The organism is Klebsiella sp. BIGb0138 (assembly GCF_004342285.1).
Classification (GTDB): domain Bacteria; phylum Pseudomonadota; class Gammaproteobacteria; order Enterobacterales; family Enterobacteriaceae; genus Klebsiella.
This window is the reverse complement of sequence record NZ_SMCV01000005.1, coordinates 283,276-339,510: the sequence shown is the minus strand read 5'-3', so window position 1 is coordinate 339,510 and position 56,235 is coordinate 283,276. Positions and strand designations below refer to the sequence as shown.

The following is a 56,235-nucleotide window of genomic DNA, read 5'->3' as shown; positions in this document are numbered from 1 at the left end:
ATCAAACAATATTACACTCTCTTTCGCAAAACGCTGAGGCTGGGGCTTATTGATATTATGCAGCATCACCTTAACGGACAAGGCTTCGGTCAGGTAAGAGGCAAATGCCTTACTCTGAATAGTCGGATGAGTAATAAAGACAAGCTGACAAGAACAAGAAAAACTACCTGATAAATTAATCACTTAAAACTCTCCTTAGCAAGCGCCCACCATCATGGTGGTTAAATGAATCAAACCAGAATGACAAACAAATTAATAAATTTACATTTCAACACAATATTCTACAGGGACCCTCCTGGCCCCAGAAACAAGCATAATTCGAACCAATGAAAAGTGTCAAAAGATAATCTTATTTTTTTCCCTGTTCTGCGAAGATAATATCATTTCAAAATTTATACCCGGCATTCCACACCGTAACAGACTTACCCTGAGCGATATTTCATTTTAATACCAACAAACATTAATAAAACATTACGATAACAACAAACTGGCATGACCACGGAATATTAAAGCGGCGCTTATAAGCGGCCAGATGATACACGTTGTTGAAAACTTTGCGTAAAAGTCTGCATTCCGGCCTGTTGTCCGGTTTGCATCACGCCGGGCAACTGATGAGTTTTCCCCTCACGGATCAAATTCGCCACCGCCGGGATATTGACCAAAAGCTCGTATAGCGCAACTCTTCCGCCTGAGGTATCCGGTAGCAATTTTTGCGCGAGTACCGCACACAAACTTCCTGCAAGCTGGCTACGGACCTGCTCTTTCTCCTGAGCGGGAAAGACGTCGACCAGCCGTTCAACCGCCTGTGCGGCCCCGCGGGTATGCAGTGTAGCCATCACCAGATGCCCGGTCTCAGCAGCGGTCAGCGCCAGACGGATGGTTTCGCTATCGCGCAGCTCCCCAAGAAGGATGACGTCGGGATCCTGGCGCAGCGCGACCCGTAAAGCTGCAGCAAAGGAGGGACTATGGCGACCGATTTCCCGTTGCTGAATCAGGCTTCGTTCACTGACATGGAGATATTCCACCGGATCTTCGAGGGTCAGAATATGGCCATCAAGACATTGATTAAGGTGGTTGACCATCGCTGCCAGGGTGGTCGATTTCCCGCTGCCGGTCGCGCCGGCGACCAGAATCAGACCGCTTTCTTCGCGCAGCAGTTCCGTCAGCGCCGTCGGGACGCTGAGCTCCTCAAGCCGGGGGCAGCTTCGCGGCAGTAAGCGCAGCGCCAGCGATAGTCCCCGCACGTGGGAAAATGCGCTGGCGCGAAGACGCGCGCCGCTGGCCAGCGTTAAGGCAAAGTCCACCTGCCCGTTGGCCTGCCACTGGGCTAACTGCTTTTCGTTAAGCCAGTCGTTAAGCAGTTTAGCGATATCCGGCGAGTGAAAAGGGGCCGCCTCCAGCTTTCCCTGGCGACGCCAGCGCGCCGCTGAGGCATTGCACAGGTGTAGATCGGAGACGTTATGCTTTACACTAAGGGCCACGATTTCTTCCAGCTCCATAACTCATCCTCGGAATATGAACGATATTGCGCATAACCTGGCACAGGTCCGGGACAAAATCTCAGACGCTGCCGCACGCTGCGGCCGCGCTCCAGAAGAAGTGACGTTGCTTGCAGTAAGTAAAACCAAACCTGTGAGCGCGATTGAAGAGGCGATGGCAGCAGGCCAGGTGGCTTTTGGTGAAAACTACGTTCAGGAAGGGGTGGAGAAAATTCGCCACTTTCAGCAGGCCGGCGTCCGACATCTGCAGTGGCACTTTATCGGGCCTTTGCAGTCCAACAAAAGCCGTCTGGTGGCGGAACACTTTGACTGGTGCCATACCGTCGATCGCCTGAAAATCGCCACGCGGCTTAGCGAGCAGCGTCCGGCGCACTTGCCACCGCTCAATGTATTGATTCAAATAAACATTAGCGATGAGCAAAGCAAATCGGGCATCCTTGTGCAGGCGCTGGACGCCCTGGCGGCGGAGATCGCCGCGCTGCCTAACCTGCGGTTGCGCGGGCTGATGGCTATTCCGGCACCTGAGTCAGAATATGTAAGGCAGTTTGCCGTGGCCCAACAAATGGCGGTAGCATTTGCGCGACTCAAAACGCATTACCCTACGGTCGATACCTTGTCTCTGGGCATGTCGGATGATATGGAAGCCGCAATCGCGGCGGGAAGCACGATGGTGCGCATCGGTACCGCGATATTCGGTGCGCGCGACTACAGCAAAAATTAAGGAATCTGAGGAACGCCATGAAGACGTTGACTTTCCTGCTGGCAACGGTCATTGAACTGTACACGATGATCATGTTGCTACGCGTCTGGATGCAGTGGGCACGCTGCGACTTTTACAACCCGTTTTCGCAGTTTGTCGTTAAGGTCACCCAGCCTATCGTCGGGCCGCTGCGACGCATTATTCCGGCCATGGGCCCTATCGACAGCTCTTCGCTGCTGATCGCATTCATTCTTTGCGTCATAAAGGCTATCGTGCTGTTTATGGTGGTTACCTTCCAGCCGATTATCTGGATTTCCGCGCTGCTGATTCTGATTAAAACCGTCGGCCTGCTCATTTTCTGGGTTCTGCTGCTGATGGCGATTATGAGCTGGGTCAGCCAGGGCCGTAGCCCGGTAGAGTTCGTTCTGATGCAGCTGGCCGATCCGCTGCTGCGCCCGATTCGCAGAATGCTGCCGTCAATGGGCGGTATCGACTTCTCGCCAATGGTGCTGGTGCTGCTGCTGTATGTGGTCAACATGGGCATCGCCGAGCTGCTGCAGGCGACGGGCAACGTTCTGCTTCCGGGGCTGTGGATGGCGCTATGAGTGCCGTCGAAGTCTGCGCTGACGGGTTGGTGCTGCGGCTGTATATTCAGCCCAAAGCCAGCCGCGACAGCATCGTAGGTTTACATGGCGACGAACTGAAAGTCGCCATTACCGCTCCACCCGTTGATGGTCAGGCTAACGCCCATCTGGTGAAATTCCTTGCCAAACAGTTTCGTGTCGCCAAAAGCCAGGTACTGCTTGAAAAAGGGGAGCTTGGCCGCCACAAACAGATAAAAATCATCAACCCGCAACAGATCCCGACCGCGGTCGCGGCGCTGACAGAATAAACAGGATTAATGATGCAAAAAGTTGTTCTCGCCACCGGTAACGCCGGCAAGGTTCGCGAGCTGGCCTCGCTGCTGGAAGATTTTGGTCTGGATATCGTGGCGCAAACCGATCTGGGCGTGGATTCCGCCGAAGAGACCGGGCTGACCTTTATCGAAAACGCGATTCTGAAAGCGCGCCATGCCGCTCAGATAACCGGGCTACCGGCCATTGCCGACGACTCCGGTATCGCGGTAGACGCTCTGGGCGGCGCGCCGGGGATCTATTCCGCCCGCTATTCCGGCGAAGATGCCAGCGACCAGCAGAATCTGGAAAAACTGCTTGATGCCCTGCAGGAGGTCCCGGACGAGCAACGGCAGGCGCAGTTCCACTGCGTGCTGGTCTATCTGCGCCATGCCGCCGATCCTACGCCGATCGTCTGTCATGGCAGCTGGCCGGGGGTGATTACCCGTAAAGCGGCAGGAACCGGCGGCTTCGGCTACGACCCGATTTTCTTTGTTCCGTCAGCGGGGAAAACCGCCGCGGAACTCAGCCGTGAAGAAAAAAGCGCCATCTCCCACCGTGGACGCGCGCTGAAACTGTTACTGGAAGCATTGCGTAATGGCTAATTTGCCGCCTCTGAGCCTGTATATTCATATCCCCTGGTGCGTACAGAAATGCCCGTACTGCGACTTTAACTCGCATGCGCTGAAGGGCGAGGTGCCGCACGATGACTATGTGCAGCATCTGCTGACCGACCTGCGGGCCGATGCGGCCTATGCCCAGGGGCGTGAAATCGGGACCATTTTTATCGGCGGCGGTACGCCGAGCCTGCTTTCCGGCCCGGCGATGCAAACCCTGCTCGACGGCGTACGCGACTGCCTGCCATTGGCTGCCGCGGCGGAGATCACCATGGAGGCCAACCCTGGCACCGTGGAAGCCGATCGCTTCGTCGAGTACCAGCGCGCGGGAGTGAACCGCATCTCCATCGGCGTGCAAAGCTTTAGCGAGCCTAAACTGCAGCGCCTGGGTCGTATTCACGGCCCGGACGAAGCCAAACGGGCGGCGCATCTGGCCAACGGCCTCGGGCTGCGCAGCTTCAACCTCGATCTGATGCACGGTCTGCCGGACCAGTCGCTGGATGAGGCGCTGGACGATCTGCGTCAGGCGATTGCACTCAATCCGCCGCATCTCTCCTGGTATCAGCTGACCATTGAGCCGAATACCCTGTTCGGTTCGCGCCCGCCGTTACTGCCGGATGACGACGCGCTGTGGGATATTTTTGAGCAGGGGCATCGCCTGCTGACGGCGGCGGGCTATCAGCAGTATGAAACCTCGGCCTATGCCAAACCGGGCTATCAGTGTCAGCACAACCTGAACTACTGGCGCTTTGGCGACTACCTCGGCATCGGCTGCGGGGCGCACGGCAAGATTACCTTCCCGGACGGGCGGATCCTGCGTACCGCAAAAACGCGCCATCCGCGGGGGTACATGGAAGGTCGTTACCTCGAACGCCAGCATGATGTCGAGGTCAACGATAAACCGTTCGAGTTCTTTATGAACCGTTTTCGTCTGCTGGAAGCCGCGCCGCGCCGCGAATTCAGCCGCTATACCGGCCTGGATGAGCGCGTGATTCGCCAGCAACTCGATGCCGCCATCGCCCAGGGCTACCTGGTTGAAGATGCTCACGCCTGGCAGATAACCGAGCACGGCAAGCTGTTTTTAAACTCGCTGCTGGAGCTGTTTCTCAGCGAAGAGTAACGCCGCGGGCGGCCCTCCGCCGCCCGTTTTTTCCTGCATTCCTCCTCTCACCGTCGTTTTTTTCACCCGCGCTTCGGTCAAATCCCCTGCTGTTTTTTTATTCAATTCTTTGCAACCAATCACAAATCTGCATCAACATTTTTCCATTTCTTGACTCCATTTTTGCGCGGTGGTAATCCTGCTTCATCGGTTGAGCAAATGTAAAACCGAAGTATCCTACATGTGAAATATTGGTAACTCTTATTAAAAAAGTCTTGATGACGTTGGCGCAGCCCGGCGGATTCAAGCATATAAAAAAGAGGGTAATACAATGAATTACCGTAATATTTTTATCGCACTCGCAACAATATCCGGCGGAATTGTCGCCTCTGCTCACGCGGCGGAATCCGCCACCGTGGCATTTCTCATGCCCGACCAGGCCTCCACCCGCTATGAACAGCATGATTTCCCGGGATTCAAAGCCGAAATGAGCAAGCTGTGCGCCGATTGCAAAGTCATTTATCAAAATGCTAATGCCAGCGCCACGCTACAGCAGCAGCAATTCAACTCGGTCATCGCCCAGGGGGCGAAGGTTATCGTGCTCGATCCGGTAGACTCCTCCGCCGCCGCCGCGTTGGTGGAAAACGCCCAGGCGCAGGATGTCAAAGTGATCGCCTACGATCGCCCTATCCCCGGCAAACCGGCGGATTTCTACGTTTCGTTTGATAACGAAGGGATTGGCTATGCGATTTCTAAATCGTTGGTCGACCATCTGAAAGAGAGCGGCGTGGCGAAAGACGCCGGAGTCCTGCAAATTAACGGCTCGCCGACCGATGCTGCCGCCGGTTTGATTCGCGACGGTATCCATCGCGGCCTGAAAGAGTCGGGGTATAAAACGCTGGCGGAGTTCGATACTCCGGAGTGGGCGCCGCCAAAAGCGCAGGAGTGGGCCGCCGGGCAAATCACCCGCTTCGGCGACCAGATTAAAGGCGTGGTCGCCGCCAATGATGGCACCGGCGGCGGCGCGATCGCCGCCTTTAAAGCCGCCGGCGTCCAGCCCGTGCCGCCGGTCACCGGTAACGACGCCACTATCGCCGCGCTGCAGTTAATCATCGCCGGCGACCAGTACAACACCATCTCCAAACCGTCAGAAATCGTTGCCGCCGCCGCGGCGAAAGTGGCCGTGGAACTCATTCAGGGTAAGAAACCGCAGGCGAGCACTACGCTGTACAACACGCCTTCTCAGCTCTTTACCCCGGCGGTGATCACCGTAAAAAATATCAAAGCGGAAATCTTCGATAAAAAGATCCAAACCTACGCTCAGGTGTGTACCGGCGAGTATGCCGCGGCCTGCCAGAAATTAGGTATTGAGAAATAATGCTGCCCCTGCGCCCGTCGTCGCCGACGGACGCAGTTTCGCCATCATTGAGGTCTTTTTTATGTCGCAACAACAAGACATCGTCGCCAGCACCAGGCAACCGATTCTGAAACTGAGTAATGTCTCCAAACACTTTGGCGCGGTCTCCGCATTGACGGATATTGAGCTGGAGGTTCATGCCGGCGAAGTGGTCGCCCTGGTCGGCGATAACGGCGCGGGAAAATCCACGCTGGTCAAAATCCTCGCCGGCGTACATCAGCCGACCACCGGCACCATCGAGTTCGACGGTCAGAGCGTGACCCTGGATAGCCCGGGGAAAGCGCTGGAATACGGTATCGCCACGGTCTTTCAGGATTTAGCGCTGTGCGAAAACCTCGACGTGGCGGCAAACCTGTTTTTAGGTCACGAGATTTCACCTTTGCAGCTCGACGAGGTGGCGATGGAGGTTCGGGCATGGACGCTGTTGCAGGAGCTGGCCGCCAGAATTCCGTCGGTTCGCGAGCCCGTCGCCTCGCTCTCCGGCGGCCAGCGCCAGACCGTGGCGATTGCGCGCTCCCTGCTGATGAACCCCAAAATTATCATGCTCGATGAACCCACCGCGGCGCTCGGCGTCGCCCAGACGGCGGAAGTTCTCAACCTGATTGAACGCGTTCGCGAGCGCGGCCTCGGGGTGATTATTATCAGCCACAACATGGAAGACGTCCGCGCGGTGGCCGATCGCATCGTGGTGCTGCGGCTCGGGCGCAATAAAGGCATCTTCACCCCCGACGCATCCAACCAGGACCTCGTGGCGGCCATTACCGGTGCGACTGAGAACGCCGTTTCACGCCGCGTCGAACGTAAATCACAGTTAAGTTCTTCTGGAGTGATTTAATTTTATGAACAGCAAGACAGAATCCCGCCCCGCTTTGGATCGCAGCGATGAGCGCGTCCAGCACAACGACGGTCTGTTCGGCGCGGTGCGCGCGCAAATCAATCGTATCAAGACCGGCGATCTGGGCACCGCCCCGGTTATCGCCGGGCTAATCGTGATCTCATTGGTTTTCACCTGGCTCAATCCGGTCTTTATTGCGCCCAATAACCTGGTGAACCTGCTTTTTGACTGCGCCACCGTGGGATTTATCTCGCTGGGGATCGTCTGCGTGCTGATGCTTGGCGAAATCGATCTCTCGGTTGGCTCGATGAGCGGTCTCTCCTCGGCGATCGTCGGCGTACTGTGGGTGAACGCCGGCTGGCCGGTGGCCGCGGCGATTGCCGTCGCGCTGCTGTGCGGTATCGCCGTCGGCCTGATTTACGCGCTGTTGTATAACCGCGTCGGAATGCCAAGCTTCGTCGCAACGCTGGCTGGCCTGCTGGCGCTGCTCGGACTGCAGCTGTATATCCTCGGCCCCAGCGGCAGCATCAACCTGCCCTACGCGTCCCCGCTGGTGCGCTTCGGCCAGCTGATGGTGATGCCGGGCTGGTTCTCCCATATCATGGCGCTGTTGCCCGGGTTGGCGATACTCGCCTTTGGCGTCAAAACCCGGACGCGCCGCCTGGCCGCGAACCTTTCTGCGGAAGCCGTCAGCTCGCTGCTGCTGCGCGCCGTTCTGCTGACGGTAATCTTTGAAGCCGCCGTTTTCTATCTCAACCTCGGGCGCGGCATACCGTGGATTTTCGGCCTGTTCGTCGCCTTCGTGATGATCCTCAACTATGCGCTCAAGCGGACCAAATGGGGGCGCTCAATGTTTGCCGTCGGCGGCAACCGCGAGGCCGCTCGCCGTTCGGGGATCAACGTGCGGGCTATTTACGTCAGCGCCTTTGTGCTCTGTACCACGCTGGCGACGTTCGGCGGCATCCTGGCCGCTTCCCGTCTGGCCTCCGCCAGCCAGCAGGCCGGAACCGGTGATGTGAACCTGAATGCCATTGCGGCGGCGGTGATCGGCGGCACCAGCCTGTTCGGCGGGCGCGGCAGCGCCTGGTCCGCTCTGCTGGGGATCATCGTGATTCAGTCGATATCGAATGGTCTGACGCTGTTGAATCTGCCGTCATCGCTGCGCTACATCATTACCGGCTGCGTGCTGGCGATAGCGGTGATTATTGACTCTCTGGCCCGCCGTTCCCGCGTATCGCACGGGCGAGCCTGAGATCAGAGGACGCGGTACGCCCCGGAATTCCGGGGCGTACCGCAAAAAAGCGTTATTTCAGCGAGCTTACCAGCGCCTTACGGCTCTCTTCGAGAGAGACCACGCGGCTACAGACGTCTTTGCCAAATTTCTGGAAATCCGCTTCCTGGTTTTTCCATTCTTCCTGAATCGCCGTTTGCAGACCGCCAAGACTGCCGAGGATCCCCTGCAGCGGGTTGCCTCCGCCTTTCAGCACCGCCTTCGCGCCCATCTCGTTAATGCTGTCCTGCAGGATCCCGCCCATCGCCTGGTTAACCAGCTGCTGGCCGTCGGCACGTACCTGATCGATCGCTTTATAGTGGAAGGTCAGGCCGTCGCTGCGATGTTCAATGATGCGGTTCATCTGGGTTTTCAGCTGCGCATCGAGCTTCGTCAGACGACCGTGCATACTGCTGCTGGTGCCGACCTGCTCGGTAATGATTTTATCCAGCGCCTGACGCCCCTTCTCGACTCTGGCGCGCGCGCCGTCATCTATCCACGGCAGGCTGCTGCGCAAGCCGGCCTGATAATCCTGAGCCTGCTCGCGCTGGGCGGCCGTCAGAGTATACTGTTTTCCGTTCCAGGTCAGGTTGCCGTCCGGCATAATCACCAGATCGCCGTTCTCCCCTTTCACCTGCACCTGGTGTGGGCTGAGGATCACGTCGTCACGCGGCGTGACGCTACACTGATAGTCCGCATGGGCGGACAGAGCGGTCACGGACAGCGCCACCGCCAGCAGCGTTTTGCGCATCATAAAACTCCCTTCAGACAAAACGGGTCGGCAATTGCCGACCCTTGTCAAACTTAGTCCCACCAGACGTCAAAAAGTTCGCTGGTGCGCACATCGGCAAGCCCGCGATCTTCCAGCCACTTGCGCACGAGAGCCTGGTGCTCTTCGGTGCATTTACCGATTTCCTGCATGCAGATCAGGCCTTCCCAGGAGAGGTAGCCGCTGCCGTCAAACGCCAGTTTGTTCGGCTCAATCACTTCATTAATCAGGTCATTCACGGTCTGATCGATATGCTCTTCAGTGCTCCCTTCCGGGAAACGCCAGGCGACGGAAAAGCCCATTTCCTGAAATTCGTCGATATGCATTTTTTTACGCAGACGACGGCTACGATTCTTTGCCATTATTTCACCCTCTCGAACATTAAGTCCCATACGCCGTGGCCAAGACGATGGCCACGCTGTTCAAATTTGGTTACCGGGCGCGATTCCGGGCGCGGTACATAATCGTTGCTTGCAGACTGGTTACGATACCCATCAAGCGATGACATCACCTCCAGCATATGCCCGGCATACGCTTCCCAGTCGGTCGCCATATGGAAGACGCCGCCCAGCTTCAGTTTGCTTTTTACCAGCTCGGCAAAAGGCGCCTGGACGATACGGCGTTTATTATGCCGCGCTTTATGCCACGGGTCAGGGAAAAACAGCTGGACCATATTGAGCGAGTTGTCCGGGATCATGGTGTGCAACACTTCAACCGCATCGTGACACATCACGCGCAGGTTCTGCACCCCCTCTTCCTCGGCGGAAGCCAGACAGGCTCCCACGCCCGGGGAGTGTACCTCAATACCGAGGAAATTCTGCTCGGGTTTCGCTTTCGCCATCGCCACCAGCGAGGCGCCCATGCCGAAACCGATCTCGAGGGTCACCGGCGCTTCGCGGCCAAACAGGGTCGGGAAGTCGAGCGGCGCATCGTTGAACTCAACGCCCATCACCGGCCAAATAGTGTCCAGCGCGTGCTGCTGCCCTTTGGTCAGGCGGCCCTGGCGGCGGACGAAGCTACGAATGCGGCGCAGCGGGCGGCCGTTTTCATCGAATTCCGGAGATATGACGTCGTTTTTCATAAAAGTTAAGTCTGCTTGTGAGAGTGTGCGGAAAACGGGCATTATCCAAAGTTACCCGGCGGATGCAAGGGTTTACAGCCTGTCGCCCTTATGCTGCAATCTGCCCCCCTGTTATCGCGATTCCGGAGCTGTAGCTTTGACTTTTCTCGCCGCGCAATTTTCAGCCCAGGTGCTGGACTGGTACGACAAATACGGGCGTAAAACCCTGCCATGGCAAATCGGCAAAACGCCCTACAAAGTATGGCTCTCTGAGGTGATGTTGCAACAAACGCAGGTCGCTACGGTGATTCCCTATTTCGAACGCTTTATGGCCCGCTTCCCGACGGTAACCGATCTGGCCGCGGCGCCGCTGGATGAAGTCCTGCATCTGTGGACCGGGCTCGGCTATTACGCCCGCGCGCGGAATTTACATAAGGCGGCGCAGCAGGTGGCGAGCCTGCACGGCGGCGCGTTCCCGCAGACCTTTGATGAAGTCGCCGCGTTGCCCGGCGTCGGGCGTTCCACGGCAGGGGCAATCTTATCCCTCTCCCTTGGTAAGCATTATCCGATTCTCGATGGCAACGTGAAACGCGTGCTGGCGCGCTGCTACGCGGTCAGCGGCTGGCCGGGGAAAAAAGAGGTCGAAAAACAGCTGTGGGAAATCAGCGAAGCGGTCACGCCGGCAGCCGGGGTCGAGCGCTTTAACCAGGCGATGATGGATCTCGGGGCGATGGTCTGCACCCGCTCGAAACCGAAATGCGAGATCTGTCCGCTCAATAACGGCTGCGTGGCCTATGCCAACCATTCATGGGCACAATATCCGGGCAAAAAGCCGAAACAGATTATTCCGCAGCGGACGGGCTATTTCCTGCTGATGCAGCACGGCAATGAGGTGTTTCTCGCGCAACGTCCGCCGGTGGGTTTATGGGGCGGATTATTCTGTTTTCCGCAGTTTGAGGAGGAAGCCGGACTCCGCGAGTGGCTGGCTCAGCGGCAGATAAAGGCCGACAATCTGACGCAGCTGACCGCGTTCCGCCACACTTTCAGCCATTTCCATCTGGATATTGTGCCGATGTGGCTTACAGTAGATTCATCTGGCGCATGCATGGATGAAGGCAACGCACTCTGGTATAACTTAGCCCAGCCGCCGTCGGTCGGACTGGCGGCTCCCGTGGAGCGCCTGTTGCAACAGTTAAAGGCCGGGGCACCTGCCTGACTTTCTGGCGAATAAAGAGGATGAATAATGAGCAGAACGATTTTTTGTACTTTCCTGCAGCGTGAAGCGGATGGCCAGGATTTCCAGCTGTATCCGGGCGAGCTAGGCAAACGTATCTATAACGAAATTTCAAAAGAGGCCTGGGCGCAGTGGCAACACAAACAGACCATGCTGATCAACGAGCAAAAGCTCAACATGATGAACCTGGAGCACCGCAAGCTGCTGGAGCAGGAGATGATCAAATTCCTGTTTGAAGGCAAAGATGTGCACATCGAAGGCTACACGCCGCCGGAAAAACAGTAAGGGCCTGACGGCTCTTAAGCACAACAAACACAACGCACGCTCCCGGAATGATGAAAAAATATTTAGCGCTAGCGCTCATTGCGCCTTTGCTCGTTTCGTGTTCCACCTCGAATAAACGAGGTGGCGAGTACAACGAAGCCTGGGTTAAGGACACCAACGGCTTTGATATTCTGATGGGGCAGTTTGCCCATAACGTCGAAAATATTTGGGGTTATAACGAGGTTCTGCTCGCCGGGCCGAAGGACTACGTTAAATATACCGATCAGTATCAGACCCGCAGCCACATCAACTTTGATGAGGGGACCATCACCGTCGAGACCATCGCCGGTACCGACCCCGCCGGGCGCTTGCGCCAGGCGATTATCAAAACCCTGCTGATGGGCGACGATCCGAACTCTATCGACCTCTATTCCGATGTCGACGACATTCAGATCTCGAAAGAGCCGTTTCTCTATGGCCAGGTGGTGGATAACACCGGCGAGTCGATTCGCTGGGAGTGGCGCGCCGCGCGCTTTGCCGACTATCTGCTGCAAACTCGCCTGAAGAGCCGCAGCAACGGCCCGCGGATGATCTACAGCATCACCATCAATCTGGTGCCTAACCACCTCGACAAACGTGCGCATAAATACCTTGGACTGGTACGCCAGTCGGCGCGTAAGTATGGCGTCGATGAGTCGCTGATTCTGGCGATTATGCAGACCGAATCCTCTTTCAACCCTTACGCCGTCAGCCACGCGGATGCCCTGGGTCTGATGCAGGTTGTGCAGCACAGCGCCGGGAAAGACGTGTTCCGTTCGCAGGGCAAATCAGGGCTGCCAAGCCGCAGCTACCTGTTCGATCCGGCAAATAATATCGATACCGGCACCGCCTATCTGGCGATGCTGAGCAACGTTTATCTGTCGGGCATCGATAACCCGACCTCGCGTCGCTATGCCGTGATCACCGCCTATAACGGCGGCGCAGGTAGCGTATTGCGCGTCTTCTCCAGCGATAAGGTCCAGGCGGCCAATATCATCAACAGCATGACGCCGGGGGATGTCTACTCCACTCTCACCAGCCGCCACCCCTCGGCGGAGTCTCGCCGTTATCTTTACAAGGTCAACATGGCGCAGAAGACCTACCGCCGGAAATAAACGTCGTCTCCCCGCCGCTGTCCTCTCCTCGTGGGAGGACAGCATGGCGCTCTCTTTCCTCGTCACCCATACGAAAATGTTATTTGCATCACAATCTAATCTGCAAATTAATGTGGATTGCATTTTTTTGCGGAAGGTAACAAAACATGACGCCGTTTACTGATAAGATTTCATCAAATAACAGTCATGAACGTTATTATAACAACACATCCCCCGCTCTCTTGTGAGGAAAATAACATGAACCTTAAGCTGCAGCTTAAAATATTGTCGTTTCTGCAGTTCTGCCTGTGGGGTAGCTGGCTGACTACACTTGGCTCCTATATGTTTGTGACGCTTAAGTTCGATGGCGCGTCTATCGGCGCCGTTTACAGCTCGCTCGGTATTGCGGCAGTCCTGATGCCCACCCTGCTGGGCATCGTGGCGGATAAATGGATCAGCGCGAAGTGGGTCTATGCGCTGTGTCATCTGGTGGGGGCAGGTACGCTGTTTATGGCGGCCCAGGTCACCACGCCAGGGGAGATGTTCTTCGTCATCCTGCTTAACTCGTTGGCCTATATGCCAACGCTGGGCCTAATCAACACCATTTCCTACTATCGCCTGAAATCCGCCGGCCTGGATATCGTGACCGATTTCCCGCCGATTCGTATCTGGGGCACCATCGGCTTTATCATAGCGATGTGGGGCGTCAGCTTCGCGGGCTTCGAACTGAGCCATATGCAGCTGTACATCGGCGCGACGCTTTCCGTGTTGCTGGCGCTGTTCACCCTGACCCTGCCGCATATTCCGGTCTCGAACCAGCAGAAAAACCAGAGCTGGAGCACCATGCTGGGCCTGGATGCCTTTGCGCTGTTCAAAAACAAACGTATGGCGATTTTCTTTATCTTCTCCATGCTGTTGGGCGCCGAGCTGCAAATCACCAACATGTTCGGGAATACCTTCCTGCACAGCTTCGATAATAACCCGCTGTTCTCCGGCAGCTTTATCGTCGAGCACGCGTCGGTGATGATGTCGATCTCGCAGATCTCCGAAACGCTGTTCATTCTGACCATCCCGTTCTTCCTGAGCCGCTACGGTATCAAGAACGTGATGCTGATCAGTATCTTCGCCTGGATGCTGCGCTTCGGTCTGTTCGCCTATGGCGATCCGACGCCGTTCGGCACCGTGCTGCTGGTGCTGTCGATGATTGTCTACGGTTGTGCCTTCGACTTCTTCAACATCTCCGGTTCGGTGTTTGTCGAGAAAGAGGTCAAACCTGAAATTCGCGCCAGCGCCCAGGGGATGTTCCTGATGATGACCAACGGCTTCGGCTGTATTCTCGGCGGCGTGGTCAGCGGGAAAGTGGTGGAGATGTATACCACTAACGGTATTACCGACTGGCAGCCGGTGTGGCTGATCTTTGCCGCCTATTCGCTGGTGCTGGCCGTCGCCTTCGTCGCCCTGTTCAAGTACAAACACGTGCGTGTGCCGGCAGGCGCTCAGACGACTGTCGCGCATTAATACGCGGTACCTCCCCTCTCCCGTTCAGGGGGGAGGGGCATTACCCGCACTTCGCTAAAACCCACCCCACCGACAAGAGATCCGCACTCCCACCCGGGCTTAAATGGCGCGCTATCAGCGCCCTGTCCATTGCCAGCAGCCGGCGGCGATCCCAGCCGTTTGTCAGCAGCGTTTGCGCATAGTTCTGCACATACCTCAGCCCGTCCATTCCGCCGCGCGCTACCAGATTGCTGTCCGGATTCACCGCCATCAGGCGCAGCAATAAATCATGCAGCTGGCGACCGTCCCAGCGGGGCAAGACGCTGCGCACCGTCGCAAAACCGCTTTCCGCCTCGCCGCGCGCGCCGGTTAACCCCCACTGCTGAAACTGGCGTTCGCCTGCGGTGGCCGCCCCGCGACGCCCCGCCAGCTCGCGCGCCACCAGCCCGCGGCAAAGAAGACTCACCTCGGCGCAGAGGCTTTCCGCGCTGACATTGCGCAGGCGTCCGGCGGCAAAACAGAGCAGGCCGAGAGCGAATATCCCGCCCTTGTGCGTATTTACCCCGCCGGTCGCCGCATACATCGCCTGCTCGCAGGCAATGCCCATCGGGCGAAGCCGTCGCAGCTGCCCGGCGGCGGGTTTCTCCGCATGGGCAAACCCCAGCTCGGCAAAGCGGGAAAACCACGGCGCCACCGCCGCAATGCTGCGGACAAACAGGGCGTGGTCCATATCGCGGTGGGAGCCGCTGTTGAGCCGATCCACCAGCCCCGGTTTCGGCGTCAGCTCCAGCTCCTGCCACAGCGCCTCCTGCGCTAAACGCGGTACGTCCACCGCGCGGCGTTTAGTCGCGAGCAAACCAGTCATGAATGATCTTCTCCACGCTCATGACCACCTGCTCCACCGGATGCCTGCGCGAGCGGGAACAGGCGTGCGCCGGTTCGTCGCAAATCAGACAGCGGCGCAGATGCAGACCCAGCGAAAGACGCCCGACATGGCCATCCTGCGGACAAATGACATCCAGATCCCACAGCCTGCCGAGCGGATGACTCTGTTCCAGCGCCGCGCAGTGGGCCTTGATCTCCGGGGCGCCGTGCGCCACGCACCACATCGCTTCCGGCCCGGTCGGCAGCCACCACACCTGGCGGTCCAGCACCGGCCAGCGGTTCTCCCACAGCAGCTGGTCGCCCATCTGGAGCGCCACCCCCATGGTATTGCGGTAGCGCGGAGTATCTTTGACCATTCCCGGCGTGACCAGGGTCAGAGAGATAATGGGTTGTTGATACCGTGTCAGCCAGTCAGCCTGACGCGCCGCACGGTGCTCTTTCGCCGCCAGCCACGCCGCCAGGCTGACACCCGCTTCCGCGGGCGTCGCAGTGGTCATATCGCTACTCCTTAACCTGGCGCACGGTGTCGATCACCCGCCCGTCGCGGTAGCGGATCACGCCGACGATTTTGTCGGTGAACGCAATCGGCTTCGGTACGCCGGTCAGCGCTATCGCCCGCGCGTACAGCGTCCCGATATCGACGATCTTCATCCCGGCCGCCGCCAGACGCGCGCGGATTTCCGGGCGCGCCGGGTTCACCGCGATGCCGTGGTCGGTCACCAGCACGTCGATACTCTCACCGGGGGTCAGGCGGGTGGTCACCCGCTTCACCACCGTTGGAATACGGCTGCGCAGCAGCGGCGCGACGACGATGGTCAGATTCGCCGCCGCCGCCACGTCGCAGTGGCCGCCGGATGCGCCGCGCATCACGCCGTCGGAGCCGGTAATCACGTTAACGTTGAAATCAACGTCGATTTCCAGCGCGCTGAGGATCACCACGTCCAGCTGGTCGCAGCTCGCCGCTTTGCTGCCAGGGTTGGCGTAGACGTTGGTGGAAATCTCCACGTGATTCGGATTACGCGCCAGCGAGGCCGCCGCCTGGCCGTCGAAGCACTGGGTATCCAGCAGCTTTTCGATGAGCCCCTTCTCATGCAGATCCACCAGGCTGCCGGTGATCCCGCCCAGCGCAAAACTCGCCTTCACGCCGCTGCGCTCCATCTTCTCTTCCATAAAGCGGGTACAGGCGGTGGCTGCCGCGCCAGAGCCGGTCTGCATTGAAAAGCCAGGTCTGAAGTAGCCGGAGTGTTCGATCACGTCCGCCGCATAGCGGGCGATCATCAGCTCGCGCGGGTTGCTGGTGACGCGCGCCGCGCCGACGCCGATCTTCTCCGGGTCGCCCACGCTGTCGACCTGTACAATGTAGTCCACCTGGTCCTGCATCAGGCTGGCGGGCGTATTAGGAAAGGGGACAAGCTCTTCGGTGAGCACCACCACCCGACGGGCAAACTGCGCGTCGACCATCGCATACCCCAGCGAGCCGCAGCAGGACCTGCCGTGGGTGCCGTTGGCATTGCCGAATTCGTCGCTGCACGGCACGCCGAGAAACGCGACGTCAATCTTCAGCTCGCCATCCTGTAATAATTTAACCCGTCCGCCGTGGGAGTGGATCTGCACCGGCTCATCCATCAGCCCGTGGGAGATGGCTTCCGCCAGCTTGCCGCGCATCCCGGAGGTGTAGATCCGGGTAATCACCCCGTTCTCAATATGCTCGATCAACGCGTCATTGCAGGTCATCAGCGAGCTGGAGGCCAGGGTCAGGTCTTTAAAGCCCATTTGCGCAAGCTTAGCGACCACGCTGTTGATCACCCGGTCCCCTTCGCGGAAAGCGTGGTGAAAGGAGATGGTCATGCCGTCCCGCAGGCCGCTGCGCGCCACCGCCTCCTCAACGGATCCGCACAGCTTACGCTGATGTTTCTCCGCCACGTCGGCCAGCCAGGGCGTGGCGCTGTGGGCGGTATCAAACGGTTGTAAATCCCGCAGGTGGGGAAAATGTTCATGGAGCAGTTCTGTCTGGTTCATTATTTTATCCTTAGCGACGCACGCCGGAAGCCGCCGCGCGTTCCAGCACCCTCTGCGCGTGGTTAATAATCGGGGCGTCAACCATTTTGCCGTTGAGCGAGACCACGCCCAGGCCGTTACGCTCCCCCTCCCGCGCGGCTTCAATCACTAATTTCGCGTGATCGACCTCCTGCTGCGTGGGCGCGTAGGCGTTGTGCAGCAGGTCAATCTGGCGCGGGTTAATCAGCGACTTACCGTTAAACCCCATTCTGCGGATCAGTTCGACTTCGCGCAGGAACCCGGCCTCGTCGTTAACGTCTGACCACACCACGTCGAAGGCATCGATCCCGGCGGCGCGAGCGGCGTGTAAGACGGCGCAGCGGGCGTAGAACAGCTCGGTACCGTCGCCGCGCTCGGTCTGCATGTCCATCACGTAATCAAAGGCCGCCAGCGCGATACCGATCAGCCGCGGAGAGCGGCGGGCAATGGCCACGGCGTTAATCACGCCAATCGCCGATTCAATCGCCGCCATGATGCGGGTGGACCCCACTTCCCGCCCGCAGTCGCGCTCGATACGTTCCAGATGCCCCTCCAGTTCGTCGATATCCTCCGGGGTATCGGTTTTCGGCAGGCGCACCACGTCGACGCCGGCGCGGACCACCGCGTCGAGATCCGCGAGGCCAAACGGCGTATTCAGCGGGTTAATACGCACCACGGTTTCGATATCCTGATACAGCGGATGCTGTAACGCGTGCCAGACCAGCAGCCGCGCGCTGTCTTTCTCGCGCAGCGCCACCGCGTCCTCAAGGTCGAACATGATGGCGTCGGGACGGTAGATAAACGCGGTAGAGAGCATGGCGGCGTTGGCCCCCGGCAGGAACAGCATGCTACGACGCAGTGAGCTCATGACAGTTTCCTCCAGTCGATCTGCGGCTCATCGGCCGCGCGCAGCACCGCACTCTGCAGGCGCGCGCGGATCACACAGTCCAGCGCCCCCTTGTCTTCCACGATAATCACTCCCTGGCGCACCTCCATCGCGCGCAGCGTCTCCTCGACCACCTGGCGAATCTGCTCGCCGAACTGCTTGATCACTTCACTGTGGATGACAATCTCCAGCTCGCCGTCGGCGGGGGCGATTTTCACCATCAGGTCGCTGGACTCCTGCGTACCGGCCAGCGCCTCCCTTACAATTTTCATAATCATTTCCTGATAGTTATGCGACTTCCGCGCGGTAGTGCGCTGCGAGATGCGCGAAAGTGGACTCCGGGACAATTTCCCGAATGCGGGAAAACTGCTGTGTCTTAAGTAAACGGCGGACTTCCGAGGCCGAAATCGCGCTGCCGCCCGCCTTGATACGCCCTGTCTCGACCACCGTGACGCGACCGGCCAGCAGCTCATGCAGCGTCTGGTTGTACTGGCGGGTAATGTCGCAAAACGGCTCCGAGCCGATAAAACGATGGGTGATGCCCAGCGCCGGCGCGATGGCGTCGCGGAAGATCAGCACGTCGATTTCGCTCCACGCCTGCTGCACCTTGCCGGTATCTTTGAGGAAGTAGGCCGGGAACGTGGCGCGGGAGATGATGTACTGCGAACCTTCGTGGACAGAGACGTTCGCCAGATGCGCCACCCCTGCCCGCACCATCTCCAGGCGGGCAGCAAACGGGAAGAATGAGGCGTCCTCGCGCACCACAAACAGGTGCAGCCAGTCGCACCCGGCCGCCGCCTGCTCCACCAGATAGCGGTGGCCGAGCGTGAACGGGTTGGCGTTCATCACGATCGCGCCGATCCGCTGACCGGGCCTGCGCTGGCGGCTTAGCGAGCGGCAGTAGCGGGTGATGCCCAGCGGCGTGTTCTCCATCAGCACCGCGTTATTTCCGCTCTGCGCGACGGGCCAGAAGCCGCTGCGGGCAAAGCGCTCTTTGTTACATGGCCGGGTGCAGAGGAAGAGGTGGAAATGGCCGCGCGCCAGCGCGGCGTTCTCGACTTCCGCCAGCAGCCGCGCGCTGAGGTTCACGCCGCGCAGCCGCTCATCCACCGCCACGCATTTAATGACGTTGCCGGCCAGCCCCGCGCAGCCCACCAGCTGCCTCCCGGACCAGGCCTCAACAAACAGGGTGATGTCGTTATCCAGGCCCAGGCCGCTGTCCGCCAGCAGATAGCGAATCTGGCTCAGGCGTTCCGGGTGTTTCACCACCTCCGTCAGCCGGAAGTCGATCGTGGCTTGCGAGTCCATCATGCCGCCTTACTCAGTGTGCCGCCGTCAGCGCGCCGGCCGGCGCTTCCATAATCACGTTGCTGAGATGACCGATATGTTCGATCTCCACCTCAATGCGATCGCCCTCTTGCATAAACAGCGGCGGATTGCGCTTTTTACCCACCCCGCCCGGCGATCCGGTGATGATCACATCGCCCGGGCTTAAGCGGGTGAAGGTGCTGATGTATTCGATCAGCTCCGCGACCTTGTGGATCATGCTGCTGGTGTTGTCATCCTGCACCATCCGGCCGTTCAGCCAGGTGCGGATCGTCAGCCGGTGCGGATCCGGGATCTCGTCAGCGGTCGTCATCCACGGGCCGAATGCCCCGGTCTGCCGCCAGTTTTTACCGGCGGTGAACCAGCTGTGCTGCCAGTCGCGGGCGGAGCCGTCCATATAGCAGCTGTAGCCCGCGACGTGGCGCAGCGCCTCTTCGCGGCGGATGTTCTCGCCGCCGGTGCCGATAATCACCGCCAGCTCGCCTTCGTAGTCAAATTCGTGAGAGTGGCGCGGTTTCAGCACCGGCGCGTTGTGCGCCGTCTGCGAATCCGCGAAGCGGACAAACAGCGTCGGCGCCGGATTGTGCTGGTCGAACTCTTTGCGCTTTTCGGCATAGTTCATGCCGACGCAGAGGATTTTTTCCGGCTGCTCAATCACCGGCAGGAAGGTGACGGCGTCCATCGGCACATCGACCGTATCGTTGAGATAGCGGCCGGCTTCCGCCAGCCCGTTGCCCTGCAGCAGCGCCTTAAGGTCGGCATAGCGATCGCCGAGGCGACGACCCAAATCGATCATCCCTTCCGCCTTGACGATGCCGAAGCTGCGGGTGCCCTGATAGATAAAACTTGCGAGTTTCATGATGTTTTCCTGAAAACTTAAACGAGGAAGTTGCCGAGAACCAACAGCGAGATGGAGACGTTGATCGCCCCGCCGATGCGGGTGGCAATCTGGGCGAACGGCATCAGGCTCATACGGTTGCCGGCGGTCAGAATCGCCACGTCGCCGGTGCCGCCCTGCCCGCTCTGGCAGCAGGAGACGATGGCGACATCAATCGGATGCATGCCGATCTTTTTACCGACGAAAAAGCCGGTCGCCACCAGCGCGGAGACGGTGCTGACAATCACCAGCAGGTTGCTGACGGTGAAAGCGTTGACCAGCTCATGCCACGGGGTGATGGCTACGCCGACGGCAAACAGAATCGGGTAGGTTACCGAGGTCTGGAAAAACTTATAAACCACCTGCGAACCTTCGAGAATGCGCGGAGACACGCCGTTAAACAGCTTCACCAGCACCGCCATAAACAGCATGCCGACCGGCGCAGGCAGGCCAATCAGCTTGTGGCCCAGCATTCCCAGCATGTAAAGCAGCACCGCCAGCAGCGCGCCGGAGGCAATCGTGGTGACGTCGACTTTGCCGGAGGATGCCGGCTGAGAGGCGCTTTCATCGGTATTGGCGCGATTCGGCATCAGCTGACCTTCGCCGGTCAGATGCGGGTAGCGTTTGCCAAGTTGGTTCAGACAGCCGGAGATAATGATGGCGGTGAGGCCGCCCAGCATCACCATCGGCAGCACCCGGCCCAGCGCCACGCCCTGATCCATATGCAGCAGCGCCGCATAGCCGATCGACAGCGGGATCGCCCCTTCACCCACGCCCCCCGCCATGATCGGCAGAATGATAAAGAAGAAGATCTGGAACGGTTCGAGGCCGAGCGCCAGCCCCACCCCCATGCCGACGATCATGCCGACGATTTCCCCGCACAGCATCGGGAAGAAGATGCGCAGGAAGCCCTGGATCAGTACGGTACGGTTCATGCTCATGATGCTGCCGACGATAATGCAGCAGATATAGAGATAGAGGATGTTGGTGGATTTATAGAACTTCGTCGTCGACTCCACTACCACGTCCGGCAGCAGGCCGTAATAAACCAACGCGGAGGGAATAAAGGTGGCGCAAATCGCCGCCGCGCCGAGCTTGCCGACAATCGGCAGACGCTTACCGAATTCACCGCAGGCAAAACCAAAAAACGCCAGCGTGGCGACCATCACCACGATATCGCTCGGCAGCTTGCCGCCCAGACAATCGATGGCGATCAGCAGCCCGGCCAGAACAAACAGCGGCAGAGGAATAATGCCAATTTTCCAGCTATCCATAATATGCCACCAGCGCTCTTTGAGCGATGGTTTCTGAATATCAAGCGGGTCGTGGGTAACAGAGAAAGAATCGTCAGTTGTGCTCATAATTAAGCCCCTTGGTTATTTTGTAGATGCAGCTTAAAGTTCCAAAGACGCACTTAATGTGAGGATCGACATATTAAAAGCAAAACTTTAATGGCCTCTATGGTTTTAATGGTTTCTTTTATTTAATGTGATTAAGGCTTTATTTATTGGCGTGGTTTTTATGGTTTATTTTCTTAATTGAACAAACAAATAACATTTATTAACCTGGTGTTAAGATCCGCTTCCGTGCGGCTAATTTCCTGACACATCGCGCTGTGCAAGGGATCACAAGTTTCCGGTAAACCAGGTGCCAGCAGGAAAAAAGATGATATCTTAGCCACTTCCGTTGATACCGTGCGTGATAGTTATGAAAGTGTCATTTCAGATCAAGCTGTTTATTTCACTGACGGCCTTTTTCTCGGTGCTCCTTGTGCTGCTGGGTAGCTATTATTATGTCGATGTCGAAAAACAGCTATATCTGGAAATGAGCACCCGGGCAAAAATACAGGCAGAAGAAATCGCACTTATTCCCGGATTACGTCATGATGTCGTCCGCAAAGATATTCCAGCGATCGCTGATTTCATGCATAAAATAGCGGCCCGCAGCGACGCCAGTTTTATTGTCGTCGGCGATAACCAGGGCCGCCATTTGTTTCATTCGGCCTTCGCTGACCGGGTCGGTACCCTGCTCGTCGGCGGCGATAATGACGAGGTGCTGCGCGGTGAAACCACCACCACCATTCGCCAGGGAGGACTCGGGATTTCGTTGCGCAGCAAGGCGCCAATACTTAACGACGGCGGCCAGGTGGTCGGTATTATTTCAGTGGGCTATCTCACCAGCTACCTCGATACCGTTACCGTCAGCAAGGTCGTCAATATTCTGCTCGCCGCCGCTCTGCTGCTGCTCGCCCTGTTTGTCTTCTCGTGGTTTTTCACCCGCGGCATCAAGAAGCAGATCTTCTCGCTGGAGCCGCGTGAAATCGGCCTGCTGGTGCGCCAGCAAAAGGCGATGATGGAGTCGATCTACGAAGGGGTGATCGCCCTCGACGACCGCTTACAGATCGAAGTGATCAACCAGGCGGCGCGCAAGCTGCTGAAGCTGAGCCAACCCGCCCGCCAGCTGCGCGGACGGCAGATCGGCGAAGCGATCGCCCCCGTCCCCTTCTTCGCGCCGCAAACGATGCTGCAGCGGGATACCCACGATGAGATCTGTCGCTTCAACGATCTCACCGTGATCGCCAGCCGCGTGCGGATCATGCTGGAGAATTCGCTGCAGGGCTGGGTGATCACCTTCCGCGATCGCAATGAGATCGATATCCTCAGCGCGCAGCTCAGCCAGGTCAAGCGCTATGTCGACAACCTGCGCATCATGCGCCACGAACAGCTTAACCGCATGACCACGCTCTCGGGCCTGCTGCATATGGGGCGCTACGAGGAAGCCATTAACTATATACAGGCCCAGTCCGAGCACGCCCAGGAGCTGCTGGACTTTATCTCATCGCGCTTTAGCTCGCCGACGCTATGCGGCCTGCTGCTGGGTAAGGCCTCCCGCGCCCGTGAAAAAGGGGTCGAACTCAGCTTCGATGCGGCCTGTCTGATGAATAGCCCCTTCTCCCCGCTTGCCGAAGCCGAGCTGATTTCAATTATTGGCAACCTGCTGGACAACGCCATTGAAGCGACGCAGCGCGCGCCGCTGCCGCACGAGGCGGTAGAGGTGCTGATTAAGCTCAACGCCCGTGAGCTGATTATTGAAGTCGCCGACCGCGGCGTCGGCATTACCCCGGCGATCCGCGAACGCATTTTTGAGCGCGGGGTCACCACCAAAACCCGCGGCGATCACGGCATTGGGCTGTATCTGATCGACAGCTATGTCACCCAGGCGGGAGGGACGATCGAAGTTGCCGACAACCTGCCGCGGGGCGCTATTTTCTCACTGTTTATTCCCGCTACGGCCACCGCCCGGGAACCGGAAGAGACCGACTATGCAACATGAACTTATCGATGTACTGATCGTAGAAGATGAGCACCAGCTGGCGCAGCTCCACGCCGAGCTGGTTGGCAAACATTCCGGCCTGCGGCTGGTGGGCATTGCTTCATCTCTGGCCGACGCACAGGCGCAAATTGCGTATAAACGGCCGCAGCTGGTGCTGCTGGATAATTACCTGCCGGACGGCAAGGGCATCACGCTGATCGGCGATGCGCTGCTGGCGCGCACCCACTGCGCGGTGATTTTTATCACCGCCGCCAGCGATATGGATACCTGCAGCCAGGCGATCCGCAACGGCGCGTTTGACTATATCCTCAAGCCGGTCTCATGGCGGCGCCTGAGCCAGTCGCTGGAACGGTTTATGCAATTCGCCGAACAGCAGCGGGTATGGAAGATCGTCGATCAGCAAAACGTTGATTCACTGTATCAACTGCAGGCGAAAAACTACCGTCAGGATAGCGGCAGCAAAGGTATCGAAGGGAACACCCTGGCGCGGGTGCAGAAGCTGTTTACCGATAATACGGCGCACTGCTTTTCGGTGGACGAAGTGGTGAGCGCCACGGGGCTGAGTAAAACCACCGCGCGCCGCTATCTGGAACACTGCGTGGAGACCCGCTTTCTCGGCGTGGAGATCCTGTACGGCAAGATTGGCCATCCACGCAGGCTGTATAAGCGCAGCGCGGTATGAACCCCGCGCCAACCTCTCTCCGGCAGAGTGCGGGAGAGAGGCCCGGCGTGCAGAGCAGCCTATGGCGGACTACTTCAGCACGTAGCCATACAGCCGCTTGATGCCGTCTGAGTCCGTTTCGCTGTAGACCCCCTGCAGTTCGGGCGAGAAGCCGGGCAGCATATTGACGCCCTCTTCCAGCGCCAGGAAGTAGCGCAGCACCGCGCCGCCCCAGACTTCTCCCGGCACCACGCACAGCACGCCCGGCGGGTACGGCAGCGCCCCTTCCGCGGCAATACGGCCTTCGGCTTCGCTTAAGCGCACCAGCTCAACGCTGCCGCGAATAAACTCGCGGTTCGCATCCTGCGGGTTCATCACCACGCGCGGGAAGCTCTGCTTACGGAACATCTCCTTTTGCAGATCCTTCACCGCAAAGCTGACGTACAGATCGTGCATCTCCTGGCACAGTTCGCGGAGGGTGTAATCGCGATAGCGCACCGGATACTTGTTGTAGATGCTCGGCAGGACGTCAGCCAGCGGCGTATCGGCTTCGATATGCTGTTCAAACTGCCCCAGCATCGCCACCAGCTGGGCCATTTTTTCTGCGCTCTCGGCGGGGGTCAACAGGAACAGAATCGAGTTCAGGTCACACTTCTCCGGTACGATGCCGTTCTCACGCAGGTAGTGCGCGAGAATGGTCGCCGGAATACCGAACCCGGTATATTCGCCGCTTTCGGCATCGATGCCCGGCGTGGTCAGCAGCAGCTTGCAGGGATCGACGAAGTACTGATCGCTCGCGTAGCCTGCAAAGCCGTGCCAGCGGGCGCCCGGCTCAAAGCTGAAGAAACGCCGCTCGCGGGCAATCGCCTCGGTTGGATGATCCTGCCATGGCCGCCCCGCAACCACCGGCGGAATAAACGGCTGGATCATTTTGCAGTTGGCGATAATCGCCTTACGCGCTTCAATGCCCAGCGCCACGCACTCGGCCCACAGACGGCGGCCGCTCTCCCCTTCATGAATTTTGGCGTTCACATCCAGCGCCGCAAACAGCGGATAGAACGGGCTGGTGGAGGCATGCAGCATAAAGGCGTTGTTCAGGCGCTTATGCGGGCAGAAGCGTGCCTGGCCGCGCAGGTGGTTATCCTTTTTATGGATCTGCGAGGTCTGCGAGAACCCTGCCTGCTGCTTATGCACCGATTGGGTGACAAAAATGCCCGGATCGTTTGCATTGAGATCCAGGAGCAACGGCGAGCAGTCCGCCATCATCGGGATAAACTGCTCATAGCCGACCCATGCGGAGTCAAAGAGGATGTAGTCGCACAGACTCCCGATTTTATCCACCACCTGGCGGGCGTTGTAGACCGTACCGTCGTAGGTGCCCAGCTGAATGACCGCCAGGCGGAACGGCCGCGGCTCATCGGCTTTTTCCGGCGCCACTTCGCGAATCAGGTTACGCAGATAGCGTTCATCGAAGCAGTGGTCGTCAATCCCACCGATAAAGCCAAACGGGTTGCGCGACGCTTCGAGATACACCGGGGTGGCACCCGCCTGAATCAGCGCGCCATGATGGTTGGATTTATGGTTGTTACGGTCAAACAGCACCAGATCGCCACGCGTCAGCAGCGCGTTAGTCACCACTTTATTCGCCGCCGAGGTGCCGTTGAGAACAAAATAGGTTTTGTCGGCGTTGAAGACCTTCGCCGCGAACTTCTGCGCGTGCTTTGCCGAACCTTCGTGAATCAGCAGATCGCCCAGCTTAACGTCGGCATTGCACATATCGGCACGGAATACGTTCTCGCCAAAGAAGTCAAAAAACTGGCGCCCCGCGGGGTGCTTTTTAAAGAAAGCGCCGTGCTGATGCCCCGGGCAGGCAAAGGTGCTGTTGTCCATCTCGACATACTGCGTCAGGGTATCAAAGAACGGCGGCAGCAGGTTCTCTTCATAGCGGCAGGCGGAGGCTTCCAGCTCCAGCCACTCCTGCTCTTTGCCGGCGATGATCGCCGTCACGCCGTCCGGCTTTACCATGTCGGTATCGGTCAGCAGATAGACCGGCAGGTTAAAGCCGCTGCGTTTGAGCAGGGAGAGGATGCCGCTGCGGCTGTCCGCCGCGGTAATGACGACTGCCGCCACATCGGTAAAATCAGTACTGTCCAGCGTCACCACGCGACGATGGGTGGACAGATGGGAGACCAGCTCGTGGCTGGCGGCAATGTGCAATGATTTCATTAGCGCGAATACCCGTTTCCGGAGAGTAAAAGGCTTCAGACAAGGTGGTGATACCTTGCCTAACGAAATGTCAGGGTCCGACTGGATTCCAGCTCCGACCGCCAGACATCAGTAAAAGCAGACCGCGTCCGATCTTACTGTTGTCCTGCAGTGAGCATGCGCTGCCTTCACCGCATGGAAGGCAGGCTATCAGGATGTAGAGTAGCAAGATGAGGCGGCTTGCGCATCTGCGCACCGCGGCAACGGCGATGATGTAGAAATGATATTGTCATCCCGGCGGCCTCATGGTTGAAGAGAAGAAAATTCGCGCAATAATGTCACCTTTGGCATACCCACGCAAGATGAATTCTTTATGCAGATATCTCGTGAACTGGCAAGCCTTTGCGCCGGTTTACATTCATAATAATGCAGTTATCAGGGATAATTAACAGGAGTTCTACTGTGATTACAGGACCTTTTATTAATGCCGGCGCGGTCCTTTTGGGCGGTGTATTAGGCGCGCTATTAAGTCAACGATTACCAGAACGGATTCGCACCTCGATGACCTCTATTTTTGGCCTGGCCTCGTTGGGCATCGGTATCCTGCTGGTCATGAAGTGCGCTAACCTGCCGGTGATGGTGCTATCGACGCTGGTCGGCGCGCTGTTCGGCGAAGCCTGCAATATGGAAAAAGGCATCAATACCCTGGTCAGCACGCTTCAGCAGTGGCTTTCACCGAAAGGGAAAACAAAAGCCCCGGCGAATACCTCCTTTATTCAGAGCTATGTCGCCATTATCGTGCTGTTCTGCGCCAGCGGTACCGGAATTTTTGGCGCCATGCGCGAAGGGATGACCGGCGACGCCAGTATCCTGATCGCCAAAGCCTTTCTCGATTTTTTCACCGCCACCATTTTCGCCTGCACCCTGGGGCTGGCGGTTTCAGCGATTTGCGTGCCGATGCTGATCATCCAGCTGACGCTGGCGGCCTGCGCGTCGCTGATTATGCCGCTGACCACGCCGATGATGATGGCCGATTTCAGCGCCGTCGGCGGGATGCTGCTGCTGGCGACCGGCCTGCGTATCTGCGGGATCAAGATGTTCGCGGTGGTCAATATGCTGCCCGCCCTGCTGCTGGCGATGCCGATTTCAGCGGCCTGGACGGCATTTTTCGCCTGAAGATGCGTGCTTTTAATTCAATCTGGTGATAGATTGTGCAGTCTGCATCGATTTAAATAAATTTCGTTGACGAAGCGAGGCGAATCGGTTTTAATGCGCCCCGTTGCCCGGATAGCTCAGTCGGTAGAGCAGGGGATTGAAAATCCCCGTGTCCTTGGTTCGATTCCGAGTCCGGGCACCACTTATTCCAGAAAAACCAGCCTACGGGCTGGTTTTTTGCTTTCTGCTGTACGGGACTCTCCATCGAACTTCGTTCGATTATTCGCGGCAGGCCGCTCACCCCTGCGGGGCCAGCGCGACAAGCGCGCTGTTCAACGCCTGCGGCGTTAGTCCGAGTCCGGGCACCACTTATTCCAGAAAAACCAGCCTACGGGCTGGTTTTTTGCTTTCTGCTGTACGGGACTCTCCATCGAACTTCGTTCGATTATTCGCGGCAGGCCGCTCACCCCTGCGGGGCCAGCGCGACAAGCGCGCTGTTCAACGCCTGCGGCGTTAGTCCGAGTCCGGGCACCACTTATTCCAGAAAAACCAGCCTACGGGCTGGTTTTTTGCTTTCTGCTGTACGGACTCTCCATCGAACTTCGTTCGATTATTCGCGGCAGGCCGCTCACCCCTGCGGGGCCAGCGGCATAAAGCAATACGTCACACCAGCGATGAGCGCCATACCCCCGGAGTACAGCCGTACTCCGTCTGGAAATGGCGGATAAAGTGGGCGCAGTCGCTAAACCCCATTCGCCTGGCAATATCCGTCACGCTTTGCTGTGAGTTTTTCAGCAGCCAGCAGGCATAGCGCAGCCTGGCGCTACGAATAAATTCCCTGGTGCTTTTACCAAACTCGGCGTGAAACAGTCGGTTGAGCTGGCGCTCGCTCAGCTGCACATTATTGGCAAGCCAGGCGGTCGTCAGCGGCCGCGTAAGGTATTGTTCAATAATCAGCACCGCCCGACGCAGACGGGAGTCGGGGATCAGGGCAATATTCGGCGGCCTGGGCGTCGCCATATCGTAGGATGCCAGAGATAAACGTTGGCAGGTGGAGGCGGCGATTTCATTTCCCGCATAGGTGCGGATCATCTCGGTCGCCAGGGTTAGCGTGGATATCCCTCCGGGACAGGTCAGGACATCTCCTTCATCAATAAAATCGAAGCCTTCTTCAGCATAGACCTGCGGAAACCGACGCCTGAACGCTTCAAGATGAAAGGGATGTATCGAGGCACGTCGTTCATTCAGCATGCCCTCCTGAGCCAGGACGAAGCTGCCGGTACCAATACCAATCAGCGGCACCAGTGCGTGATGCGCCTGAATAAGATAATCGCGATCGCCGCGCAGGCCACCGTCGATGCTGTCCAGGCTGCCTCCAATAACAGCAATGTAGTTAAATAGCTCCGGAGGAGCGTGCGCCGTATCAGGTCGGATACGGACCCCGGAACTGCTGGCGATCGGTATATCAGGATGCTCGCTTATCAGACTGAGTTTAAAGGTGATTTTCTGATTCCGCTTGAGGGCGGCCGTCGCATAACGTAGCGCTTCAATTAATCCGGATAAAGGGAGTAGAGAAAAATTGGGCCAAAGTAACAAACCAATATGCAGCTGATGCCGCATGGCGGGCGTAACTCTGCCGTAACGTTCTGATATATTGTTCATTATCTTGCCAAAATAAAATCATAATTACATTAGTGCAACATTAATGTTGCTTTTATATTTATAAAAACAGAGCGTAATACCGGATTAAGCATAAATGAGAACCGCGTAATTTGAAACGCTTTTTTATTGTTCACTCTTCAGCTATATCAAAACAACTTTTATTTTACGTTTTAATTATCCGTAAGTTACACGCTTCCGGCCGTCAGCCTGCCGGCCTCCGTAACTGGCTATTTTAGGGAAAATAAACTGCCGTAACCAGCACGTATCTGCACCAGCAGCGCGTGCAACCGCCATCATTGTCAGATTCATATTGCCCCTTCGCAGGGCGTTTCCTGAAAATTACCAAAGCACATAGCCACTCTTCTGGAATGGTTATTTTGGTTCATAATGCCGCATTCAGCAGTGGGCAAAATGCTGTTTTAATGACGACGGGTGATACTGCGACACACATAGGTGGGCAAGGTTTCTAAAATAAAAAGATAGTTTCCGTTCTGCTGAGCATTAATCTGCATATAAATACTTTTCTGCGGATAGACGAAAAAAAGCGGCTCATATTTTTCCAACCAGCTATCCTCCACCTGGTCATCCGGGAACTTCATATTATGCTCGGATGTCAGGTAAAACACGTTCCCTTTACTCGCCACACGAAACGATATTTTACGATTAATCCGTTTGTTTACCTTCCCCCGCACCCGACCATTCATCATGAGCATACCGCGGGTGCCATCCATTCTGTAATTTAGCCACAGCTGCAATGTTTCATCCGAATGGTGCTGGACAAAATTCACTTCACAGGAAAATGGCCGCACGTAATAACACTGCCACAGGTAATAACCCAGCAGCAGCGCGCCGATCGGTAAACAACCGCTGAGAATATAGAGCATCAGACGATAACGAGTCATGCTAACGATCCTCAATAAAATAGTCAGAAATGCAGCGATTTGGCTCCTTCATCGACCTGTCGCAACGGATAACGGATGCTCGTGGCGGCAGAGCGTAACTGGCGATATAAATCCACGGGAAATTACCGCAATCATCCTTAAAATATTCGATGTAGGATAATGCCATCGTCTGCTCGCTTTTCATCTGAATACCGCTTGCCAGATAAACCCGACATTCTCCGACCCTCTTCAGAAAACGATAGTCGTCCACAAAATGGTTTCCCTGGGCAAAGCTATGGTTGATAACACCGATGCCTGCCAGCAGCAAAAGGGCCAGCAACGCGCCCGCCAGCCACAGCTGACGTAACGCCGAAGAGGAAAATGCCTTCACCGACGTGTCAGAGTTAGCGGTTTCAGGCACGGGTTGCGCTATCGGCTCAGCGGTATCGCTCTGCTGGCCTTTGGCGTTTTCCTCACTTTCTGATAACCGTGGGTACGCTTCTTTAATCGTAATCTGCGTACCGCTGGCCAGGGTTAACCCGATACGAGGAATAGTTACGACAGGATCGTTATCAAGACCGATTTTCTTGAGCCCCTTCCGGAGAATAGAGATATTTTGATAATAGGTATTAGATGACACCAGCATCCCTCGTCTCTGCCAGACGATATCCATACACTCTTGTTGCGTAACAATGGTGCCAGCCCGTTCTATTAATAACAATAAACAACGGCCGGCAGGAGAATTTAAAACCACTACCCGATCAGGATGGTTAAGATCATGCAGAGTACTGGTCGCGGGGTGAAACTCAACCTTTTCATTAATGATATAATACTTATGCATATGGTCGGCAAAAATCTCCGGTTAAAGCATGTCTGTCGCCCCCATGTGTAGTGACTGCATGGGTTAAAAGGAATAAATCAACGCCCTCACACAGATGAATATGACTGATAAATCTGATGCTGTATATCTCAGTCGTTGGCGAAAAATCTTATTTTTTCTTTCACTTTTCTGCCGCTTAACTGAAGTCAGATAAATCATTGATGATAACACTCACAGTCGCCCGCCCCCACCCGACAGACAAAAACCTTTTTTCCTTATTTTTTCTTAACCTCCTTTCTTTCACCTGCATGCCGCCCCAGACCAGGTATTAACATCCTCCTCAGGCCGCTACTCATTATTAGTTACCCACTCTGAATCGCCACCGCTACAGGACCCTTGACATTGACAAAACCATACAAATAAAGAAATTGAACATAACGGTCACCCGTGTCTGAAACCTTCTGAACAATGAGACTTCAATTTTCCTGAAAACCAGGAACAGCAAGGTATACAGGCTGATTTCGTTAAATGTTTCGAAATGAAACCATCAGCAATAAACGAGCTAATAACTCGATAATTGTTAGTCACCGTAAGTAATCAAGTCGCAAAAATGACACTACATGACAATTCACTTACAAAACATTTATCAAAGACAAATTTTCATTAAAAAATGTCGTTATGCTTATTTGCAGATAATTAAGGGAATGTGTTAGTTAAGCCCCCAGGATGAACCTGCGCATACCCGCGATTAAAATAAATTAAGATTAATTCAGATTACCGGTTTATCTAACTGAGTATAGTGGCAGCTAAGCGCAATGATAACCAAGAGAGACTGGTGATACCTGCCATGCCTGCACAGTGGCACCGCATTATTATAAATTAAGGAATAACATGGCGAATAAACTTGAATTTAAAAGCAATTATAACATTGCTTTAATGGGAGGCGATCGCTTTGCCCGCCACGGCATCACGACATTATTACAAGGTATCTCCCCGGGCATTCGAATAGAAAAGTCAGATAGCGATTATTCACGAATCGATAACCTGTTAACAACATCTACGATTGATATTCTCTTTGTTTCGGGCGCTGAAAAATATCACGCCGGCTTTGATTGCCTGAGCCACATAAAAAAAATCAAAGCGAATTATCCTGAGGTGTTCGTATGCATGTACTCCACCCCGGCGAATTCTTTGCTGTGGGTTCATGGCGAGATTGATGCCTATATCTCGCTACAGGATCCGCTTTATCACTGGCGAGCCAGCTTATTAAAAATGGTGGATAGCCGCTATCGGTCAAAAACCAGGCCCATGGCGTTGTCGTTGACCCCTGGGGAGTGGCGGGTATTGAAAAAAATCCGCAATGGCCTGGATATACGTTACATCGCCGAACTCGAGAAACTTTCCTATCGCCGTGTCAGCGCCTTAAAGAACTCAGCGATAAGAAAACTAGGTCTCAGAAATAAGACGGACCTGCTGGTTTTTTTAACCAGTTAACCCCGTTGCTTCAGAGAGCGTCCTTTAATAGCAAACTATGGAATCAAAAAAATGAAGACTCGTGTAAATAACAAAACGTTGCTGGCATTAGGCATTGCGGCTCTGCTGCCATTCGGTTCAGCGCTGGCAGCGGGCACCAGCGGTGGCACCGTCAACTTCAACGGCAGCGTCGTCACCTCGGCCTGCGCCATCAGCGCCAATAGCGCCAATATTGACGTCAACCTCGGGGAAGTGCGTACCGCGACGCTCGCCGCAGCAGGTAGCGAGGCCAGCACGGCAAAAGCATTCTCCATCGTTCTTGAGGATTGCGAAATCGCGGATACTTCCGGGTCTACTGAAGAGAACCCGATCCCTGCCACGACGGTTGCGGTAACCTTTACCGGAACGCCGGACAGCGCCGATGCCGACAGCCTCGCCGTCGGTTCTAACGGTAGCAGCGCATCCGCGCAAAACGTGGCTATTCGTCTGTATGACGAGCAGGGTAACGTCGTGAGACTGGGCGAAGCCGCAGCGCCTGTCGCCCTGCGTAATGGCTCAAACACCCTCAACTTCAGCGCGAAATACTATTCGCCGCAAGGCAACGCCACCGCGGGCGATGCCAGCGCCGTCGCAACCTACACCGTTACCTATTCGTAATCTTCGGGCCTGGCCTTCTGGCCGGGCCCGGCTCACTGTCAGGAGAGGCACTATGCGCTCATTAACATGGATTTGTCTGGCCGCTTCGCTGTGCTCATCGGTAGCGTATGCGGGCGGGGTGGGGTTGGGCGCAACGCGAATGGTTTACTCAGGCGCCACGACCCAGTCGATGCTGCAAATCAGAAACACACACCCTGATTCCTCTTTCCTCATCCAGTCGTGGATCGAGAATGAGCAAGGGCAACGCTCGAATGATTTTGTCATCACGCCGCCGCTGTATGTTTTAAAGCCAGCAACCGAGAGCGTCGTGAAAATTATGTTTAACGGCAAATCGCTACCGCGGGACCGCGAAACGCTGTACTGGATGACGGTTAAAGCCATTCCGCAGCAAAGTAACAACGCGGCCAGCAATTCACTGCAATTTGCCTCGGCTAACCGCATAAAAGTCTTTTATCGCCCGCAAGGTCTCGCAGGCGATGTTAACGAAGCGTGGAAAAAAATCACCGCCGACTATCGCGCCGGCAAAGTCACGCTCAATAACGCCACGCCGTATTACCTCACCACCATCAATTTAAAAATCGACGGCAGGCCCGTGCAACCGGTGATGGTTCCGCCGCGGGCCAGCATAACGCTGATGGAATCGTTCACTCAGGCGAGGGTGATGAGCTATCAGACCATCAATGATTATGGAGCCTGGACTCCCGTCAACAGCGTGTCGCTAACCCAAAAATAAAAATGAAAGGTATGACCGTGTGAAAGCAAAAATCATTTGCGCCATGGTAATTGTCCATGCCATGCAGCATGTCGCTGCCGCAGAGAGTGATTTGCAGTTTAACCCTGCTTTCCTCAGCGGTGAGAGCGGGAATATTGCCGATCTCTCATGGGTTAATGCGGGGAACGCATTACCACCCGGCGAGTACAACATTAACGTTTATATTAATAACAATTATGCTTTCACCGGTAATGTGAAATTCAGCATCGAGCGGAGCAAGGGGCAAGGCGAAGCCATGCCCTGCGTCACCCCAGAACAAATCGTCGCGCTGGGTATTGATAGCCGGCAGGCCAAAGACGAACCGCTGCCGCTGACCCGGCAATGCTATTTTTTAAACGCGCTGTTTCCGGGCGCTCGTTTTGATTTCGACCAGAAAACGCTAACCCTCAATTTCAGCCTGCCGCAGAGCTTTATGCGTCATCTGCCGCGCGGCTACGTCAGCCCGGAAAGCTGGGAATATGGTATCCATGCCGCCTGGCTGAACTACGTCGTCAACGGTTCCAGTAACGAGTTTCGCGGCGACACCCGCACCCGCGATCGGCAGCTCTTCGTCAGCCTGAACAGCGGCGTGAATCTGGGAGCGTGGCGGCTACGCGACTACACCACCTGGACTAAACAGGCCAATGAACTTAGCCATGTGCAAACCTGGCTACAAAGGGATATCCCTGCCCTGGGCGCGCAGGCTTACGTCGGAGAGACCTACACCTCCGCACAACTCTTTGATTCCGTCGGCCTGCGCGGCGTCGCGCTGAAAACCGATGACAACATGCTGCCCGCCAGCCTGAGCGGATACGCACCGGAGGTTCGCGGCATCGCGCGTAGCAATGCCACCGTTACCGTACGGCAGAACGGCAACATTATTTATCAGACAAACGTCCCCGCCGGGGCATTCATGCTGAAAGATCTCTACCCCACCTCCTCAGGCGGCGATTTAGCCGTCACCATTCAGGAGAGCGACGGCAGCAAAACGCAGTACATCGTTCCGTTTGCCAGCGTGCCGAACCTGGTGCGCACCGGGCAGCTGAAATACGCCGTCAATGGCGGGAAGCTGCGTCCCATCGGCAACCAGGACTCCCCGTCGTTCGCTCAGAGCGAACTGTTTTATGGCTGGGAGTACGGTCTCACCTTTTACGGCGGCGCGCAGTTTTCTGAAAACTATCGCGGGCTCGCGCTCGGCGTGGGGCAAAATCTCGGGCGCTTTGGCGCGTACTCGCTGGATATTACCCACGCGCGCAGCACGCTGGCGGACGGGCATCGCTACAGCGGTGATTCCCTGCGCCTACGATACGGCAAGCTGCTCAACGACTTTGGCACACGCTTTAATTTCTACTCGCTGCGCTACTCTACGCAGGGATTCTATACCCTGAGCGATACCGCCTACAAAGGGATGACGGGCGGCGTAGCGAAGCAGGTAGTAGAGGCGGATGGTAGCGTCACCACCAGCTATGAGAACCTTTATAACCTGCATCTGTCACGCAAAGCGAAGAACCAGCTGCTGCTATCACAGCCGATGGGCGGGTTCGGCTCACTCTCTCTGTCATGGGATCAGCAAACCTACTGGCATACCGCCAACAAGACGCAAAGCCTGCAGCTGGCGTGGAATGCCATGTTCCGTCATGTCTCCGTCGGCGCCAGTTTTCAACGTAGCGGCAACCTGTTCGATAACCAGAAAGAGAACCTCTTCGCCCTGTCGCTCTCCATCCCCTTCGGCACGCCGCAGCTGGCGACCCGCGCCCGCTTTACCACCACGCATGCCGGCTCAACGGGCACCATCAACAGCACGGGCGTCAGCGGCTACATGCCCGGCATGGAGAATTTGTTCTATAACGTCAATCAGCGTTACAGCGCGCAGCAGCAGTACGGGGCCGATAGCGCATTGCAGTATGAGGGTCCATGGGGAGACTACAACCTGGGCTATAGCTACTCCCGCGACGCCCGCAATCTGAGCTACGGCATGAGCGGCGGCGCGGTTCTCCATGAAGATGGCCTGACGCTGAGCCAACCGCTGGGAAACACCAATATCCTGGTCAAAGCGCCGGGGGCCGGCAACGTCTCGGTGCTCAATCATAAAGGCATCAAAACCGATAGCCGGGGCTACGCGGTGATCCCCTATGCCACACCGTATCGCGTCAATCAGGTCGCGCTGGATGTCACCACCGCCGGAAATGACGTTGAGCTGGAGAACGCCATCGTCAGCAAAACGCCGACCGATGGCGCGCTGGTGCGGGCCACCATGGTGACCAGACAGGGGGCGAAGGCCCTGTTCGTGATTCGCCGTCACAATGAGGTGCTGCCGTTCGGCGCCGTCGTATCGCTTGCCGATGAGCAGACCAGCAGTATCGTTGGCGATGCCGGCAGCCTGTATCTGCCAGGTTTACCGCCTGAAGGCACGCTCAAAGCCGTCTGGGGGCAAGGGAGCGCCAAAAGTTGCAGCGTTAAATATCGCCTGCGCCAGCAGGACTATAACCCCCATACCGGCCTCTATTCACAGGAGGTTATATGCCAGTAACGACCCGGCTGCCCGCTATCGCGCTAATTGTTGCCCTGACCGCCCCCGCTTACGGCTATGACGTCCTGGTCTCCGTGCGCGGTCATTTAATCGGCAATACCTGCGTCGTTTCCGCTGATTCCAAAGAACAGAGCGTTCCGCTGGGCACCATCGGTATTAAGCAGTTTCGCGAAGCGGGCGCGGTAAGCAATATCAAAAGCGCCTTCACGTTAAAACTGGAGGAGTGCGGCCCCACCTTTGCCGGAGCAAAAATCCGCTTTAGCGGCACGCCGGACGACCTCAACCCGCAGCTGATTAAGGTGGCAGACGGCGGCGCAACCGGGGTGGCGGTACAAATCCTGGATAAAGACAGCCTCCTGGTGCCGCTGGAAAGCCAAACCACCGCCTACGGCGCCTCGGGAGATGAAAGCGTGCAGATGACATTTTATGCGCGGCTGGTGGCCACGGGCGCCCCCGTCAATACCGGAGACGTGTCAGCCATCGCCACCTGGACTACGGAGTATCAATGATGCGTTTTTTACTGTTTATCGGCTGGCTGTGCGTCAGCACCAACGTGCTGGCGCTGGAATGGCGATCGGATATTACGCTCTCTCCACAACCGATGACCTACACCGGACCCGCCGATTCCGTCGTCCCGGGAAACATTATCGGCTCAACGTGGATCGCCACGGTCAGCGTGCAGCAGGTGTTCTGGTGCGGGCTGATTTTTACCTGTAACAAAGGCACGCTCGAACCGAGCGGCAGCGCTGTCCCCGCCGGAATCACGGTGAACGTCGATGGCGCAAACTACGCCGTTTTTGAGACCGGCGTACCCGGGATAGGCTACATCCTCGGGCTAAAAGACTTTAACGGCTCATCCTACATGCCGCTGCAGAACGGGGTGACTCAAAGCTACCCCGCCGATGGCACCAGCGGCATGGCTTTTGATTTAGGCTGGTCGGCGAAACTGACCTACATTAAAACCGGCAATGCGCTGAAAACGGGCGTATACCAGATCCCAACCATTAATGCCGCCATCCTGACGGCGTATAACAACGAAACCAAAACCGCCCAGGTGATCATCAACCCTACCACCGTGACGGTGACGGCCAGCGGCTGTACGGTCGGCACAAACAGCGCCAGTGTCGAACTGGGTACCTTCGATGTACGCACGCTGCCCAACGTCGGCAGCACCTCGCCGTCGGGGGCATTTAATGTCAGCCTCACCTGCGATGAACAGGTTGCGCTCTATGCGGTGATGACGGATCAAACGACGCCATCGAACACCTCCTCCACCGTGACGCTGACCGGCGACTCCACCGCCTCCGGGGTGGGCGTACAGTTCTTTTACAACGGCAGCGGCCCGCTGATGATGGGGCCGGACAGTTCGGCATCGGGTACCAGCAACCAGTTTTTTATCCAGACCACCACGGCAGTGCAGGCGCTCTCTTTGCCGTTTCAGGCACGGTACGTTCGCACCGGCCCGCTGGTGCCGGGCTCCGCCAACGCTCTGGCGAGCATTACCTTTTCCTACCAATGATCCGTCTGGCCGCCATGCGTGGTGGGTAAAAACGACAAACCTTATCGCTAAAGCCCGGGACATCGCCCGGGCCAGTTTTTGCTCACCTCAGCGCGCCTGACGGTGGCGGCCTCCCTCCCCTGCGCTACCAGCGGTAATCAATATGCTCCGCGTGCCGGCGAGCCGCGGCTTCATCGCCGTGCAGACGCGCCGCCACCGTCAGGGAAAAATCAAACACCTTCCCGAGCCCCCGGCCGCTAATCAGGTTGCCATCCTCGACGACGTCCGCGTCAACATATACGCCATCGGTCACCTGCCGCCAGAGTTCACCGGAGCAGACATAGCGGCGGCCTTTCAGCAGAGCGTTGCCCCCCAGCACGCGCGCGGCGGCGGAACAGATCGGGCACAGATATTTGCCCAGCTCATCGTGGCGACGCACAAACGCGATAACCTGCTCGCTTTGGGCCAGATAGACGCTCCCTTCAGGCCCGCCCGGCAGGACCACCGCGTCAAAGGTCTGATCCATGCTTTCCGTCAGCGTACTGTCGGCGATCATCGCAATGGCGTGATAGCTGACCACCGCGCGCGTCTGCGCGCAGGAGATCGTCTGTACGGTGATATTCAAACGCCGTAAAACATCGATCGCGACAATCGCTTCCCCTTCTTCGAAGCCCGGGGCCAACAAAACGGCTACCGTTTTCATGTTCTCTCCATCCATGCAGACATTACCACCACGAGTACCAGGTCTGGCGCAGGCGCACCAGCGCTTCAAGGTAGAAGTAGTCCCCCCAGCTGCAGCACTGATCCACCCCTTTTCCACTGCCCATGTGATAGACCGAGTGCTTGAGCAACCCTTCAGTGGGGTCATCGTCGGTCGCCAGATAGTTGTCGGTCAGCGACTGGACGATACGCAGCGCCATCTCCTCGTAATGTGGGCGATGCTCATCGAGCGCCGGCAGCGCGTTGACCAGTTCCAGCAGACCGCAGACGGTAATCGCCGCCGCCGAGCTGTCGCGTACCGCGTCGGTACCGAGCAAGGCTAAGTCCCAGTGGCACACATCATCTTCCGGCAGGCGGTTGAGGAAGTAGTGGGCCAGACTGCGCGACAGCTCCACCATGCTTTTATCACCGGTATAGCGATAGCTGAGCAGGAAGCCGTAGATGCCCCACGCCTGGCCGCGGGACCAGCACGAGGTGTCGCTATAGCCCTGATGGGTGTTGCCAAAACGCGGCTCGCCGCTGTTTACGTCCATGTAGTAGGTGTGGTAGGTCGAGGCGTCTTCGCGCACGATGTAGCGTGCCGCCTGTTGCGCATGGGCCGTGGCCGCCTGCGCATAGCGCGGGTCCCCGGTCTGCTCGCTGGCCCAGTAGAGCAACGGCAGATTCATATTGCAGTCAATGATCATCCGCCCCTGCTGTTCCGGGTCGTTCAGATCCCCCCAGGCCTGAATGATTTTAGCCGTCGGATTAAAGCGCTCCATCAGCGTTTCCGCGGCCAGCAGCGCGCTCTGACGGGCGGCCTCGTTACCGGTGAGTCGCCATGCGCTGACGCAGGAGAGGGTATAGAGAAACCCCAGATCGTGCGTCGCCGTATCGATACGCTCCTCAATGCGCCGGGCAAAAGAGGACAGATAGCGCTCTGCCGCCTCGCGATAGGCCGGATTACCGCTCATTTCCCACGCCAGCCACAGCTGGCCCGGCCAGAAGCTGGTCGTCCACTCGACGTTTTCAGAGCGCGGCCAGATGCCGTTTTCACAGGCCTCGCCCGGGAATTTCTCGCCAAATGCGACAATGTTTTTATCAAGCTTACGGGTCACGCGGGACAGCGCATCGTCGAGCTTCTGGCGCAGCGCCAGCCGGTCGACCTGATACAGCTCGACGGGGCGGAGGGCTTCGGTAATCACCTTTTTGGTCATAACAACTCCTGAATTAATGTTTGGCCGGTTCAACCGGGGTGGCGTCCAACGCCGGGGAAAAGGGTCGCGATGCGTCCCACGCGGAGCGGCAGCGCGAGAGCGTAAAAGCGGAGATAAGGGTAAACAGCAGGGCGCAGCCGCCCATCAGCAAATAGGTATGTTCAAAGCCGATTTTGTCGTAGAGGTAGCCCGCCGGCGGCGCCACCACGATAGAACCGACGTAGATCATCGCCTGATAGCCCAGCAGGTACATCGTGGCGTTGACTCTGCGGTCAAAGTGCTCGGCGATGTATTTAAAGACCGAAATCAGCAACAGCGCGATTTCGACGCCATAAAACGGTTTTATAATCGAGATGATCAGCGGGTCGCTGGTCAAGCCTGAGGCAATCAGCCTGGCCCCGACAACGCAGCCGCAGAACAGCAGGCCCCGCTTTGCGCCGTAGTGATTAACCAGCAGCGGAATGAACATCATCATCACGAATTCCATACCGGACTGCACGGTGCTGAGATAGCCGTACCAGGCATTCCCCTGTTCTTTGGTGGCAAAAAATGAGACGAAGTAGCGCGGAAACTGCTGCTCAGCAATAAACATCATCCATGCGACACCGGCGACATACAGGCTGAACATCCAGAATTTACGGCTTTTCAGTAACTGCATCACGTCGCTAAAAACGATTTTGTTCGCCGAAATCACGCTGTTGTTACGCAACTGCTCATCGCCGATTTTCAGGCTGATTAACACCAGCAGCATCAGGAGCGACGTGCTGCTGCTCAACAGAAAGTTGGCCAGCGGCGTGAAGTTGAACAGCAGCCCGGAAACGGAAGCGGCCATCGCCCAGCCGAGCGATCCCCACATGCGAATACGACCGAACTCCAGGCCGTACAGCCGGCTAAAGCGATCGGCGTAAGATTCCGACGCCGCGACGCCCGCATACCAGCCGAGGCTTAAATAGAGGGCGCCGAGAGTGATGCCGATCGTCGTGTGGCTTTGCAACAGGGGTTGATAGACGAAGGCAAAGAACGGCGCCATCAGGGCCGACACGGCGCAGACAAAATAGAGCAGCCATTTGCTCATGCCGATCTTGTCCATGATGTAGCCGTAAACCGGCTTCAGGATCACCGCGAACACGCCGTTGATGGCGAAAACGCTGCCGATGGTGATGCTATCGAGGCCGACTTTCTGGCTAAGCCACAGCGCGTAAAGGCCAAAGCTTGAGGACCAGGTAAAAAAGTAGAGAAAGATAAAGGTGCTCATTTTGTACTGTGCGCCGCGCACAGAGGATGAAGTGGTCATAGGGCGTTCTCCGGGGACAGCGTAAGATGTTTTTCTTCCTGTGCCGTCACGAAGCGTACAGCGTTATCGCAAATGAGGGCCTGTGGACAACCGCGCGGTTCAAAGGCGTCGGGATTCCCCGCCCAGACCGCGCTGAATAACAGATGCGTTCCTGGTGCTAAGTCACCACGTAACACCGGAACCGCCGCGCGTTCGGCAAACAGCAGATTGCTGTTCGGCGGTGTAAGAACCGTCTCGCCGCGCCGCCTTTGCGGACTTAAGCACAGGATGGCCGACGTATCGGCAGGGGTGATGAGCCGGCAGCCGCCCTCCCCGTCCTGCACCTGAGGCTGAGGGCGATTCGGCACGCTGAATCCCCCTTCGGCCGTATCAAGCGCACGCGCGGTATGGATGCGATGTACCCGCAGCTGCCAGTCGCCCATCGCGATAAGCCAGGTCTCGATCGCCACATCGCGCCACGGCCGCCAGCGGCTGTAGATCATGCCATCGGCGGTTGTTACCGCCTCACAGTCGCGTCGTCCACGCCAGTAATTATCCTTCTCAGAGAGCAGCAGCATGGAGTCAGGCGCAGCGTGGCTTAACCCGTAGCGCCCGCGCTCGATAGTGAACCCGTAGCGGGTGGAGTAGGCAAACTTGCAGTATTTCGCTTCGCTATTGACGAAATTATTCAGCTCAAGCTGGCCGGAGGTCAGCATCCACAGGTGATCGGCCTGATGCACCAGTACCTGGTCCGCGTGCCTGATGCTGTGCCGTGCGGCGAGCGTCGGCAGCGGCAGCTCCGGCGCCTGCCAGAAGGGAGCATCTTCACCTGACGCCAGAACCAGCATTGTTTTCAGGCCCCAGTAGGGAGAGCCCGGCGCATTGTAATCCTCCGCCATGATCAGATTCGGGTAGCTATAGCCCACGCTCAGCACGCCATCGCGATCGAACAGAGGTTGCTTAAGCCACCAGCGAAGATGACGCAGAACAATGCCCTTTATCACCCCTGGGGAGAACGAATCCAGACCGGCAAAAGCCGCCGCGCTCCAGAAAGCCGCCTGAGCAAAGCGATAGGTCAGACTGCGGCCAAACGGCACGGCCGCGCCATCGTCGGCAAAAAAATGGATGAAATCTGCGGAAAACAGCAGCGCCCGATGACGCAGTTCAGCGCAGCGCTGCGGGTCGATATCGGCCATCAGCTTCGCGTAAATCAGCCCGTAGAAGTGGAAGCCCATCGAAATGTAATAGTCCCGCGGCCGGCCCGGACCATCGGAATACCAGCCGTCGCCCAGGTAGTAGCGTTCCATGGCGCTAAAATGCGCTTCCCGCACCTGGGGGTTGGTCGGCATCCCGGCGTGATGAAAACCGACCTGCACCAGAATGGGAAAGAAGTGCCAGTTATTGTCCGGGATCGCCTGCGCTTCGCTCTGTTTTAACCAGCGCCAGAGATGCGCCTTCTCCTGCTCGTTGAAATGTGCCAGCACGCTATCGCCCGCCAGCGCCAGCAGCAGACCATAGGCGGCCATCTCCACGATACGCTGATCGTAGGGGTTCACCTCGCCCCAGTAATCGGCATGCTGCGGGTTGGTGCCATTTTTAATGGCCTGCAGATAGAAACAAAACTGCGGCGGCTCGCTGCCGCCGGCAAGCAGCGGCGTGACGCCCCACAGCAGGCGCGAGAACGTTTCCATACTCGCCACCCGTTGCCCGTAATGAGCGGTGAAATTCGCCAGATCGATACGACTGGCATCATTTTTAAAATAGGGCGACACGGCACTCAGCAGTTCATTAACCAGCTGCCGGAGGTCGTTGCGGGTTCTTAAAGGGTTAGCCAGATGAATATTTTCAGGTTGCACAAGGTCCTCCCGTCATGACACGAGAATTAAATAAGTTATTGTTATTTCGATTTTATAAAATTATTTATGCGCCAACGGCAGGAAGAATAGTCGCTTTTATTTATGCGGCTAAGTGAGCACAATCACAAAATTAAACCGCCATTTCATTTTTGCTGGATATTTCCCGCCAGCGGGGAGATAAATTGCAAATGATGGCGTAAAAATTTAAATCTGTTGTCCTGGAGGAAAAAATGAGTGAACCACAGCAGCTGGAACGCATCACACTCGATAGCCGGGCGATCTCTTTTAACCGATTGCGCTTAACCAGCGCGATTTACTACCACTGGCACCAGTGCGTCGAATTCCTCTATATCTCCAGCGGCTATGGCATTGTGGTGGTGGATAACCAGCATTACACCGCTCGCCCAGGACGCCTGTTTATTTTTCCTCCGTTCCGCCTGCATAAAGTCCAGGTCGATCACAGCGAGAAAAATCCGTACCACCGCACCACGATGCATATTGAACAGTCGGTGGTCGAAAGCATAATGGCCAGTTTTCCGCGCCATCAGGCCCAGTTTGCCGCACTTGCCGCCAGCAATGCGCCGGCACAAATTTACGACCTGAGCGAACACAGCACTTTCATGGAGAGAATTCTTACTCAATTTGACGGGCTGGATCACGGCGGGCAGATCCCCACCAGCGAGGTCGCCTTTCTGGTCATGCAGATAATGGGCTTTCTCCCGGCCCTGCCCGAGCAATGTATTCCCCGGCAGCAGACTGTCGCCTCGCGGATTATGAGCTGGGTGGAGGCTCACTACGCCAGCAAATTCTCCCTGGATGAGCTCGCCCAGGCATTGGGCCTGTCGCGCAGCTACACCTCGCGCATATTTCGCCAGCAAACGGGCGGCAGCATCCATGAGTATCTGCTGACGCGCCGAATAAAGCGCAGCTGCGATCTCCTGCGCAACACCGCCATCAGTATGGATGAGATTGCGGCCGAAGTCGGATTTAGCGAAGTGACCTACTTTATTACCTGCTTCAGGAAGATGATGGGCCAGACGCCGCTGCAGTACCGCAAGGCGAGTCTGGCGAGGAACAGCGTGTGAAGCGCGACGGGGCGTAGATGCCCTCCCCCTATTCAGGAGAGGGCCTGGACCGGTAGAACCCGGGAAAGAATTAAACCACCGTCATCTGCCGCGCTCGCGCCTCTTCGTAGGTTGGCATAGACGAAGCGGCCCCCGCCCTCTCAACGCACACCGAAGCATAGGCCGCAGCGAAACGGGCGGCATCAACGAGATCGACCCCGGCGGCAAGCTGCGAGGCCAGAGCGCCGTTAAAGGCATCACCGGCGCCGGTCGTGTCGACCGGAACCGCCGGAAATGCCGCCACCAGCTCGGTTTTTCCCGCCACGGACAGCAGCGCCCCCTGGGTTCCGAGGGTGACGATCAGCGCCTTAATGCCCTTCGCGTGCAGCGCTTCAGCGGCCACCTGCGCCGAGGCGACATCGTAGACCTCAACGCCGGTCAGCAGCGTACACTCGGTGGCATTCGGGGTGAGCAAATCGACCTGCGCCAGCAGGCTGTCTGGCACCGGCTGGAACGGCGCGGGATTGAGAATAATAAACGTGCCGCTGTTTTTGGCGATGCCGATCAGCTTCTCAATTGCCGAAAGATTGTTTTCCAGCTGAGTGAGCAAAATATCCGCCGCCGCAATCGCCGGATAGCACTGCGCAACCTCATCGTCCGTCACGGTCAGGTTGGCGCCGGGATCCACCGCAATCATGTTTTCCGCATCGGCGCCAGCAACATAAATCAGCGCGTTACCGGTCGGGCATTCGCCGGTGGTAAACAGCGTGACCGCGTCAAACCCCGTGTTGTCGAGATGGCGACGCGCGAAAGTCCCGAAATCATCGCGCCCCACCTTGCCGATATAGTGTACCCGCGCTCCGGCCCGCAGCGCGGCGACGGCCTGGTTGGCCCCTTTACCACCCGCGCCCATCATGCTGTTGCGGGCAATTAGCGACTCGCCCGGCTGCGGAAAACGGGTCATTCCAGCGACAATGTCGAGGTTGAATGATCCAAACACACACACCTTGCCCTTATTCATGCCTCTCTCCTGAGTGGAAAATGCCGCTGCGATAGTTGTTGTTTAAAACGCCGCTGCGCCGCCAGGCAGGCGCCGCGGCAGCCGGTCTCATCGGAGGCGCCGCTGAGAGTCATGGTGAGGCCATTGGCCGGATAGGGGCTGCGCAGGTGCGAGCGAATCAAACGCTGCAGCGTCTCCTGCGGGAAGTTGGCCATCGCCAGCACGCCGCCGCCGAGCACCAGGTATTGCGGGTCGAGGATATTCATCTCACTGGCGATAGCACAGGCCAGCCGCTCGACGAACGCCAGTAAATCCGGGTGTTCCCCGTGTCGCACGAACAGCGCCGATATCGCCGTTTCCGGCGCGTGCCGCCTGGCCCAGCCGCTGAGCCAGCTGCCGGAGGTCAGCGTTTCTACACAGCCGGTTTTGCCGCAGGGGCATGGCAGAGGATTATCCTTGAGGGGAATATGACCAATCTCGCCCGCGCCGCCGTGCGCGCCGTGATAAAAATCGCCGTTCAGCCACAGACTATTGCCAAAGCCGGTGCCGAGGTAGACGCCGACCGCCACGTCGGGAAGAACGTCGAGACGGGTTAAATCCCACCACATCAGATGGTTGACGTCCTTATCCATCTCGACAGGCAGACCGAGCCGCGCCGCAAGCAGCTGCGCAACCGGCTGGCCGTCGAGCGCCGGGATAAACGGCAGCGACAGTACCGTACTTCGGTCGCGGGATAATATCCCCGGCAGCCCCAGCATCACGCCGGATACCGGGACGGCGCCCTCCTGCAGATATGCGGCAAGCAGCCGCTCAAGCCCGCCGAGCGGATCCGGCAGATCGGCCCACGAACGGGTTGCAACCTTTTGATATCCCTTAAAAACCTGTTGGTCGTCCATCAGTATCAGCCGCGTACTGGTGCCGCCAATATCTACGCCGAGAAAATGCGCCATAGCCTCTCCTGCCCTCAGGCTGCCTGACGCGCCTGACGCATCTGATCGAGCATTTTGTCCCATGCGCTGTCCAGATCGTTATCCAGATTGAACAGACCGGAGCTACCGACGATCAGCACTTCCGCCCCGGCCGCCATCAGCCGCTGATAGGTATTCACGTTGCAGGAGCCGTCGATCTCAATCAGATAGCGGTGGTTGTGCTGCTGCTTGAGATCGCGCAGCTGGGCAATTTTATGCAGCATCTCGGGAATAAACGGCTGGCCGGCGTAGCCCGGATCCACGGTCATGACGGTAATTTTGTCCAGCAGATGAATATAGTGCTGAATAAATTCCACCGGCGTCGCAGGGTTCAGCACCACGCCGACTTTTTTACCCAGCGCACGGATCTGATTAATGACGCGGAAGGCATCGCGGTTGATGGTTTCGGCATGCGGGCAGATGTAGTCCGCCCCGGCTCTGGCGATCGGCTCGATAAAGTCGGTCGGGTTTTCCACCATCATATGGACGTCGAGCGCCAGCGGAGTGTGCGGGCGGATCTGCTCAATGAAGAATGGCGACAGCGTGATGTTCTTGACGTAATGACCATCCATGATGTCGATGTGCAGCATGTCAGCGCGACGGTTCAGCACCGCCAGCTGCTGTTTAATGTCGATTAAACTCATACACATCAGCGACGGAGATATTTTGTATTCCATGATGTTTTCCTGAAAGCAAAGAGATTGAAAATACGTGTCGTTAATTCATCAAAAAGGTGGTCTAGGAAGTGGTCGCCCGGGCTTTTTCCGCACTCAGCCTGCTTGCCCGCCTTTGCATATAGCGGTTGCGGAAGAACTTCAGGCCGAGAACCACAATCAGCACCGCCCCCCACATGGCCAGGCTGAAATGCGGGCTGACGTTCAGCAGGTTCAGCCCGGTTGCAATCACCTGTAAAACGACCAGCGAGAGCACCACGCCGCTCACCCGGCCGAAACCGCCGAACGGATCCGTACCGCCGAGAATAATCGCCAGCACGGTGAGCAGCAGATAGGAGTCGCCGTAGCCCATACGCGCCGAGTTAAAGCGCGCCATCATCACCAGGCCGGCGATCACGCAGAGCATGCTCGACAGCACGTAGATAGCGATCAGCACGCGGTGGGTATTCACGCCGCTGAAGTGGGTGGCGTTGATGTTGCTGCCGCTCATGTAGATGTATTTGCCAAGCCGGGTGCGTTCGAGGAACACCGCGATCAGCACCGCCGTGGCCAGAAAGATAATCAGCGGCACCGGGATGCCCAGCAGGGTGTCGGCGCCGATATAACGCACGATATCGGGCATCCCGCTGATGGCCGCCCCCCGGGAAAGGTAGATGCCGATACCGTTCACCATCGTCATGGTAGCCAGGGTGACCAGGATCGGATGGGCGCCGACATAGGCTACCAGCGCGCCGGTCAGCATGCCGATGGCCATCGCCAGCACCATGGCGCCGACCAGGGCCAGGGTCAGCCATAGCGCCTGCAGGCCAAGACTCGCATCCGGCGGCAGATAGGTGAGAAACACCCACGCCATCAGCAGGCTGGTTAAGTTCGAGGTGGCGATGATGCACAGATTCAGGCCGCCGCTGAGAATCGGAATAAACATCGCCAGCGTCAGCAGCCCGAGCTCCGGCAGCTGGAAAGCCACGCTCATAAAGGTCGAATCACTGAAAAAGCGGCCCGGCATCGCCAGACTGAAGCCGACAATGACCACCAGCAGCAGCAGGCTCAGCCCCACCGTGGTGCTCTCAACTTTGAAACGTAGCCTTGTACCGCTGGAGTTCATTTTCAGACCCTTAGTTTTGCTTAACATTGCAGGTTCCTCATGCAAATCCGACATCGGTTTCTTTGCGTTTTTTATAGTGCGTAACGGTGATAGCCACTACGATCGTCACGCCGATGACAATGTTCATGAAGTAGTTGGAAACGCCCACCAGATTGAGGCCGTTCTTTAAAATACCGATCAGGAAGACCCCCATCAGGGTACCGACGACGCTCCCCTTACCGCCGTTCAGACTGGCGCCGCCGAGTACCGCCGCGGCCAGTACGTCCAGCTCGCCCCCGACCAGCGCATTCGGTACCACTTCCCCCACGCGATAGACCTGTACCAGGCCACCGATGGCGGCCATCGCGCCAAGGTAGCCATAGGCAAACAGATGCAGTACGCCAACGCGGATACCGATACGCCGCGCCGACTCCTGGTCGCCGCCGACCGCAAACAGCTGGCGGCCCAGATGAGTTTTATTCAGCAAAATCCAGGTCAGCGCGGCGACGGCCAGCATCACCACCAGCGGCAGGCCGATCTGATAATGTCGGGCGCCAATATCGAACGGCAGCACCTGGAACGGCGTGACCAGCCAGCCCGGCAGGTCGTACAGGCTGGTGCCGTTGGTGAACCACATCAGCATGCCGAACAGCAGCGACTGCATACTAATGGTGACGATGATCGACACAATGCGCAGACAGTAGATAAGCACGGCGTTAATCATGCCGAAGACGGTGCCGATAGCGATCGCCAGTAAGATCGTGCCGCTCGGGCTGGCCAGGCCGTAATGAATCGCCAGCGTCGCGATGGTGTACTGTACGACCGAGGCGACGGCGGCAAAGGAGATATCGATACCGCCGGTGACCAGCACCACGAACAGGCCGAGGGCAAAAATACCGCTGACCGCATAGCTTTCCGACAGATCCAACAGATTTTGCAGCGTCAAAAACCTATCGCTTAACAGCGAGAAAGTGACGATCAGCGCGACCAGCACCCAGGCCAGGTAGCCTTCGTTAGTGGACGGACGTAACCGGTTGAGATTAAGCATTTACCGCCTCCGCAAGCTGGTGTTGAGTCATCCGGGCGGGCAGATACTCGCCTTTTACCGTGCCTTCGCTAAAGTGCAGCACGCGATCGCAATTGAAATAGACTTCCGGCACCTCGTCGGAGATCAGCAGGATCGAGATCCCCTCTGCCGCCAGCTGGTGGATCAGCTGATAGATGCTGGCCTTGGCGCCAACGTCGACGCCTACCGTCGGCGAGTCGAGGATCAGGATCTTCGGTTGGGTCAGCACCCATTTCGCCAGCACGATTTTTTGCTGGTTGCCGCCGGACAGCGTGGAGATCGCCTGATCGGGGCTGGCGACCTTAACGCCCAGCGTTTCGATCCAGCGCTGAATGATTTTATTTTTGCGGTATTCGTCGATCAGATGAAAACGACCGCGCAGCTGATCCATGATCGCCAGCACCGTGTTATCGCCCACCGACTGCTGCTGAATAAGTCCCAGCGTCAGGCGGTCTTCCGACACATAGCCGATCCCGGATTTGATGGCGTCTTCATGCCCGCGAAAGCGCACCGGTTTACTGTCGAGGTAAATTTTGCCGCTGTCCGGCCGGGTCATGCCAAACAGGCTCAACGCCAGCTCGGTGCGCCCCGATCCAAGCAGCCCGCACAGGCCCAGCACTTCGCCCGCGTGCAGCCTGAAGCTAACATCGTGGTACTGGCCCGCGCGGCTCAGCCTGTCCAGCTCGAGCATGATGCGCTGGTCATTGTGGTTGGCGGCCTTCAGGCGATAGTCCAGCTTGAGGCCAGTCATCAGTTCGCTGAGACGTTCGCTGCTGACCTCCGACGCCGGCCAGGTGCCGACGCGCTTACCGTCGCGAATCACGGTCACGCTGTCGGAAATCTCCAGCACTTCATCCAGGCGATGGCTGACGAACACGACGCTGATGCCTTTGCTCTTCAGATAATGTACGGTGCGCAGCAGCTGGTTAACTTCGGTACGGGTCAACGACGCGGTCGGCTCATCCATAATGACCAGCCGCGCATCGGCCACCAGCGCGCGACAGATCGCCACCTGCTGGCGCTGGGCTATCGGCAGCGAGGAGACTTTGGCATCGATATCCAGCGTGTAGTTCAGCTCGCTGAGAATACGCCTGGCGGTGTCGCGCAGGCGCGATGGGCGATACCAGCCCATCAGCCCGTGCAGGTTATGGTCAAACGCAATGTTTTCCGCCACGCTCAGATTAGGAAAGAGCGACAGATCCTGGTAAATCACCTGTACGCCGAAGCTGCGCGCCTGTTCCGGGCTAAGCCGGCGGAAGGTCTGGGCGTTGAAGTCTTTATCCGCGAGGGTAATGGTGCAACCGTCGTCCGGTTGGTAGACCCCCGAGATAATCTTAATCAACGTGCTTTTGCCGCAGCCGTTAGTGCCCGCCAGGCAGTGCACTTCACCCGGCATCAGCTGCAGAGAGATATCGTTCAACGCGCGCTGACCGCCAAAGGTCACCGACAGATTTTGCACAGCAATCAGCGGCGTCGTTTGGGTTTCGAAGATCCCGGAGATCGCCATCATTACAGCCCCATTTTCACCAGTTTTGGCAGGTTCGCCTTGTCGAGACTTTCGGTTTTGTTACCGAGGATAGTGTGGGTGGCTTCGTCAACCTGCACTTTCCCCATCCCTTCGATATCCATGCCATCAACGATCGGCTGGCCTTTGGATATCATGCTCGCCATGCGTACGAAGACTTCACCGGCTACCATCGGATTCCAGATATAGCCGCCGTTGATCGCCCCGCTGTTAACCAACGAGAGACCCTGGCCCGGGCTGAACGAGCCGTAGACGCAGATATCGCCATTCTTACCGCGGTTCTGCACCGCCCGACCGGCGCCGATGGGACCCTGTGAACCAATCGCCAGAATGCCCTTCAGGTCTTGATCTTTCGACATCAGGTCGTTGGTGGTGCGGATGGTGTCGTCGAGGGATTCGCCGACGCCAAACTTATCGCCAAGCTGATGCATATTTGGATAGTGCGCTTTCTGGTAGTCGATCGCCGCGTCGGCCCACTTCTGGTGCAGCGGCACGGTCAGACTGCCGACGTAAACCGCATAGTCCCCGCTCTCTTTCATACATTTAGCGAGGGCGATCATGTGGTTAATACCGAGCTGGGCGGCATCGACCATTTCGAAGTCCCAGTTGGCGTATTTCTGGTTCGGCGATTCATGGGTAATCACTTTGATACCGGCATCGCGAGCCCGCTTCAGCACGGGTTCCAGTACCTTCGCGTCATTCGGTACCACGCCGATGATGTCGACTTTCTGGGCGATCAGGTCTTCAATCGCGCGAACCTGCAGCGCCGGGTCATCGCTGGTGGGGCCGACTTGCCATGCGTCGATACCTTCCTTCGCCGCTTCGCTTTTAATCCCCGCTTCCATCGCATTAAACCAGGCATTACCGCCCACTTTCACCACCACGCCCATGCGAATTTTGTCGGCGGCATGCGCCGCTGAAATGGACAGCACAGCGGAAGCCAACAAACAGGCCAGTACAGACTTTTTCATGTAGTTTCTCCACAGATGTTCAACTTATTCCGCAAGCGCCGGGCGAGAAGAAGCCGGCGCTACGGCTGTTTTTTGCTTTTCTTTTGTAGGGGTAAAGGGGCAACGTCAATCACGTTGACGTTGCTCCAGGCCAGCTCCTGCCGAAACTCCTCATCGTCCAGACGATCGGTAATCAGGGTGTCAATTTCCCGGTAGTGGCATATCCGCGCAAACGAACTGCGGCCGAATTTACTGGCATCCGCCAGCAAAATTTTGTGTTCTGAAGAGAGCAGCATTTGCTGTTTTAAACGCGCATGATGCTCATTGCTTTCTCTGATCCCCCCGTCATGGCTGATGCTATGGCAGGAGAAAAACAGTTTGTTAATGGCGAACTCTTTCAACATCTGCTCGGCATAGACGCCGATAAAATCTTCGTATTTAGCCGAGTACTCTCCGCCCAGGCCGATGGTTCTGACGTTGGCTTTCGCCGCCAGCGCCTGAATGATATGCAGCGAGTTTGTCAGCACCACCAGCGGGATATCCGGCAGCTGCCGCGCCAGAAACCAGCTGGTTGAACTACTGTCGAGCAGCAGGCAGTCTCCCGGCTCAATAAACTGCAGAGCGCGTTTGGCGATCCGGGTTTTACTGTCCGGCGACTGATTGCTGCGATCGCGAAAAGACTCCCCTTGCTCGATCTGCGCCGGGACATACTGCTTTTCCGCGTGCTGGTGTTCGACAAACACCGCGCCCCCGTGGCTGCGTACCAGCAGTCCACGCTTTTCCAGCAGGGCCAGATCGCGCCGCGCCGTCTCCAGCGAAATCTGGCACAGCTCGGCCACTTCCTGAACCAGGATTCGCCCACGTTGGGCGAGGACTTCGCTAATAAAGCGGTGACGTTCTACAGGCAGCATGTTTTTTCCTCTTGCCGATGTTTAATAGAATACGCAGGCCGTGGCATACGGAATGCGGGCTCCCTCAAAAGCGACCGCGCGTGCGCAGCGCGGCGCTGACCATGTGATAGTTGTCAAAAAAAACGCTAAATAGGTGAAATGTTAAATGTGGGATCTGTGGCGGTAGCGGGAATAAATCGTCTTTCGCTTGATAAATGAACAGAGAGATTTTGGCAAACGGTCACAAATCCTCGCGGCCATAATTGACCGATCATGACCGATCGCGAGGAAGTGACCGTTTAAAGAGGATATGCGACAGCAGCAAAAGGAACGATGCAGATCTGCCAGCGGCTGAAACCTCCGACGGCGACCGCGCCGCCGGAGGGAGCAAAGAGGCTCCCGCAGGGAGAGGGGATGGACTAGCGGACGATATCGCTCAAACCATAGCCGTGGAATTTTTGCAGGACCTCATCGATCGCAGCATCGCTCAGCACCGGCACGTCCGGCGTGACCGCCAGCGTCAGCAGGTAGAGTTTCGCCAGTACCTCTACCTCCTGCGCCAGCCAGAGCGCTTTTTCCAGCGTTTTACCGCAAACGATCATCCCGTGATGCTGCAGCAGGGTGGCTTTATAGCCGGCCATGGCGGTGACCGCATAGTCCGACAACGCCTGCGTACCGTAGGTGGCGTAGCCCGCGCAGGGAATTTTCGTCCCTCCGGCCGCCGCGACCATGTAGTGGATGGCCGGGATCTCTTTATTCAGAATGGCGACCGCCGTCGCGTGAACCGCATGATTATGCAGGACCACATTCTCATCCGGTTTAGCGTGCAAAATCGCCTGATGGAAACGCCATTCGGTGGACGGCGTTTTGCCCGCCTCGGCACGCCCCTGCCCGTCGACAAAAACGATATCGTCTTCGCTCAGTTGCTCGTAGGGCACGCTGGTCGGCGTAATAAGCATCCCGTCGCCAAAGCGGACGCTGATATTGCCCGATGTCCCCTGATTAAGCCCCATACGGCTCATTTCCAGACAGGTGTCGATGATCTGGCGTGCAATAGCGGTTCTTTCCATTGTGTTTTCCTCGGCGCAACAAACTAGGGTGGATGACGTTGGCGATATCTTCTGGCGGCGTCCCGGATGGCAATAGTCAGCCATGTAGATGTGTGATGATTGTCAAAATAATGGGCCTAAAAGGAGAAAACTTGCCGCTAAAAACCGTCCGCGCAGCGCCCGTTTGCCGTCGAGGGAGGGCAAACGGGCAATTGGCCGCATCGCCCTCCTGCAACCCGAATGATTTAGGGTATAGTGCGCAAGATTGCGCGGCGAACGAGGAGTGAAAAGATGAACAGGCAGGCCCGTCTGGATGAGATTATTGCCCTGCTCAAAAACAACGCGTCTTTGCGCGTCAGCGACCTTGCGGCCGGGCTGAACGTCAGCAAGGAGACGCTGCGCCGCGATTTGCAGTATCTGCAGTTGAAGGGGCTGCTGGTAAGGGAGTATGGCAAAGCCAGAAGGCTGGAAGACGCCTCGAAGGCCCCGGAAATGGCTTTTGACTCGCGCTCGAAAAGCCACGCCCAGCGGAAAACCGCGCTGGCGGATACCGCTATAGGGTGGATAACGCCGGGGATGTGCATCGCCCTGGACGCCAGCTCAACCTGCTGGCATCTGGCGAAGAGGCTGGCGGACCAGGATCTGACGGTGTATACCAACAGCTACCGCATTTGTGCCGAGCTGGAAAAGAAAACCCACATTCGGGTTTTATGCTCCGGCGGCACGCTGGATAGAAAATTCGCCAGCTACATCAACGACTCGCCGCTGCATATGGTGCGCCATCTCGATATCGACCTGTTCATCTTCTCCTGCGACGGTATCGATGCCGGCGGTAATATCTGGGATACCGATAACGGCAACGCGCTGTTCAAAAAATTCATGCTGAAAAAGAGCCTGCAGAGCATTTTGCTGGTGGACTCCAGCAAGATAGAGCGCAGCAGCGAAGTGATTATCGGCAACGTGGCGACGGTCACCGCGGTTATCCGCCGCTAGGCTAGCGAGGATACCAGGTCTCGTAATCAAAGCTCACCTGCGCCCGCGCCTCATCCGCGCTGCGGTACACGCCGGCGCCGGCCCAGGCAAACATCGCGGCTCCCGAGACGGTGGTTTCGGCCTTCGCCAGCACCTTCACCGGCAGTTGCAGGGTATCGGCCTTAATCTGATTCCATAGCGCATTGCGACTGCCGCCGCCGACGAGCACCAGCTCTTCGGCCGTAAATCCGGCCACCTCCTCCAGCATCGCCAGCTGTTCGCGCAGGCGTATCGACAGCGCCTCCAGCGCCGAGCGGTAGAGGTGCCCGCGCTGGGTGGAGAGCGTCACTCCCCGCCAGCCGGCCTGCTTATCGCCCATCAGATCGCTGCGCATGGTCACCCCTTCGCAGCCAGCCGGCACGCGCCCTGCCTCCAGCAGCATCTGCTGATAAACCTGAGGGGCGGGAACGCCTGGCCAGTAGAGTTCACGGATCCACTCCAGGACTCCGGAAGCCAGATACTGGCAGCCGGGGTTAAAGTACCCCCTGCAACTATCCAGCTCGCAGGTCGCCGCGGTGTGTGATTGCAGTAGATCGGTGTTGATGCTGGATGAGCGCACCATCAGAATCTCCCAGGTACCCGAGGAGAGCACTGGCTGATTGAGCCCCACTCCCGAGCCGTAAAGCGCAAACTGGGTATCGTGGCCGCTGGAAATCACCGGAATGCCCGGCTTAAGCCCGAAGCGGGCCGCCGCCGCTGGCTGCAGTTCGCCAACAGGCTCGCCGGCGTTGACCATGCGCGGGAACAGCGAGCGCGCAATGCCGATCGACTCAAGCAGCCGCTCGCTGAAGGTTTCTTGCGCGACGTCCAGCAGCTGGCTGGTGCCCGCCATGGTTCTTTCCGTGATCATTTCCCCGGTCAGCTGAAAGCCAATTAATGACGACATAAACAGCCACGCGTGGGCGCGATCGAGCACATCCGGGACGTTCTCCCGCAGCCATATCAGTTTATACAGCGTGTTGAAGCTATACGGCGCCACGCCGGTAATAGCCTTAAGCTCGGCCGGCGGCAGATACTTCTGAATATTATTCATCACGGCTTCAGTGCGCGGGCATTTCCAGCTGATCACCGGATACAGCAGCGCGCCTTTGGCGTCCACGAGCGCGCCGTCGACGCCAAAAGCGGTAACGGTCAGCGCGCGTACCGGATGATGGGGGAGTTTCTTGACCAGCGCCCGGCAGCTGCGCTCGAGGCTTGCCATGATGTTTGCCAGCGGCCAGATGTGCCACAGCGGGTTTTCCGACGGGTTCAGCGTAAAGTTCTGCTGGTGGGCGCTGGCCAGCACGTTACCCCGCTCATCAATGGCCATCGCGCGAATATTGGTTGCGCCGCAGTCCAGAACGATCACGATGTCTTTCTGCATTTTTCCCTCTCCCCACCCGGCCAGCCCGGCCCCTCATCGGGGCGACGGTATATTTTCTGTATGGGATGGTTATCACTTCGCGGGTGATTGAAAAGGGGCATCGCCATCAGGCGCGACACTATGCGACTAATCTGTGAAAAGGATCACCAAAAACCGCGACTTAACGGCAAAGACGGCGTACCGGGTTCTGCCCGTTTTCCTCCAGCGGAGAGCAAGCGGGCAGTCGATCGCCCCCGGCCGACGTATTACCGGCCGCAGCAAGACGCGGGTTGCCGAAAAAGCGTAGCCAGCGGGACTATTTCGAGACGTCCGCGCCGAAATACTGCCTGGAAATCCGCTGGTAGGTGCCGTCGGCGCGAATATCGGCGATGGCGGCATCGATCGCCTGCCGTAGCTCCGGTTCCCCTTTGCGGATTAACACCGCTTCCTGTTCGGCATCACTTCTTTCCGCCACGATCTTCACCGGCGCGTCGGGCTTGTGTTTTTTGAAATCGAGGAACGAAAGATTGCTGTTGATGGTCGCATCCGCGCGCCCCTGCGCCACCAGGGCGATTGACTGGTCAAAGCCATCCGTCCCCACCACCTCCGCGCCATTTTCACG

General features: G+C 57.4%; 55 protein-coding genes and 1 tRNA gene (2 of these 56 cut by a window edge). 24 read left to right on the top strand and 32 right to left on the bottom strand.

All coding sequences use genetic code 11. The features are described 5' to 3' along the window. Positions 1-183: the start of a LuxR C-terminal-related transcriptional regulator gene (locus EDF73_RS14345; protein WP_132729776.1), read on the bottom strand. 471 nt of this gene lie to the left of the window's left edge; the window shows 183 of its 654 coding nt (coding positions 1-183); it begins with the start codon at positions 181-183; its stop codon lies beyond the left edge, outside the window. A 335-nt stretch (positions 184-518) separates the two neighbouring features. After that, the gene (locus EDF73_RS14340) at positions 519-1,499 is read right to left on the bottom strand and encodes a type IV pilus twitching motility protein PilT (protein ID WP_132729775.1); all 981 of its coding nucleotides are present in this window, start codon (positions 1,497-1,499) and stop codon (positions 519-521) included. A 16-nt stretch (positions 1,500-1,515) separates the two neighbouring features. Between EDF73_RS14340 and EDF73_RS14335 the strand changes: the two genes are divergently transcribed. The 8 genes from EDF73_RS14335 to EDF73_RS14300 all read left to right on the top strand — a co-directional run bounded on the left by EDF73_RS14335 (position 1,516) and on the right by EDF73_RS14300 (position 8,312). Beyond that, on the top strand, positions 1,516-2,220 hold the full coding sequence (locus EDF73_RS14335; protein ID WP_132729774.1) for a YggS family pyridoxal phosphate-dependent enzyme: 705 nt from the start codon (positions 1,516-1,518) through the stop codon (positions 2,218-2,220). A gap of 17 nt (positions 2,221-2,237) precedes the next feature. After that, a complete protein-coding gene (locus EDF73_RS14330) occupies positions 2,238-2,804 on the top strand; it encodes a YggT family protein (protein WP_132729773.1) in 567 nt (188 codons plus the stop codon). Further along, positions 2,801-3,091 (top strand): DUF167 family protein YggU, encoded by a 291-nt coding sequence (yggU, locus tag EDF73_RS14325; protein WP_132729772.1) that lies wholly within the window; start codon positions 2,801-2,803, stop codon positions 3,089-3,091. The genes EDF73_RS14330 and yggU overlap by 4 nt, the downstream gene beginning before the upstream one ends. 12 nt (positions 3,092-3,103) lie before the next feature. Next, positions 3,104-3,697 carry an XTP/dITP diphosphatase gene (locus EDF73_RS14320; RefSeq protein WP_132729819.1) on the top strand — a complete coding sequence of 198 codons (594 nt, stop codon included), beginning with the start codon at positions 3,104-3,106 and terminating at the stop codon, positions 3,695-3,697. Then, entirely contained in the window at positions 3,690-4,829 is a 1,140-nt protein-coding gene (gene hemW, locus EDF73_RS14315; protein WP_132729771.1) for a radical SAM family heme chaperone HemW, read from the top strand. The genes EDF73_RS14320 and hemW overlap by 8 nt, the downstream gene beginning before the upstream one ends. 310 nt (positions 4,830-5,139) lie before the next feature. Beyond that, positions 5,140-6,186: a sugar ABC transporter substrate-binding protein gene (locus tag EDF73_RS14310; RefSeq protein ID WP_132729770.1), complete on the top strand. Its 1,047-nt coding sequence runs from the start codon at positions 5,140-5,142 to the stop codon at positions 6,184-6,186. Positions 6,187-6,247: 61 nt separating this feature from the next. Continuing rightward, positions 6,248-7,060 (top strand): ATP-binding cassette domain-containing protein, encoded by an 813-nt coding sequence (locus EDF73_RS14305; RefSeq protein WP_132729769.1) that lies wholly within the window; start codon positions 6,248-6,250, stop codon positions 7,058-7,060. A 4-nt stretch (positions 7,061-7,064) separates the two neighbouring features. Next, a complete protein-coding gene (locus tag EDF73_RS14300) occupies positions 7,065-8,312 on the top strand; it encodes a sugar ABC transporter permease (protein ID WP_132729768.1) in 1,248 nt (415 codons plus the stop codon). A 52-nt stretch (positions 8,313-8,364) separates the two neighbouring features. Here the strand turns inward: EDF73_RS14300 and EDF73_RS14295 are convergent, their stop codons facing one another. The 3 genes from EDF73_RS14295 to trmB are packed head-to-tail and all read right to left on the bottom strand — an operon-like array spanning position 8,365 to position 10,180. Next, positions 8,365-9,084 carry a DUF2884 domain-containing protein gene (locus EDF73_RS14295; protein ID WP_132729767.1) on the bottom strand — a complete coding sequence of 240 codons (720 nt, stop codon included), beginning with the start codon at positions 9,082-9,084 and terminating at the stop codon, positions 8,365-8,367. Positions 9,085-9,134: 50 nt separating this feature from the next. Further along, a complete protein-coding gene (locus EDF73_RS14290; RefSeq protein WP_132729766.1) occupies positions 9,135-9,461 on the bottom strand; it encodes a YggL family protein in 327 nt (108 codons plus the stop codon). After that, a complete protein-coding gene (trmB, locus tag EDF73_RS14285) occupies positions 9,461-10,180 on the bottom strand; it encodes a tRNA (guanosine(46)-N7)-methyltransferase TrmB (protein WP_132729765.1) in 720 nt (239 codons plus the stop codon). The genes EDF73_RS14290 and trmB overlap by 1 nt, the downstream gene beginning before the upstream one ends. Before the next feature lie 136 nt (positions 10,181-10,316). Between trmB and mutY the strand changes: the two genes are divergently transcribed. From mutY to EDF73_RS14265, 4 genes are all read left to right on the top strand, one after another. Next, entirely contained in the window at positions 10,317-11,375 is a 1,059-nt protein-coding gene (mutY, locus tag EDF73_RS14280; RefSeq protein WP_132729764.1) for an A/G-specific adenine glycosylase, read from the top strand. Between the two features lie 27 nt (positions 11,376-11,402). Beyond that, entirely contained in the window at positions 11,403-11,678 is a 276-nt protein-coding gene (locus EDF73_RS14275) for an oxidative damage protection protein (protein WP_132729763.1), read from the top strand. 50 nt (positions 11,679-11,728) lie between these two features. Beyond that, complete coding sequence (mltC, locus tag EDF73_RS14270; RefSeq protein ID WP_132729818.1) at positions 11,729-12,811, top strand: membrane-bound lytic murein transglycosylase MltC; 1,083 nt, start codon at positions 11,729-11,731, stop codon at positions 12,809-12,811. Between the two features lie 237 nt (positions 12,812-13,048). Next, a complete protein-coding gene (locus EDF73_RS14265) occupies positions 13,049-14,308 on the top strand; it encodes a nucleoside permease (protein WP_132729762.1) in 1,260 nt (419 codons plus the stop codon). Positions 14,309-14,348: 40 nt separating this feature from the next. On the opposite strand, the gene citG is transcribed toward EDF73_RS14265, so the two are convergent. From citG to EDF73_RS14225, 8 genes are read right to left on the bottom strand one after another with little or no spacing between them, the layout of a single operon-like run. Beyond that, on the bottom strand, positions 14,349-15,152 hold the full coding sequence (gene citG / locus EDF73_RS14260; protein ID WP_132729761.1) for a triphosphoribosyl-dephospho-CoA synthase CitG: 804 nt from the start codon (positions 15,150-15,152) through the stop codon (positions 14,349-14,351). Beyond that, a complete protein-coding gene (citX, locus tag EDF73_RS14255; protein WP_132729760.1) occupies positions 15,130-15,669 on the bottom strand; it encodes a citrate lyase holo-[acyl-carrier protein] synthase in 540 nt (179 codons plus the stop codon). The genes citG and citX overlap by 23 nt, the downstream gene beginning before the upstream one ends. A 4-nt stretch (positions 15,670-15,673) precedes the next feature. Then, positions 15,674-17,191 (bottom strand): citrate lyase subunit alpha, encoded by a 1,518-nt coding sequence (gene citF / locus EDF73_RS14250; RefSeq protein WP_132729759.1) that lies wholly within the window; start codon positions 17,189-17,191, stop codon positions 15,674-15,676. A 10-nt stretch (positions 17,192-17,201) separates the two neighbouring features. Further along, the gene (citE, locus tag EDF73_RS14245; protein ID WP_132729758.1) at positions 17,202-18,077 is read right to left on the bottom strand and encodes a citrate (pro-3S)-lyase subunit beta; all 876 of its coding nucleotides are present in this window, start codon (positions 18,075-18,077) and stop codon (positions 17,202-17,204) included. Further along, positions 18,074-18,367: a citrate lyase acyl carrier protein gene (citD, locus tag EDF73_RS14240; protein ID WP_132729757.1), complete on the bottom strand. Its 294-nt coding sequence runs from the start codon at positions 18,365-18,367 to the stop codon at positions 18,074-18,076. The genes citE and citD overlap by 4 nt, the downstream gene beginning before the upstream one ends. Positions 18,368-18,383: 16 nt before the next feature. Continuing rightward, complete coding sequence (citC, locus tag EDF73_RS14235; protein WP_132729817.1) at positions 18,384-19,403, bottom strand: [citrate (pro-3S)-lyase] ligase; 1,020 nt, start codon at positions 19,401-19,403, stop codon at positions 18,384-18,386. A gap of 13 nt (positions 19,404-19,416) precedes the next feature. Further along, positions 19,417-20,280: a fumarylacetoacetate hydrolase family protein gene (locus tag EDF73_RS14230; RefSeq protein WP_132729756.1), complete on the bottom strand. Its 864-nt coding sequence runs from the start codon at positions 20,278-20,280 to the stop codon at positions 19,417-19,419. A 17-nt stretch (positions 20,281-20,297) separates the two neighbouring features. After that, positions 20,298-21,659, bottom strand: coding sequence for a 2-hydroxycarboxylate transporter family protein (locus EDF73_RS14225; RefSeq protein ID WP_132729755.1), 1,362 nt, complete (start codon positions 21,657-21,659; stop codon positions 20,298-20,300). Between the two features lie 346 nt (positions 21,660-22,005). On the opposite strand from EDF73_RS14225, the gene EDF73_RS14220 reads away from it, so the two are divergent. Both EDF73_RS14220 and EDF73_RS14215 read left to right on the top strand, forming a co-directional pair. Then, a complete protein-coding gene (locus tag EDF73_RS14220; RefSeq protein WP_132729754.1) occupies positions 22,006-23,631 on the top strand; it encodes a sensor histidine kinase in 1,626 nt (541 codons plus the stop codon). Further along, positions 23,621-24,313: a response regulator gene (locus EDF73_RS14215; RefSeq protein ID WP_132729753.1), complete on the top strand. Its 693-nt coding sequence runs from the start codon at positions 23,621-23,623 to the stop codon at positions 24,311-24,313. Before EDF73_RS14220 ends, EDF73_RS14215 begins: the two co-directional genes overlap by 11 nt. 69 nt (positions 24,314-24,382) lie before the next feature. Here EDF73_RS14215 and EDF73_RS14210 read toward each other — a convergent pair whose 3' ends face one another. After that, a complete protein-coding gene (locus tag EDF73_RS14210; protein ID WP_132729752.1) occupies positions 24,383-26,518 on the bottom strand; it encodes an ornithine decarboxylase in 2,136 nt (711 codons plus the stop codon). Positions 26,519-26,959: 441 nt separating this feature from the next. Here EDF73_RS14210 and EDF73_RS14205 point away from each other — a divergent pair, with 441 nt between their 5' ends. Both EDF73_RS14205 and EDF73_RS14200 read left to right on the top strand, forming a co-directional pair. Continuing rightward, positions 26,960-27,673 carry a DUF554 domain-containing protein gene (locus EDF73_RS14205; protein ID WP_132729751.1) on the top strand — a complete coding sequence of 238 codons (714 nt, stop codon included), beginning with the start codon at positions 26,960-26,962 and terminating at the stop codon, positions 27,671-27,673. A 105-nt stretch (positions 27,674-27,778) separates the two neighbouring features. Continuing rightward, a tRNA-Phe gene (locus EDF73_RS14200) sits at positions 27,779-27,854 on the top strand. Positions 27,855-28,315: 461 nt separating this feature from the next. On the opposite strand, the gene EDF73_RS14190 is transcribed toward EDF73_RS14200, so the two are convergent. From EDF73_RS14190 to EDF73_RS14180, 3 genes are all read right to left on the bottom strand, one after another. Beyond that, entirely contained in the window at positions 28,316-29,314 is a 999-nt protein-coding gene (locus EDF73_RS14190; RefSeq protein WP_243655219.1) for a helix-turn-helix domain-containing protein, read from the bottom strand. A gap of 419 nt (positions 29,315-29,733) precedes the next feature. Further along, complete coding sequence (locus EDF73_RS14185) at positions 29,734-30,216, bottom strand: hypothetical protein (protein ID WP_132729750.1); 483 nt, start codon at positions 30,214-30,216, stop codon at positions 29,734-29,736. A 1-nt stretch (position 30,217) separates the two neighbouring features. After that, positions 30,218-31,036 (bottom strand): winged helix-turn-helix domain-containing protein, encoded by an 819-nt coding sequence (locus EDF73_RS14180; protein ID WP_132729749.1) that lies wholly within the window; start codon positions 31,034-31,036, stop codon positions 30,218-30,220. Between the two features lie 870 nt (positions 31,037-31,906). Between EDF73_RS14180 and EDF73_RS14175 the strand changes: the two genes are divergently transcribed. Genes EDF73_RS14175 through EDF73_RS14150 form a run of 6 tightly spaced genes read left to right on the top strand, consistent with a single transcriptional unit; the run spans position 31,907 to position 37,945 of the window. Then, positions 31,907-32,509 (top strand): LuxR C-terminal-related transcriptional regulator, encoded by a 603-nt coding sequence (locus tag EDF73_RS14175; protein ID WP_132729748.1) that lies wholly within the window; start codon positions 31,907-31,909, stop codon positions 32,507-32,509. A 51-nt stretch (positions 32,510-32,560) separates the two neighbouring features. After that, on the top strand, positions 32,561-33,145 hold the full coding sequence (locus EDF73_RS14170) for a fimbrial protein (RefSeq protein WP_132729747.1): 585 nt from the start codon (positions 32,561-32,563) through the stop codon (positions 33,143-33,145). A gap of 52 nt (positions 33,146-33,197) precedes the next feature. After that, positions 33,198-33,878 carry a fimbria/pilus periplasmic chaperone gene (locus tag EDF73_RS14165; RefSeq protein WP_132729746.1) on the top strand — a complete coding sequence of 227 codons (681 nt, stop codon included), beginning with the start codon at positions 33,198-33,200 and terminating at the stop codon, positions 33,876-33,878. Between the two features lie 19 nt (positions 33,879-33,897). After that, positions 33,898-36,426: a fimbria/pilus outer membrane usher protein gene (locus EDF73_RS14160; protein WP_132729745.1), complete on the top strand. Its 2,529-nt coding sequence runs from the start codon at positions 33,898-33,900 to the stop codon at positions 36,424-36,426. Then, positions 36,417-36,935, top strand: coding sequence for a fimbrial protein (locus tag EDF73_RS14155; protein ID WP_132729744.1), 519 nt, complete (start codon positions 36,417-36,419; stop codon positions 36,933-36,935). Before EDF73_RS14160 ends, EDF73_RS14155 begins: the two co-directional genes overlap by 10 nt. Beyond that, positions 36,935-37,945, top strand: a complete 1,011-nt coding sequence (locus EDF73_RS14150) for a fimbrial protein (RefSeq protein WP_132729815.1) — start codon at positions 36,935-36,937, stop codon at positions 37,943-37,945. Before EDF73_RS14155 ends, EDF73_RS14150 begins: the two co-directional genes overlap by 1 nt. A 124-nt stretch (positions 37,946-38,069) precedes the next feature. On the opposite strand, the gene EDF73_RS14145 is transcribed toward EDF73_RS14150, so the two are convergent. From EDF73_RS14145 to EDF73_RS14130, 4 genes are read right to left on the bottom strand one after another with little or no spacing between them, the layout of a single operon-like run. Then, positions 38,070-38,627: a DJ-1/PfpI family protein gene (locus tag EDF73_RS14145; RefSeq protein ID WP_132729743.1), complete on the bottom strand. Its 558-nt coding sequence runs from the start codon at positions 38,625-38,627 to the stop codon at positions 38,070-38,072. 22 nt (positions 38,628-38,649) lie between these two features. After that, on the bottom strand, positions 38,650-39,840 hold the full coding sequence (locus EDF73_RS14140) for a glycoside hydrolase family 88 protein (protein ID WP_132729742.1): 1,191 nt from the start codon (positions 39,838-39,840) through the stop codon (positions 38,650-38,652). 13 nt (positions 39,841-39,853) lie between these two features. Continuing rightward, a complete protein-coding gene (locus EDF73_RS14135; protein ID WP_132729741.1) occupies positions 39,854-41,134 on the bottom strand; it encodes an oligosaccharide MFS transporter in 1,281 nt (426 codons plus the stop codon). Beyond that, the gene (locus EDF73_RS14130; RefSeq protein ID WP_132729740.1) at positions 41,131-42,969 is read right to left on the bottom strand and encodes a DUF2264 domain-containing protein; all 1,839 of its coding nucleotides are present in this window, start codon (positions 42,967-42,969) and stop codon (positions 41,131-41,133) included. Before EDF73_RS14130 ends, EDF73_RS14135 begins: the two co-directional genes overlap by 4 nt. A 230-nt stretch (positions 42,970-43,199) precedes the next feature. Here EDF73_RS14130 and EDF73_RS14125 point away from each other — a divergent pair, with 230 nt between their 5' ends. Beyond that, positions 43,200-44,054 carry an AraC family transcriptional regulator gene (locus tag EDF73_RS14125; protein WP_132729739.1) on the top strand — a complete coding sequence of 285 codons (855 nt, stop codon included), beginning with the start codon at positions 43,200-43,202 and terminating at the stop codon, positions 44,052-44,054. Positions 44,055-44,124: 70 nt separating this feature from the next. Here the strand turns inward: EDF73_RS14125 and rbsK are convergent, their stop codons facing one another. From rbsK to EDF73_RS14080, 9 genes are all read right to left on the bottom strand, one after another. After that, positions 44,125-45,054, bottom strand: coding sequence for a ribokinase (gene rbsK / locus EDF73_RS14120; RefSeq protein ID WP_132729738.1), 930 nt, complete (start codon positions 45,052-45,054; stop codon positions 44,125-44,127). Then, the gene (gene alsK / locus EDF73_RS14115; protein WP_132729737.1) at positions 45,051-45,983 is read right to left on the bottom strand and encodes an allose kinase; all 933 of its coding nucleotides are present in this window, start codon (positions 45,981-45,983) and stop codon (positions 45,051-45,053) included. The genes rbsK and alsK overlap by 4 nt, the downstream gene beginning before the upstream one ends. Before the next feature lie 14 nt (positions 45,984-45,997). After that, positions 45,998-46,678, bottom strand: a complete 681-nt coding sequence (gene alsE, locus EDF73_RS14110; protein ID WP_132729736.1) for a D-allulose 6-phosphate 3-epimerase — start codon at positions 46,676-46,678, stop codon at positions 45,998-46,000. 61 nt (positions 46,679-46,739) lie between these two features. Then, positions 46,740-47,807, bottom strand: a complete 1,068-nt coding sequence (locus EDF73_RS14105) for an ABC transporter permease (protein WP_132729735.1) — start codon at positions 47,805-47,807, stop codon at positions 46,740-46,742. Between the two features lie 10 nt (positions 47,808-47,817). Further along, entirely contained in the window at positions 47,818-48,807 is a 990-nt protein-coding gene (locus EDF73_RS14100) for an ABC transporter permease (protein ID WP_132729734.1), read from the bottom strand. Beyond that, positions 48,800-50,332: a sugar ABC transporter ATP-binding protein gene (locus tag EDF73_RS14095; RefSeq protein ID WP_132729814.1), complete on the bottom strand. Its 1,533-nt coding sequence runs from the start codon at positions 50,330-50,332 to the stop codon at positions 48,800-48,802. Before EDF73_RS14095 ends, EDF73_RS14100 begins: the two co-directional genes overlap by 8 nt. A 2-nt stretch (positions 50,333-50,334) precedes the next feature. Beyond that, a complete protein-coding gene (locus tag EDF73_RS14090) occupies positions 50,335-51,321 on the bottom strand; it encodes a substrate-binding domain-containing protein (RefSeq protein ID WP_132729733.1) in 987 nt (328 codons plus the stop codon). Between the two features lie 59 nt (positions 51,322-51,380). Next, a complete protein-coding gene (locus EDF73_RS14085) occupies positions 51,381-52,211 on the bottom strand; it encodes a DeoR/GlpR family DNA-binding transcription regulator (RefSeq protein WP_132729732.1) in 831 nt (276 codons plus the stop codon). Between the two features lie 398 nt (positions 52,212-52,609). After that, positions 52,610-53,260 carry an L-fuculose-phosphate aldolase gene (locus EDF73_RS14080; protein WP_132729731.1) on the bottom strand — a complete coding sequence of 217 codons (651 nt, stop codon included), beginning with the start codon at positions 53,258-53,260 and terminating at the stop codon, positions 52,610-52,612. A 270-nt stretch (positions 53,261-53,530) separates the two neighbouring features. On the opposite strand from EDF73_RS14080, the gene fucR reads away from it, so the two are divergent. Then, the gene (gene fucR, locus EDF73_RS14075; protein WP_132729730.1) at positions 53,531-54,232 is read left to right on the top strand and encodes an L-fucose operon activator; all 702 of its coding nucleotides are present in this window, start codon (positions 53,531-53,533) and stop codon (positions 54,230-54,232) included. A gap of 1 nt (position 54,233) precedes the next feature. On the opposite strand, the gene fucK is transcribed toward fucR, so the two are convergent. Together fucK and EDF73_RS14065 are read right to left on the bottom strand one after the other, a co-directional pair. Then, entirely contained in the window at positions 54,234-55,634 is a 1,401-nt protein-coding gene (gene fucK, locus EDF73_RS14070) for an L-fuculokinase (RefSeq protein WP_132729729.1), read from the bottom strand. 295 nt (positions 55,635-55,929) lie between these two features. After that, positions 55,930-56,235, bottom strand: the final stretch of a protein-coding gene (locus EDF73_RS14065) for an amino acid ABC transporter substrate-binding protein (protein WP_132729813.1). The gene runs 468 nt beyond the window's last position; the window shows 306 of its 774 coding nt (coding positions 469-774); its start codon lies off the right edge, out of view; the stop codon is at positions 55,930-55,932.

Excerpts from the sequence above, each read along its gene's own strand:
- EDF73_RS14340 (WP_132729775.1), bottom strand. The coding sequence starts at position 1,499 with ATGGAGCTGGAAGAAATCGTGGCCCTTAGTGTAAAGCATAACGTCTCC.
- EDF73_RS14335 (WP_132729774.1), top strand. The coding sequence starts at position 1,516 with ATGAACGATATTGCGCATAACCTGGCACAGGTCCGGGACAAAATCTCA.
- EDF73_RS14330 (WP_132729773.1), top strand. The coding sequence starts at position 2,238 with ATGAAGACGTTGACTTTCCTGCTGGCAACGGTCATTGAACTGTACACG.
- yggU (WP_132729772.1), top strand. The coding sequence starts at position 2,801 with ATGAGTGCCGTCGAAGTCTGCGCTGACGGGTTGGTGCTGCGGCTGTAT.
- EDF73_RS14320 (WP_132729819.1), top strand. The coding sequence starts at position 3,104 with ATGCAAAAAGTTGTTCTCGCCACCGGTAACGCCGGCAAGGTTCGCGAG.
- hemW (WP_132729771.1), top strand. The coding sequence starts at position 3,690 with ATGGCTAATTTGCCGCCTCTGAGCCTGTATATTCATATCCCCTGGTGC.
- EDF73_RS14310 (WP_132729770.1), top strand. The coding sequence starts at position 5,140 with ATGAATTACCGTAATATTTTTATCGCACTCGCAACAATATCCGGCGGA.
- EDF73_RS14305 (WP_132729769.1), top strand. The coding sequence starts at position 6,248 with ATGTCGCAACAACAAGACATCGTCGCCAGCACCAGGCAACCGATTCTG.
- EDF73_RS14300 (WP_132729768.1), top strand. The coding sequence starts at position 7,065 with ATGAACAGCAAGACAGAATCCCGCCCCGCTTTGGATCGCAGCGATGAG.
- EDF73_RS14295 (WP_132729767.1), bottom strand. The coding sequence starts at position 9,084 with ATGATGCGCAAAACGCTGCTGGCGGTGGCGCTGTCCGTGACCGCTCTG.
- EDF73_RS14290 (WP_132729766.1), bottom strand. The coding sequence starts at position 9,461 with ATGGCAAAGAATCGTAGCCGTCGTCTGCGTAAAAAAATGCATATCGAC.
- trmB (WP_132729765.1), bottom strand. The coding sequence starts at position 10,180 with ATGAAAAACGACGTCATATCTCCGGAATTCGATGAAAACGGCCGCCCG.
- EDF73_RS14275 (WP_132729763.1), top strand. The coding sequence starts at position 11,403 with ATGAGCAGAACGATTTTTTGTACTTTCCTGCAGCGTGAAGCGGATGGC.
- mltC (WP_132729818.1), top strand. The coding sequence starts at position 11,729 with ATGAAAAAATATTTAGCGCTAGCGCTCATTGCGCCTTTGCTCGTTTCG.
- EDF73_RS14265 (WP_132729762.1), top strand. The coding sequence starts at position 13,049 with ATGAACCTTAAGCTGCAGCTTAAAATATTGTCGTTTCTGCAGTTCTGC.
- citG (WP_132729761.1), bottom strand. The coding sequence starts at position 15,152 with ATGACTGGTTTGCTCGCGACTAAACGCCGCGCGGTGGACGTACCGCGT.
- citX (WP_132729760.1), bottom strand. The coding sequence starts at position 15,669 with ATGACCACTGCGACGCCCGCGGAAGCGGGTGTCAGCCTGGCGGCGTGG.
- citF (WP_132729759.1), bottom strand. The coding sequence starts at position 17,191 with ATGAACCAGACAGAACTGCTCCATGAACATTTTCCCCACCTGCGGGAT.
- citE (WP_132729758.1), bottom strand. The coding sequence starts at position 18,077 with ATGAGCTCACTGCGTCGTAGCATGCTGTTCCTGCCGGGGGCCAACGCC.
- citD (WP_132729757.1), bottom strand. The coding sequence starts at position 18,367 with ATGAAAATTGTAAGGGAGGCGCTGGCCGGTACGCAGGAGTCCAGCGAC.
- citC (WP_132729817.1), bottom strand. The coding sequence starts at position 19,403 with ATGGACTCGCAAGCCACGATCGACTTCCGGCTGACGGAGGTGGTGAAA.
- EDF73_RS14230 (WP_132729756.1), bottom strand. The coding sequence starts at position 20,280 with ATGAAACTCGCAAGTTTTATCTATCAGGGCACCCGCAGCTTCGGCATC.
- EDF73_RS14225 (WP_132729755.1), bottom strand. The coding sequence starts at position 21,659 with ATGAGCACAACTGACGATTCTTTCTCTGTTACCCACGACCCGCTTGAT.
- EDF73_RS14220 (WP_132729754.1), top strand. The coding sequence starts at position 22,006 with ATGAAAGTGTCATTTCAGATCAAGCTGTTTATTTCACTGACGGCCTTT.
- EDF73_RS14215 (WP_132729753.1), top strand. The coding sequence starts at position 23,621 with ATGCAACATGAACTTATCGATGTACTGATCGTAGAAGATGAGCACCAG.
- EDF73_RS14210 (WP_132729752.1), bottom strand. The coding sequence starts at position 26,518 with ATGAAATCATTGCACATTGCCGCCAGCCACGAGCTGGTCTCCCATCTG.
- EDF73_RS14190 (WP_243655219.1), bottom strand. The coding sequence starts at position 29,314 with ATGAACAATATATCAGAACGTTACGGCAGAGTTACGCCCGCCATGCGG.
- EDF73_RS14185 (WP_132729750.1), bottom strand. The coding sequence starts at position 30,216 with ATGACTCGTTATCGTCTGATGCTCTATATTCTCAGCGGTTGTTTACCG.
- EDF73_RS14180 (WP_132729749.1), bottom strand. The coding sequence starts at position 31,036 with ATGCATAAGTATTATATCATTAATGAAAAGGTTGAGTTTCACCCCGCG.
- EDF73_RS14175 (WP_132729748.1), top strand. The coding sequence starts at position 31,907 with ATGGCGAATAAACTTGAATTTAAAAGCAATTATAACATTGCTTTAATG.
- EDF73_RS14170 (WP_132729747.1), top strand. The coding sequence starts at position 32,561 with ATGAAGACTCGTGTAAATAACAAAACGTTGCTGGCATTAGGCATTGCG.
- EDF73_RS14165 (WP_132729746.1), top strand. The coding sequence starts at position 33,198 with ATGCGCTCATTAACATGGATTTGTCTGGCCGCTTCGCTGTGCTCATCG.
- EDF73_RS14155 (WP_132729744.1), top strand. The coding sequence starts at position 36,417 with ATGCCAGTAACGACCCGGCTGCCCGCTATCGCGCTAATTGTTGCCCTG.
- EDF73_RS14150 (WP_132729815.1), top strand. The coding sequence starts at position 36,935 with ATGCGTTTTTTACTGTTTATCGGCTGGCTGTGCGTCAGCACCAACGTG.
- EDF73_RS14145 (WP_132729743.1), bottom strand. The coding sequence starts at position 38,627 with ATGAAAACGGTAGCCGTTTTGTTGGCCCCGGGCTTCGAAGAAGGGGAA.
- EDF73_RS14140 (WP_132729742.1), bottom strand. The coding sequence starts at position 39,840 with ATGACCAAAAAGGTGATTACCGAAGCCCTCCGCCCCGTCGAGCTGTAT.
- EDF73_RS14135 (WP_132729741.1), bottom strand. The coding sequence starts at position 41,134 with ATGACCACTTCATCCTCTGTGCGCGGCGCACAGTACAAAATGAGCACC.
- EDF73_RS14125 (WP_132729739.1), top strand. The coding sequence starts at position 43,200 with ATGAGTGAACCACAGCAGCTGGAACGCATCACACTCGATAGCCGGGCG.
- rbsK (WP_132729738.1), bottom strand. The coding sequence starts at position 45,054 with ATGAATAAGGGCAAGGTGTGTGTGTTTGGATCATTCAACCTCGACATT.
- alsK (WP_132729737.1), bottom strand. The coding sequence starts at position 45,983 with ATGGCGCATTTTCTCGGCGTAGATATTGGCGGCACCAGTACGCGGCTG.
- alsE (WP_132729736.1), bottom strand. The coding sequence starts at position 46,678 with ATGGAATACAAAATATCTCCGTCGCTGATGTGTATGAGTTTAATCGAC.
- EDF73_RS14105 (WP_132729735.1), bottom strand. The coding sequence starts at position 47,807 with ATGTTAAGCAAAACTAAGGGTCTGAAAATGAACTCCAGCGGTACAAGG.
- EDF73_RS14100 (WP_132729734.1), bottom strand. The coding sequence starts at position 48,807 with ATGCTTAATCTCAACCGGTTACGTCCGTCCACTAACGAAGGCTACCTG.
- EDF73_RS14095 (WP_132729814.1), bottom strand. The coding sequence starts at position 50,332 with ATGGCGATCTCCGGGATCTTCGAAACCCAAACGACGCCGCTGATTGCT.
- EDF73_RS14090 (WP_132729733.1), bottom strand. The coding sequence starts at position 51,321 with ATGAAAAAGTCTGTACTGGCCTGTTTGTTGGCTTCCGCTGTGCTGTCC.
- EDF73_RS14085 (WP_132729732.1), bottom strand. The coding sequence starts at position 52,211 with ATGCTGCCTGTAGAACGTCACCGCTTTATTAGCGAAGTCCTCGCCCAA.
- EDF73_RS14080 (WP_132729731.1), bottom strand. The coding sequence starts at position 53,260 with ATGGAAAGAACCGCTATTGCACGCCAGATCATCGACACCTGTCTGGAA.
- fucR (WP_132729730.1), top strand. The coding sequence starts at position 53,531 with ATGAACAGGCAGGCCCGTCTGGATGAGATTATTGCCCTGCTCAAAAAC.
- fucK (WP_132729729.1), bottom strand. The coding sequence starts at position 55,634 with ATGCAGAAAGACATCGTGATCGTTCTGGACTGCGGCGCAACCAATATT.